The sequence below is a fragment of the Paenibacillus sp. TAB_01 genome (assembly GCF_043945595.1).
GTDB lineage: Bacteria > Bacillota > Bacilli > Paenibacillales > NBRC-103111 > Paenibacillus_S.
On the sequence record NZ_JBIFNP010000001.1, the window covers coordinates 617,174 to 674,844 of the forward strand.

43 protein-coding genes and 5 pseudogenes (1 of these 48 cut by a window edge) are annotated in these 57,671 nt (G+C 54.6%); 43 read left to right on the forward strand and 5 right to left on the reverse strand.

Annotated elements, in window-relative coordinates:
* Window positions 1–167: 167 nt before the first annotated feature.
* The 33 genes and pseudogenes from ACHHV8_RS03085 (at window position 168) to ACHHV8_RS03250 (ending at window position 44,309) form a co-directional block, all read left to right on the forward strand.
* Window positions 168–620 (forward strand): GNAT family N-acetyltransferase, encoded by a 453-nt coding sequence (locus tag ACHHV8_RS03085; RefSeq protein WP_395156647.1) that lies wholly within the window; start codon window positions 168–170, stop codon window positions 618–620.
* Window positions 621–754: 134 nt separating this feature from the next.
* Window positions 755–1,579: a hypothetical protein gene (locus tag ACHHV8_RS03090; RefSeq protein ID WP_395156649.1), complete on the forward strand. Its 825-nt coding sequence runs from the start codon at window positions 755–757 to the stop codon at window positions 1,577–1,579.
* Window positions 1,580–1,745: 166 nt separating this feature from the next.
* On the forward strand, window positions 1,746–2,843 hold the full coding sequence (locus ACHHV8_RS03095; RefSeq protein ID WP_395156651.1) for a hypothetical protein: 1,098 nt from the start codon (window positions 1,746–1,748) through the stop codon (window positions 2,841–2,843).
* 335 nt (window positions 2,844–3,178) lie between these two features.
* Window positions 3,179–3,895: a YebC/PmpR family DNA-binding transcriptional regulator gene (locus ACHHV8_RS03100; RefSeq protein ID WP_395156653.1), complete on the forward strand. Its 717-nt coding sequence runs from the start codon at window positions 3,179–3,181 to the stop codon at window positions 3,893–3,895.
* 810 nt (window positions 3,896–4,705) lie between these two features.
* Window positions 4,706–10,075, forward strand: coding sequence for an S-layer homology domain-containing protein (locus ACHHV8_RS03105; RefSeq protein ID WP_395156655.1), 5,370 nt, complete (start codon window positions 4,706–4,708; stop codon window positions 10,073–10,075).
* A gap of 245 nt (window positions 10,076–10,320) precedes the next feature.
* Window positions 10,321–10,785: a GNAT family N-acetyltransferase gene (locus ACHHV8_RS03110; protein ID WP_395156657.1), complete on the forward strand. Its 465-nt coding sequence runs from the start codon at window positions 10,321–10,323 to the stop codon at window positions 10,783–10,785.
* 46 nt (window positions 10,786–10,831) lie between these two features.
* On the forward strand, window positions 10,832–11,131 hold the full coding sequence (locus tag ACHHV8_RS03115) for a DUF6916 family protein (protein ID WP_395156659.1): 300 nt from the start codon (window positions 10,832–10,834) through the stop codon (window positions 11,129–11,131).
* A gap of 36 nt (window positions 11,132–11,167) precedes the next feature.
* Window positions 11,168–11,677, forward strand: a complete 510-nt coding sequence (locus tag ACHHV8_RS03120; RefSeq protein WP_395156661.1) for a phage tail protein — start codon at window positions 11,168–11,170, stop codon at window positions 11,675–11,677.
* A 20-nt stretch (window positions 11,678–11,697) separates the two neighbouring features.
* A complete protein-coding gene (locus ACHHV8_RS03125) occupies window positions 11,698–12,198 on the forward strand; it encodes a phage tail protein (protein ID WP_395156663.1) in 501 nt (166 codons plus the stop codon).
* A 20-nt stretch (window positions 12,199–12,218) separates the two neighbouring features.
* Entirely contained in the window at window positions 12,219–12,737 is a 519-nt protein-coding gene (locus ACHHV8_RS03130) for a phage tail protein (RefSeq protein ID WP_395156665.1), read from the forward strand.
* Between the two features lie 475 nt (window positions 12,738–13,212).
* The gene (locus ACHHV8_RS03135) at window positions 13,213–14,157 is read left to right on the forward strand and encodes a dihydrodipicolinate synthase family protein (protein ID WP_395156667.1); all 945 of its coding nucleotides are present in this window, start codon (window positions 13,213–13,215) and stop codon (window positions 14,155–14,157) included.
* A gap of 574 nt (window positions 14,158–14,731) precedes the next feature.
* Window positions 14,732–15,208 carry a NanQ anomerase/TabA/YiaL family protein gene (locus ACHHV8_RS03140; RefSeq protein ID WP_395156669.1) on the forward strand — a complete coding sequence of 159 codons (477 nt, stop codon included), beginning with the start codon at window positions 14,732–14,734 and terminating at the stop codon, window positions 15,206–15,208.
* A 415-nt stretch (window positions 15,209–15,623) separates the two neighbouring features.
* On the forward strand, window positions 15,624–17,495 hold the full coding sequence (gene iolD / locus ACHHV8_RS03145) for a 3D-(3,5/4)-trihydroxycyclohexane-1,2-dione acylhydrolase (decyclizing) (protein ID WP_395156671.1): 1,872 nt from the start codon (window positions 15,624–15,626) through the stop codon (window positions 17,493–17,495).
* A gap of 115 nt (window positions 17,496–17,610) precedes the next feature.
* Window positions 17,611–18,522, forward strand: coding sequence for a myo-inosose-2 dehydratase (iolE, locus tag ACHHV8_RS03150; RefSeq protein ID WP_395163410.1), 912 nt, complete (start codon window positions 17,611–17,613; stop codon window positions 18,520–18,522).
* Between the two features lie 3 nt (window positions 18,523–18,525).
* Window positions 18,526–19,539 (forward strand): 5-dehydro-2-deoxygluconokinase, encoded by a 1,014-nt coding sequence (gene iolC / locus ACHHV8_RS03155; RefSeq protein WP_395156673.1) that lies wholly within the window; start codon window positions 18,526–18,528, stop codon window positions 19,537–19,539.
* A 357-nt stretch (window positions 19,540–19,896) separates the two neighbouring features.
* Entirely contained in the window at window positions 19,897–21,348 is a 1,452-nt protein-coding gene (locus tag ACHHV8_RS03160) for a CoA-acylating methylmalonate-semialdehyde dehydrogenase (RefSeq protein ID WP_395156675.1), read from the forward strand.
* A 188-nt stretch (window positions 21,349–21,536) separates the two neighbouring features.
* Window positions 21,537–22,424: a class II fructose-1,6-bisphosphate aldolase gene (fba, locus tag ACHHV8_RS03165; protein WP_395156677.1), complete on the forward strand. Its 888-nt coding sequence runs from the start codon at window positions 21,537–21,539 to the stop codon at window positions 22,422–22,424.
* Window positions 22,411–23,484 carry an inositol 2-dehydrogenase gene (iolG, locus tag ACHHV8_RS03170; RefSeq protein ID WP_395156679.1) on the forward strand — a complete coding sequence of 358 codons (1,074 nt, stop codon included), beginning with the start codon at window positions 22,411–22,413 and terminating at the stop codon, window positions 23,482–23,484. The genes fba and iolG overlap by 14 nt, the downstream gene beginning before the upstream one ends.
* A gap of 60 nt (window positions 23,485–23,544) precedes the next feature.
* A complete protein-coding gene (gene iolB / locus ACHHV8_RS03175) occupies window positions 23,545–24,369 on the forward strand; it encodes a 5-deoxy-glucuronate isomerase (RefSeq protein ID WP_395156681.1) in 825 nt (274 codons plus the stop codon).
* Window positions 24,370–24,517: 148 nt separating this feature from the next.
* Window positions 24,518–25,566: pseudogene (locus ACHHV8_RS03180) on the forward strand (LacI family DNA-binding transcriptional regulator).
* A 390-nt stretch (window positions 25,567–25,956) separates the two neighbouring features.
* A pseudogene (gene aspA, locus ACHHV8_RS03185) lies at window positions 25,957–27,377 on the forward strand (aspartate ammonia-lyase).
* Between the two features lie 50 nt (window positions 27,378–27,427).
* On the forward strand, window positions 27,428–28,960 hold the full coding sequence (gene abgT, locus ACHHV8_RS03190) for a p-aminobenzoyl-glutamate transporter (RefSeq protein WP_395156683.1): 1,533 nt from the start codon (window positions 27,428–27,430) through the stop codon (window positions 28,958–28,960).
* Window positions 28,961–28,975: 15 nt separating this feature from the next.
* Window positions 28,976–30,248, forward strand: a pseudogene (locus tag ACHHV8_RS03195) (amidohydrolase).
* A gap of 371 nt (window positions 30,249–30,619) precedes the next feature.
* Window positions 30,620–31,774 carry a hypothetical protein gene (locus ACHHV8_RS03200; protein WP_395156685.1) on the forward strand — a complete coding sequence of 385 codons (1,155 nt, stop codon included), beginning with the start codon at window positions 30,620–30,622 and terminating at the stop codon, window positions 31,772–31,774.
* Window positions 31,775–32,048: 274 nt separating this feature from the next.
* Window positions 32,049–33,216, forward strand: a pseudogene (locus ACHHV8_RS03210) (IS110 family RNA-guided transposase).
* Between the two features lie 234 nt (window positions 33,217–33,450).
* The gene (locus ACHHV8_RS03215) at window positions 33,451–34,854 is read left to right on the forward strand and encodes a M20 family metallopeptidase (protein WP_395156687.1); all 1,404 of its coding nucleotides are present in this window, start codon (window positions 33,451–33,453) and stop codon (window positions 34,852–34,854) included.
* Between the two features lie 32 nt (window positions 34,855–34,886).
* Entirely contained in the window at window positions 34,887–36,290 is a 1,404-nt protein-coding gene (locus ACHHV8_RS03220; protein ID WP_395156689.1) for an NAD-dependent malic enzyme, read from the forward strand.
* Window positions 36,291–36,624: 334 nt separating this feature from the next.
* Window positions 36,625–36,885 carry a hypothetical protein gene (locus ACHHV8_RS03225; protein ID WP_395156691.1) on the forward strand — a complete coding sequence of 87 codons (261 nt, stop codon included), beginning with the start codon at window positions 36,625–36,627 and terminating at the stop codon, window positions 36,883–36,885.
* A gap of 39 nt (window positions 36,886–36,924) precedes the next feature.
* Window positions 36,925–37,413: a hypothetical protein gene (locus tag ACHHV8_RS03230; RefSeq protein ID WP_395156693.1), complete on the forward strand. Its 489-nt coding sequence runs from the start codon at window positions 36,925–36,927 to the stop codon at window positions 37,411–37,413.
* A gap of 627 nt (window positions 37,414–38,040) precedes the next feature.
* Window positions 38,041–40,125 (forward strand): efflux RND transporter permease subunit, encoded by a 2,085-nt coding sequence (locus ACHHV8_RS03235; RefSeq protein WP_395156695.1) that lies wholly within the window; start codon window positions 38,041–38,043, stop codon window positions 40,123–40,125.
* On the forward strand, window positions 40,061–41,167 hold the full coding sequence (locus ACHHV8_RS03240) for an efflux RND transporter permease subunit (protein ID WP_395156697.1): 1,107 nt from the start codon (window positions 40,061–40,063) through the stop codon (window positions 41,165–41,167). Before ACHHV8_RS03235 ends, ACHHV8_RS03240 begins: the two co-directional genes overlap by 65 nt.
* Before the next feature lie 80 nt (window positions 41,168–41,247).
* The gene (locus tag ACHHV8_RS03245; protein WP_395156699.1) at window positions 41,248–42,543 is read left to right on the forward strand and encodes an efflux RND transporter periplasmic adaptor subunit; all 1,296 of its coding nucleotides are present in this window, start codon (window positions 41,248–41,250) and stop codon (window positions 42,541–42,543) included.
* Between the two features lie 26 nt (window positions 42,544–42,569).
* Window positions 42,570–44,309 carry a hypothetical protein gene (locus ACHHV8_RS03250; protein ID WP_395156702.1) on the forward strand — a complete coding sequence of 580 codons (1,740 nt, stop codon included), beginning with the start codon at window positions 42,570–42,572 and terminating at the stop codon, window positions 44,307–44,309.
* Between the two features lie 130 nt (window positions 44,310–44,439).
* On the opposite strand, the gene ACHHV8_RS03255 is transcribed toward ACHHV8_RS03250, so the two are convergent.
* The 5 genes and pseudogenes from ACHHV8_RS03255 to ACHHV8_RS03275 form a co-directional block, all read right to left on the reverse strand.
* Complete coding sequence (locus ACHHV8_RS03255; protein WP_395156704.1) at window positions 44,440–44,769, reverse strand: hypothetical protein; 330 nt, start codon at window positions 44,767–44,769, stop codon at window positions 44,440–44,442.
* Window positions 44,770–44,889: 120 nt separating this feature from the next.
* On the reverse strand, window positions 44,890–45,243 hold the full coding sequence (locus ACHHV8_RS03260) for a hypothetical protein (protein WP_395156706.1): 354 nt from the start codon (window positions 45,241–45,243) through the stop codon (window positions 44,890–44,892).
* A 39-nt stretch (window positions 45,244–45,282) separates the two neighbouring features.
* Window positions 45,283–46,326 (reverse strand): MFS transporter, encoded by a 1,044-nt coding sequence (locus tag ACHHV8_RS03265; RefSeq protein WP_395156708.1) that lies wholly within the window; start codon window positions 46,324–46,326, stop codon window positions 45,283–45,285.
* A 16-nt stretch (window positions 46,327–46,342) separates the two neighbouring features.
* Window positions 46,343–46,579: pseudogene (locus ACHHV8_RS03270) on the reverse strand (MFS transporter); the annotation flags it as partial.
* 28 nt (window positions 46,580–46,607) lie between these two features.
* Window positions 46,608–47,054, reverse strand: a complete 447-nt coding sequence (locus tag ACHHV8_RS03275; protein WP_395156710.1) for a MarR family winged helix-turn-helix transcriptional regulator — start codon at window positions 47,052–47,054, stop codon at window positions 46,608–46,610.
* A 161-nt stretch (window positions 47,055–47,215) separates the two neighbouring features.
* Between ACHHV8_RS03275 and ACHHV8_RS03280 the strand changes: the two genes are divergently transcribed.
* The 10 genes from ACHHV8_RS03280 to ACHHV8_RS03325 form a co-directional block, all read left to right on the forward strand.
* On the forward strand, window positions 47,216–48,115 hold the full coding sequence (locus ACHHV8_RS03280; RefSeq protein WP_395156712.1) for an SDR family oxidoreductase: 900 nt from the start codon (window positions 47,216–47,218) through the stop codon (window positions 48,113–48,115).
* Window positions 48,116–48,656: 541 nt separating this feature from the next.
* Window positions 48,657–49,610, forward strand: coding sequence for a LacI family DNA-binding transcriptional regulator (locus tag ACHHV8_RS03285; protein WP_395156714.1), 954 nt, complete (start codon window positions 48,657–48,659; stop codon window positions 49,608–49,610).
* Window positions 49,611–49,782: 172 nt separating this feature from the next.
* Entirely contained in the window at window positions 49,783–50,907 is a 1,125-nt protein-coding gene (locus tag ACHHV8_RS03290; RefSeq protein ID WP_395156716.1) for an extracellular solute-binding protein, read from the forward strand.
* Window positions 50,888–51,211, forward strand: a complete 324-nt coding sequence (locus ACHHV8_RS03295; RefSeq protein ID WP_395156718.1) for a hypothetical protein — start codon at window positions 50,888–50,890, stop codon at window positions 51,209–51,211. Before ACHHV8_RS03290 ends, ACHHV8_RS03295 begins: the two co-directional genes overlap by 20 nt.
* 100 nt (window positions 51,212–51,311) lie before the next feature.
* Window positions 51,312–52,193: an ABC transporter permease subunit gene (locus ACHHV8_RS03300; protein WP_395156720.1), complete on the forward strand. Its 882-nt coding sequence runs from the start codon at window positions 51,312–51,314 to the stop codon at window positions 52,191–52,193.
* Between the two features lie 10 nt (window positions 52,194–52,203).
* Complete coding sequence (locus tag ACHHV8_RS03305) at window positions 52,204–53,073, forward strand: carbohydrate ABC transporter permease (protein ID WP_395156722.1); 870 nt, start codon at window positions 52,204–52,206, stop codon at window positions 53,071–53,073.
* 48 nt (window positions 53,074–53,121) lie between these two features.
* Window positions 53,122–54,447, forward strand: a complete 1,326-nt coding sequence (locus ACHHV8_RS03310; RefSeq protein WP_395156724.1) for a CehA/McbA family metallohydrolase — start codon at window positions 53,122–53,124, stop codon at window positions 54,445–54,447.
* Between the two features lie 11 nt (window positions 54,448–54,458).
* Entirely contained in the window at window positions 54,459–55,250 is a 792-nt protein-coding gene (locus tag ACHHV8_RS03315; RefSeq protein ID WP_395156726.1) for an endonuclease/exonuclease/phosphatase family protein, read from the forward strand.
* A gap of 99 nt (window positions 55,251–55,349) precedes the next feature.
* Window positions 55,350–55,985 (forward strand): glycoside hydrolase family 38 N-terminal domain-containing protein, encoded by a 636-nt coding sequence (locus ACHHV8_RS03320; RefSeq protein WP_395156728.1) that lies wholly within the window; start codon window positions 55,350–55,352, stop codon window positions 55,983–55,985.
* Window positions 55,966–57,671: the 5' portion of a DUF5054 domain-containing protein gene (locus tag ACHHV8_RS03325; protein WP_395156730.1), read on the forward strand. The gene runs 493 nt beyond the window's last position; the window shows 1,706 of its 2,199 coding nt (coding positions 1–1,706); the start codon lies at window positions 55,966–55,968; the stop codon falls past the right edge of the window. Before ACHHV8_RS03320 ends, ACHHV8_RS03325 begins: the two co-directional genes overlap by 20 nt.

Sequence of the window (57,671 nt, forward strand, 5' to 3'; positions counted from 1 at the left end):
TGCTCGTGCCGGATGATACGAACTTATATATACAGATGCAGGCTGCCGGAAGCGTTCGGCAGTTTTTTGCTGTGCACAGAAGTGAGGAGAAGTTATTGTAAGGAGACAGACATGTTTTACCCTTTGCTCCTAACATGTTCTGAATCAAACCTAGGGAGGTTAGGTCTTTGTACAAATGTTCCATCGTTCGGCTGGAAGGAATTGATGACAGGCTGTCCTGCTTGCTTGAACAAAGCAAAGCGGAGGGGCATCGTCATCTGCAAAGGCTGGTGGACGAATACCAGTCGGGAGGCAACCGGTTTGACCGGCCGGGAGAGCTGCTGCTGGCTGCGGTAGACGAAGACCGGATGATCGGGGTTTGCGGCTTGAACAGAAATCCGTATGGAGAACGCCAGGATATTGGGAGAGTTCGAAGGCTGTACATATTGCAGGCATACAGAAGACAAGGAGTCGCCAGGCATTTAATGGAAGCTGTTGTAGACGAAGCGAAAAAGCATTACTCCGCATTGGTGCTGTTCACCGATCAGCCTGCCGCGGATGTATTTTACAGAAGCATCGGTTTTTCCGCAGGCGCTTCGTTTGAGAAGGCAACCCATTACCTGGAGTGGGGAAGGAAGTAGAATAGCTGGGCGCTGCCGTCTTCTTTCCCAATATTTACAGCGCAGTACAAGGAAATCGGTGTCCGGCTGCAGAATGGTATGAAGAGGGAGTGCAATGGAGTGCTAATCAAATTCAATAAGGCGGTGGCTGTAGTATGTCAGGCAGGAAGCAAGAGGGGATTGATCGTTACGCATTAGTTCACAGGCATCATCCGACGTACCGGCAGGCGGACCTGTTCGCTCCGTTTGCCGTAGGCAATGGAGAATTCGCTTTCACCGCCGATATAACGGGATTGCAAAGCTTTCCCGAGAACTATGACGTGCCTCTCGGCACGCAGTCTCAATGGGGCTGGCACAGCTCGGAGGGGAACAACCGGTATCAACGCTCGGATCTTCGTCCCCAGATGTACGATACTTACGGACGCGAGGTAGGGTATTACGTGGACGGCAAGGAGCAGGAGCAGGCGTTTCACTGGCTGAGACAAAATCCGCACCGGCTGCAGCTGGCGCAGATCGGCATGCGGCTTCTGAATTCCGACGGCCGTATGGTCAGCCTCGGAGAGCTGACGCAGATCGAGCAGACGCTCGACCTGTGGCAGGGTATGCTGACGAGCCGTTTTATGGCTGGAGACGTTCCCGTGACGGTGCAAACTTGCTGCCATCCGTCTTCGGACCAGCTGAGCTTTAGGATCGAGTCGGCGCTGCTGACGCAGGGACGGCTGGAAATTGCCATAGGCTTTCCGTCGCCGACGCAGGATGCCGAAGCATGGGCCGATGACGTCGGTCTCAACTGGAACCGGGAGGAGGATCATGAGAGCGAATTGACGCAGACCGGCGGCACGGAAGCCGTCTTTATCCGCACGATGGATGAAGACGGTTACAAGGTAGCCGCCTCCTGGTCTCTCCGGCAGCATCGTACGCGACGGCAGGCACCGGTTCCGCATCGTTCCAGCGGCCGGAACCGGGGAAGCGGCGTTTGAAGGCACCTTTGCCTTCAGTCCGCTGGAGGAGTCCCCGGAGCCGGTTTCTTTTGCCGGGACGGCCGAGGCGAGCCGGAAGCATTGGGCTGCGTTCTGGACGCAGGGCGGAGCGATCGACCTGTCGCAAAGCAGCGACCCTAGAGCGCTGGAGCTGGAGCGCAGAATCGTGCTGTCGCAATTTTTGACGGCTATCCACTGCGCCGGCTCGCTCCCTCCGCAGGAGACGGGATTGCTGTATAACAGCTGGTACGGGAAGTTTCACCTGGAAATGCACTGGTGGCACGCCGTCCATTTCGCGCTGTGGGACAGGACGCCGCTGCTGCGCAAAAGCCTTGGCTTCTACAACCGCATTTTACCGGCGGCTAGAGCGCTGGCCCGCGAGCAGGGCTATGCTGGAGCCCGCTGGCCGAAGATGGTCGGCCCGGAGGGCAGCGACAGCCCGTCGCCGATCGGGCCGCTGCTGATCTGGCAGCAGCCGCATCCGATCGTCTATGCGGAGCTGTGCTATTTGGCGGAGCCTACGGCGCAGACGCTGGAAGCCTTCCGCGACGTCGTTATGGAAACGGCGGCGTTTATGGCGTCCTTTGCCGTATGGGAGGAAGCGGGACAGCGCTACGTGCTGGGCCCTCCGGTCATTCCGGCGCAGGAGGAGCATAAGGCGGAAGCTACGCTGAATCCCACCTTTGAGCTGGAGTACTGGCGGCACGGTCTGGAGCTGGCTCAGTCGTGGAGACAGCGTCTCGGAATGGAGCCTGATCCGGACTGGCAGCATGTGCTCGACCATTTGTCCGCGCTTCCGGCTGCCGATGGCGTCTACCTGGCGCATGAGCGCTGCCCCGATACGTTCAGCCGGGTGAATACGGATCATCCGTCGATGCTTGGCGCGCTCGGCATTTTGCCGGGCAAGCTGGCCGATCCGGAGACGATGCGGCGCACGCTGTATAAAGTCCGCGACGAATGGGACTGGCCGACGTCCTGGGGCTGGGATTTCCCGATGGCTGCGATGACGGCGGCGCGTCTCGGCGAAGGCCGCCTGGCCGTGGATCTGCTGCTATTCGATACGAAGAAGAATACTTATCTGCCGAACGGGCATAACGACCAGCGCGCGGGGCTCAGCGCCTATTTGCCCGGCAACGGCGGCCTGCTCTCGGCGGTTGCCGTCATGGCCTGCGGCTGGCAGGGCTCCGGCGAGACCGACGCGCCGGGCTTCCCGAAGGACGGCTCCTGGATTGTCCGCTGGGAAGGGCTGAATCCTTGGCTGTAGAGTCTTGCGGCCGCGGGAGGCGGCCGGCGCGTTAAGCTGAAGCTATCCGGAGAGGCGGCTCTCCGGATAGCTTTTTTGGCGTAGTGGTGGCACCATGCCACTATATAGGGCTGAAGGAAGCCGCCGGCCAAGCCGATGGCTAGCTTTGGCGCAAGCAAGGCATGGGCTTTTCGGGCACAAATGCGCAGCGGCTTTTAAAAGAACAAGCCGGGCAACTGCCCGCGCGGGCAAGGAGAAGGAACGGCCCCGCTTGAGCAGGAGAGCCGCTTTATTGTACAGAGCGAAAAATCGGTTATAATGTTCATGTACAATAAATAAGAAAGTGGGAACAGGTTATGGGGCGTAAGTGGAACAATATTAAGGAGAAAAAAGCCTCGAAGGATGTAAACACGAGTCGAATTTATGCGAAATTCGGACTCGAGATTTATGTAGCGGCTAGAAAGGGGGAGCCGGATCCCGAATCGAACCGCGCTTTAAGAGTCGTATTGGAGCGGGCTAAAACGTACAACGTGCCTAAAGCGATTATCGACCGTGCTATCGATAAGGCGAAGGGCAGCTCGGAAGAAACGTATGAGGAGCTTCGTTACGAAGGCTTCGGACCCGGCGGTTCTATGATTATTGTCGACGCGCTTACCAACAACGTGAACCGTACGGCCTCGTCCGTGCGCGCGGCTTTTAGCAAAAACGGCGGCAACATGGGAGTCAGCGGCTCGGTAGCGTATATGTTTGACGCAACGGCCATTATCGGTCTGTCCGGCAAAACGCTGGATGAAGTCATTGAGATTCTGCTCGAAGCCGATGTGGATGTGCGCGACGTTCTGGAAGAGGACGAGTCTATTGTCGTCTATGCCGATCCGGAGCAGTTCCATGCTGTGCAGGAAGCGTTCAAGAATGCGGGAATCACAGAATTTACCGTGGCCGAGCTCACGATGCTTGCCCAAAACTATGTAACGATTCCGGAAGAGGTCCAGGCTCAATTCGAGAAATTGCTGGATGCGTTGGAAGATCTTGAAGATGTGCAGCAGGTTTATACGAATGTAGACGGCTATTGATCTTCATAATGATCTTCGTATAAGGGATACCGCTATTTTCATGTATTGTGGAAAGGCTCCGGATCAGGAGCTTTTCTTTACATTACAATGGTGCAGGATGGAAAGGAATGGGGGAGGCTGGTTTATCCTCTAGACCGTGAAAATTGTAAGCGCATTCAAAAAAAAGGATTCCTGATAATAAGTGAGCTGAGCCGGGCAATTATCCGGAGTCCTGTGGCACGTTGATGCTGAGTGTGAAGAATCTTACAGTTCTATCGGCAAAATATCAAAAAACAGGCAACACTGCCGGTCCATAATACCGGTGGGGTGGCCTGTTTGATTTTTGGATTGGAGGTTGAGCTCAACTGATGGCGAAAGACTTACTTTTTCTCGCTTCACCATGACATATTAAATTTGGGCAAAATCTCCGCTGAATGGCAGCAGAAAAGCTTGTCATTTTTTGTGCTTGACGATAGGGAGGTTCATTGAGCTGGCAATATCGACAGCGTACAAGTGGGCAAAGCGCTTGCTTTAGGACGCAAATAAATCGATTTATGCTGCAATCGAAGGATAACAATACTTAGACTTGCATGATGGGACCACATGGGCACTGGCGGGTATGCCGCCGCAGATCAAATAAAGGAGGACTTTTATATTAGTAGTTTAATCTCATACGCCAATTGTGAAGCCGTGGTTCTAGTCTGTTGTAAAAAAAACCTATTTCAACAGGAATTTACAATCTGATGTCGAATATTTGGCAAATAGAAATCCGCAGCGTCAGGGCAGCTTGGCGCTCTTGTTTTTGAATGAATCGGGATGGGGTGAAGGAGTTTGAATAAAAGAATATCGCTAGTATTGGTTCTTGCGCTTGTGTTTTCCTTGATTCAGCCGGTGTGGAGCATGCGGCTGGCTCTGGCCAGCGGGGATATGGTCAAGCCTGCCGACAAGGATGTGTATTTTGACAATGACGGTTCGCACGTGTCGGGTGAGGACATCGGTGCTTTGATTGGAGGCGGACCACTTTATGTCAACTTTGTCGGCCCTGACTCCGAGTATGGTAATCAGAGAACGATGATAAATTTTGCTGATTTGGATTCAGATCTGCCAACGACCATTTCTTCGGTGACGATGAGGCTATTTATTCCATATGTTTTTGTCCACACCAATGCTCCATATGACGCCGTGGTTACGGTGAATGCGTCAAATATTACGAACTGGGAAGCAGACTCAGTAAGTGACTTCCCTGCAGACAATAACGATCCTCTTCTCGACCACTTGCAAAATATCAGAGTAGCAACGAAAAAAAATAACGGTATGAACAACGAAGATACGGTTGATCCGGGCAACGTGGATACGACGTCAACTGGCTGTACCCCTATTCCGGGTGTATTGTTGGGATGTTTGAACTTGGACGTAACGGACTATGTGAAGAACAAGATTTCCGGAGGGGCTGCGGATATCACTTTCTTGCTGTCCGGTGCCACTCTTCAGACAACATCGGCCTACTTTACGATTTATCCTAATGAAAATGAGACATATAGGCCGCAGCTGATTTTTGCCGGAGAAACGGCTCCTGTTCCAGCACAGACCGCAGAAGCAGGAGCGCAGACGCTGACGCCAGTCGCGGGAGCGGACAATACCGTGACGCTGACGGTAAAGGATTCACAGGGGAATGTGGATACCAGCTTTACCGGATCGCACAGCGTAACGATTAGCGGCGTGGAACCGTCGCCGAACGGAACATACGGCAGCTTCGCAGGGACAGCGCTGGATGCGTCTGCGGCGGGAGGAGGGCAGGCGATCGGCGTGACGTTTACTGACGGGGTAGCAACAGCAGCGCTGGCGCTGCATCAAGCGGAAGCGCAGACGATAGGCTTTAGCATAGCAGGCGTGGCGACGCCAGCGACGAACAGCCTGACGATTACACCAAAGGCAGAAGCGTTGGCTGCGCTCACGCTGTCACAAGATATAACGGCGCCGCCAGTAAATGGCGGGACGTTTGCACAGCAGCCGGTCGTGAAGCTCGTGGATGCCTACGGCAACTTGGTCAGTACGGACAGCAGCACGCAGGTGACGGCCTCGAAGAAGGATGCGGGCAGCTGGACGCTGACAGGAACGGCGACCGTGACGGCGAATGCCGGAGTGGCGACGTTCAGCGGCCTGGGTGCAGCGAATGCGGCAGAGGTAAGCGGAGCGCAGCTGGCGTTCCATGCGGGAGCCTTGCCGGAGATTACGTCGACGGCAGTGATGCTGCCGGCCCCTGCCTCGGCACAGACCGCAGAAGCGGGAGCGCAGACGTTGACGCCGGTCGCGGGAGCGGACAACACAGTAACGCTGACGGTAAAGGATTCGCTGGGGAATGTAGATACGAGTTTTACCGGAACGCACAGCGTAACGATTAACGGTGCGGAACCGGCACCGAACGGAACGTACGGCACTTTTGCAGGAACAGCGCTGGATGCGTCCGCGGCGGGAGCGGGTCAGTCGATCGACGTGACCTTCACCAACGGGGTAGCAACAGCAGCGCTGGCGCTGCATCAAGCGGAAGCGCAGACGATAGGCTTTAGCATAGCAGGCGTGGCAACGCCAGCGACGAACAGCCTGACGATTACACCGAAGGCAGGAGCGTTGGCTGCGCTCACGCTGTCACAAGATATAACGGCGCCGTCAGTGAACGGCGGAACGTTTGCGCAGCAGCCGGTGGTGAAGCTGGTGGATGCCTACGGCAACTTGGTCAGCACGGACAGCAGCACGCAGGTGACGGCCTCGAAGAAGGATGCGGGCAGCTGGACGCTGACAGGAACGGCGACCGTGACGGCGAATGCCGGAGTGGCGACGTTCAGCGGCCTGGGTGCAGCGAATGCGGCAGAGGTAAGCGGAGCGCAGCTGGCGTTCCATGCGGGAGCCTTGCCGGAGATTACGTCGACGGCAGTGATGCTGCCGGCCCCTGCCTCGGCGCAGACCGCAGAAGCGGGAGCGCAGACGTTGACGCCGGAAGCGGGGGCGGACAACACAGTAACGCTGACGGTAAAGGATTCGCTGGGGAATGTAGATACGAGCTTTGCCGGATCGCACAGCGTAACGATTAACGGTGCGGAACCGGCACCGAACGGAACGTACGGCACCTTTGCAGAAACAGCGCTGGATGCGTCCGCGGCAGGTGGAGGTCAGGCGATTAGCGCAACGTTCGCCAACGGGGTAGCAACAGCAGCGCTGGCGCTGAACAAAGCGGAATCGCAGACGATAGGTTTTAGCATAGCGGGCGTGGCAACGCCAGCGACGAACAGCCTGACGATCGCGCCGAAGGCAGGAGCGTTGGCTGCGCTCACGCTGTCGCAGGACGTGACGGCGCCGCCAGTAAACGGCGGGGTATTTGCGCAGCAGCCGGTGGTGAAGCTGGTGGATGCCTACGGCAACTTGGTCAGCACGGACAGCAGCACGCAGGTGACGGCCTCGAAGAAGGATGCGGGCAGCTGGACGCTGACAGGAACGGCGACCGTGACGGCGAATGCCGGAGTGGCGACGTTCAGCGGCCTGGGTGCAGCGAATGCGGCAGAGGTAAGCGGAGCGCAGCTGGCGTTCCATGCGGGAGCCTTGCCGGAGATTACGTCGACGGCAGTGATGCTGCCGGCCCCTGCCTCGGCGCAGACCGCAGAAGCGGGAGCGCAGACGTTGACGCCGGAAGCGGGAGCGGACAACACAGTAACGCTGACGGTAAAGGATTCGCTGGGGAATGTAGATACGAGCTTTACCGGAACGCACAGCGTAACGATTAACGGTGCGGCACCGAACGGAACGTACGGCACCTTTGCAGGAACAGCGCTGGATGCGTCCGCGGCGGGAGCGGGCCAGTCGATCGACGTGACCTTCACCAACGGGGCAGCAACAGCAGCGCTGGCGCTGAACAAAGCGGAATCGCAGACGATAGGTTTTAGCATAGCGGGCGTGGCAACGCCAGCGACGAACAGCCTGACGATCGCGCCGAAGGCAGGAGCGTTGGCTGCGCTCACGCTGTCACAAGATGTGACGGCGCCGCCAGTAAATGGCGGGGCATTTGCACAGCAGCCGGTGGTGAAGCTGGTGGATGCCTACGGCAACTTGGTCAGTACGGACAGCAGCACGCAGGTGACGGTCTCGAGGAAGGATGCAGGCAGCTGGACGCTGACAGGAAAGGCAACCGTGACGGCGAATGCCGGAGTAGCGACATTCAGCGGCTTAGGTGCAGTAAATGCTGTAGAGGTAAGCGGAGCGCAGCTGGCGTTTCATGCAGGGGGATTGCAGGAGATTACGTCCTCTAAGCTCATGCTGTTGTGGCCTGATCCTACCGCACCTGTCCTTACCCTGCTGGAGGTAAAGGATCAGTCCGTTACTATAGGATGGGAGCCCGTTTATGGTTCCGTAACCTACTCTGTATACCAAAGAACAGGTAACGAAATTTATATTGATCCAACAATGACTGTAGCTGGCAGTGTGTACAATGCGACGATTACGGGATTGATCAATGGCATCACGTATTCCTTTGTAATCAAAGCGTCGCATCCAGGCGGAGCAAGCGGATTTTCCAATGAAGTAAGCGCAACACCGAGTACGGTGCCAGCCTCGCCGACGAATGTGACGGCAGTTGCAGGAAATGGACAAGCAACGATAAGTTTTACGATACCAGCTGACGATGGCGGAAGTCCGATTACTGCGTATGAAGTGACAGCCTCACCAGGAAATGTGGTTATAACCGGAACGTCCAGCCCGATAACGGTTACCGGCTTGACGAATGGAACAAGTTATACCTTTACGGTCAAGGCCGTCAACGGTGCGGGAAGCAGCGCATCTTCTGCCGAATCCAACGTTGTTCGTCCTGTCGCCCCTTCGCGAAACAACCATAACAGCAGTCCATCCTCTCCGTCTACGCCTTCGTCGCAAACAGACACGCCTTCTCAAACGGAAACGACGGATGTCGGTGTTAATGTGTTTGTGAACGGCAAGGTTGAGAATGCGGGAACGGCGACAATCTCGCAAAAGGATAACCAGACGGTGACGACAATTGCGGTCGATCAGAAAAAACTAGACGACAAGCTGGCGGCGGAAGGTCAAGGCGCACTCGTGACGATTCCGCTTAACACCAAGTCCGATGTCGTGGTCGGAGAATTAACCGGTCAAATGGTGAAAAATATGGAAGACAAGCAGGCAGTGCTCCAGATTAAAACCGATCAAGCCTCCTATACGCTTCCGGCAAACCAAATCAACATCGGTTCCGTGTCCGCTCAAATCGGCACATCTGTTGCATTGTCGGATATCAAGGTGCAAATTGAAATTGCCGCGCCGGCAGCCGATACGGTGAAAGTCGTTGAAAATGCCGCGAAGCAAGGCACATTCACGCTTGTTGTCCCTCCGGTTGAATTTACGGTGAGAGCCGTACATGGGGATAAGACTATCGAAGTAACAAAGTTCAATGCATATGTGGAGCGAACCATTGCAATTCCTGATGGCGTCGATCCAAGTAAAATTACGACAGGGGTTGTCGTCGATCCGGACGGAACGGTTCGCCACGTGCCGACCAAAGTTGTTCAGATGGAAGGCAAGTATTATGCAGTCATCAACAGCTTGACCAACAGTACCTACTCGGTTGTATGGCATCCGATTACATTCAGTGATGTGGCTAACCATTGGTCCAAGGACGCCGTCAACGATATGGGCTCACGGATGGTCATCAACGGAACGGGTGAAGACACGTTCAGTCCTGATCGGGATATTACCCGCGCCGAGTTTGCAGCTATCATAGTTCGCGGACTGGGACTCCGGCTGGAGAAGGGGGTGGCGCCATTCTCGGATGTGAAGGAATCCGACTGGTACAGCGGCGCCATTAAAACGGCCTATGAATATCATCTGATCAATGGTTTTGAAGACGGCACTTTCCATCCGATGGATAATATTACGCGTGAACAGGCGATGGTTATCCTTTCCGAAGCCATGAGACTTACAGAACTGAAAGCCAAGCTCGAGCCCAAAGCGGCAGAAGAAACATTGCGTGCATTTACTGATGACTCATCAGCATCCCCTTGGGCTGCAGACGGTATTGCCGATAGTGTGGAAGCGGGAATCGTCTCAGGAAGAGAAGGCATGCAGTTGGCGCCAAAAGCGTTTATCACGAGAGCTGAGGTAGCGGCAATGATCAAACGGCTGCTTCAGAATTCGGGTTTGATTTAGCTTTGGCCTAACAGAAGAAGGATGTGAGAAGAGGATGTTCCCGAAAAGCCATCGTTGCCGGCAGCGGGCATCTTCTTCTTTTTTCGAGTCCCCCTTTCCCCATCAAGAGCATGACAGAAGCAGTAAAAATCATTTTCATACATTAATTGACAATATTCGGTCTTTCGAGCAATATAAAAGTTAGGAATTTGGAATTATATGGTGCTGCCATCCCCAGAAAAATCTTGAGAAAAAGAGGGAATCGTATGCTTTGCTTTGCACAGGCAGCTGCGGATGACGAACTGTTTTTGTACGAACTGTACTCCGAAACGAGGCGGAATGAGCTGAGTGCGCTGGGCTGGGATGATTCCCAGATGAATGCTTTTCTGCGCATGCAGTTCGATGCCCAAAGACATTCCTACCGGGCTCACTATCCAAACCTGTTACAGCGTATTATTTTTAAAAACGAGGAGCGAGTCGGACAAATTTCTAGCGCTGTCACAGAGCAATCGGTTGTGCTGGTAGACATCGCGATCTTACCGGTTTACCGTAATCTAGGCATCGGCACCCGGCTGCTGACCGAGCTAAAAGAAACGGCTAGGCAGCAAGGGAAAAGTGTGCGGCTGCATGTGCTTCAGCATAATCCGGCTCAGCGGCTTTATGCCCGTCTAGGTTTCGGCGTCACGGGAGAGCAATTTCCGTACGTTGCTATGGAATGGAATGAATCTTAATATACAGATTCTCCAGATAACTTCGCTGAGGAAGGAGAAGCATCGAATGAAATCATTTTCAGAAGCAGCACCTTTGCAAGGCAGCAGCTTTCAGGTTGCGTCTGTGCAGGGGGAGCCTCTGACTTTGAAATTGACGCAAGTACAGGACAAGGGAAGCAACGAAATCGTCGAACAATTTTCACTGTTATTGAGGGGGCCGTTGAACGCGCCCTTGGAGCAGGGTCTCTACCGACTTCAGCACGAGATATTGGGGACGGTCGATTGGATGATCGTTCCGGTTGCCAAAGACGCTGAAGGTTATTTGTACGAAGCGGTGTTCAATCTGCTGAAAAATGAGCAATCATAGGCGAATGATTATTATAATTTCGAAGGGAGCTGCTATATGAGCGATCAATATGTAGGTGAAATTCGGATGTTTAGCGGGACATATGCTCCGATTGGCTGGTTGTTGTGCAACGGACAACTGCTCAATATCAGTCAATATGAAGCGTTGTATACGTTGATTGGCACTACATACGGCGGAGACGGCCGTTCGACCTTTGCCGTGCCGGATTTGCGGGGACGTGTTCCGATTCATATGGGAAGCGGCTATACGCTCGGTCAAATGGCGGGAACGGAGAAAGTGACGCTGACGGCGTCCCAAATGCCGGCGCATACTCATATTCCGAATGCTTCGAACGTGGCCGCGACGAGTATCAGCCCGGCCAATGCATTTTGGGCGACAAGCTCGGCAAGCAATGTGACCCCTTATTCCACAACTGCGCCGAATACGACGATGAACCCGGCGATGATCAGTTCGGTTGGCGGCAATCAGTCGCATGACAACATCATGCCTTTTCTGACCGTATCGTTCATTATTGCAACTGAAGGGGTATTCCCAAGTCAATCATAGGAGATCAGGGAGGAATAATCATGGAACCGTTTTTGGCTGAAATTCGGGCATTTTCTTTTAACTTCGCTCCGCGCGGCTGGGCGATGTGCAATGGGCAGCTGCTGCCGATTCAACAAAACACGGCTTTGTACTCTTTGCTTGGCACGACCTACGGTGGGGACGGAAGAACGACTTTCGCGCTGCCGAATCTTCAAGGAAGAGTGGCAATACACCGCAGCAGCACCATTCACTACGGTACGTCAGCCGGAGAATCAGCGCATACGCTGACCGTCAATGAAATGCCGATGCATACGCACCAGGCGAGCGGCGGCAGTGATCCGGCTACGGCATCCAAACCTACGGGAGCTGCATGGGGGACTAACGCCAGCGGGTACAACTTGTACCAAAGCGCAGCCAATGTGACCATGAGCGGCGATTCGCTTGCTCTGGCCGGAAGCAGTCAAGCTCATGAAAATATGCAGCCGTACACTGTTTTGAATTACTGTATTGCTATTCAGGGCATTTTCCCGCCCAGATCTTAAATCAAGGAGGAACGGAGCATATGGATCCTTATCTCGGAGAAATTCGGATTTTTGCAGGCAACTATGCACCTAGCGGCTGGGCATTATGTGACGGTACCTTACTGAGTGTTGCACAAAATTCGGCACTTTACAGCATTATCGGTGCACTTTACGGAGGGGATGGCAGAACGACCTTTGCGCTTCCGAATTTCCAGGTATGCGCGCCTGTTCACCAAGGTACCGGGCCTGGTTTGACTCCCCGCACGGTGGGAGAGGTTGGAGGTTCGTCCGCGATAACCTTGGACGAAACGCAAATCCCGAATCACACGCATGGAGTAAACGCACAGCTGTCACCGACAGGTTCAGCGCCTACGGGAGCAGTTTGGGCCAGCTCGGCGGCGTCACGCGGCCCTCAGATTTATTCGTCGAACATCGACACACCGATGAGCCCATTAGCATTGGGAGTTACCGGCGGCAGCAATCCCCACAACAATATGCAGCCGTTCTTGGCAATGAACTTTATCATTTCGCTAGAAGGCAACTATCCGCCGAAGCCATAAATTAATCAGTATGAAGCCACATGCATCGTGTCCGATAATTTGAAAAAACGTTAAAAAACATCGCTATCAAGAGAGAGCGATGTTTTTTAACATTTATGATATTCGACGAAGTGAGTGCCTTTTTGATCATCCATTTGGATATGGATATTGAAACGAGCTGTGTTCCTATTTCCAGAAAATAGGTTGACGCTCACACACCAGCTGCCTATACTAAAAGCGCGAGCATAAGCGGAAGCGAGCTTTCAGCAAAGCGGAATGCAGTCGGTGAGCGACATGGATTTTATGCTGTAGGACGCGGAGTCGGGGATAAAATCGTCGAAAAAGGATCCATACACACATAGGTGACTTTTTCAGCAAACGGGAGAAGAGGCAGGGCCATTTTTTAGAGCAAAAAGAAAGCGCTTTATCTATTTCTGTTAAGCTAGACTTAGCGCCTGGAACGCGAAGCTCACAAACACGGACGGAGGAGAGGAAGATGAGTATGCGAATCGCCGAAGGGGTATGGCCGACGATGGTCACTCCGTTTACGGAAGACAACGAGATCGATTACCCGGCCTTGGAACGGGCGGTCGAGTGGTATATCGGCCGGGGAGTCGACGGGCTTTTTGCGGTATGCCAGTCCAGCGAAATGTTTTTTCTTAGCTTGGAGGAGCGGGTACAGCTTGCGGCCTTCGTAAAAGAAAAAGCCGGAGGGCGCGTTCCCGTGATTGCCTCCGGACACATTTCAGACAGCCTGGAGGATCAGGCGGAGGAGCTGCAGGCCATCGCAGCCACAGGAATTGATGCGCTGGTGCTGCTGACGAACCGGCTGGCCGCGCAGGACGAATCGGACGACGTATGGCTTGCCAACCTGCAAAAACTGCTGCAGCGGCTGCCGGAAGACATCCCTCTCGGGTTCTATGAGTGCCCGTTTCCGTACAAGAGGCTTATTTCTCCTGAGCTGCTCCGGTGGTGCGCGGGCACAGGCAGGTTCTTGTTTCTCAAAGATACGAGCTGCGACGTAGAGAGCATGAAGGCTAAGCTGGAAGCCGTACAGGGCACCGGCTTGAATATATATAACGCGAACTCGGCGACCCTGCTGGAGACGATCCGGCTGGGAGTCACGGGATACAGCGGTGTGATGGCGAATTTTCATCCCGAGCTGTACGTTTGGCTGATGCGCAATGGAGCCGCCCAGCCTGAGCGAGCTGAAGAGCTGAGCAATTTCCTGAGCATTGCCTCGCTGATCGAGCGCCAGCTTTATCCGGTGAATGCCAAATATCATTTGATGCTCGAAGGGATTTTCAATACGTTGGTTTCCCGCACCCGGAATCAAATTGAATTCACCGCGACCTACCGGCTTGAGGTAGAGCAGCTTCAAAGGTTGACGCAGACCGCAGCCGAACGGATACGGATCGGAGACTCCGGGCACCAAGCATGAGCAGAGGGAAGTTACGGGTGAGCTTGTTCATGTAAAGACGGAGAATCGGCAAGTTTGCGGTATGAAGAAAACCGATAGGTTCACATACAAGCGGAGAGCCGAACGGTTTACAAATAAGTCAGGCTGGATAACCGGCCCCCTGTAACGTGTAAAAGCGCTGAATCCGATAGGCTTGATGACCAAGCCGGTCGATCCATCCGTCCGTAAGGACAGCCTTCGCTGCAAGGAAAAAGGGAGGCTGGCTTGAGCGAATTGTAATTTGCGATTAAAGAGGTCGTTTTATCGGTAAAACGACAGGCTGTCGAGAAACCCGTCTTTAAGTGAAAAAGGAATACAGACGCAGGTGGGGTATCTTCCGGAAGAGTTTAAGTCCGCCTTTGAAATCCGTGAAAATACCTTTAAATTTAATCGAGTTCGCGGGTTTCAACAGCGGCTGGAGGAGGATACCCCACCGGAGTATCACACAAATTCTGGGTTTCTCGACAAGCTCGCGTTTTATCAATAAAACGATTTCATTTTATGGTAAGATAGGACATGTCACGATCAAATTATGAGATGAAAGGAGGCCATTTCCATGATTTTTGGCGATATGGCTCATTTCGAGCAGGAGAAGCAGACGTATTCAGGACATATCCGCAGAGGCCTCGATGCTATTTTTTCACTGAACCTGGCAGACAGGGCAGCCGGCAAATACGAGATCGACGGCGAGCGGATGTTCGCGCTGGTGCAGGAGATAGAGACGGAGCCTGCGCATAAGCGGCGGCCGGAATCCCATGAGACGTATGCGGATATTCAATTCCTGATCAGCGGGGAAGAGGCGATCGGCGTAGCGAAGCTTTCGCCTGAGCTGCCGGTGAGTGAGGATAAGCTCTCTACGCACGATCTCGTATTTTACGAACGGGTCGACAATGAGCTGATGCTGAAGCTGCGTCCAGGGCAGTTCGCCGTATTTTATCCTTCGGACGTGCACCGTCCTTGCTGTCAATTAAACGGACCGAGTGCGGTAAAGAAAATTGTTCTGAAGATTCATAAGGACTTATGGAATTCTTAATCAACGGCTCGACGCAAAGCGAAAGCTCCTTGTTCGTTTGAACAGGGAGCTTTTTTGCTGTTACAAGGGATTTATGGCGGTGAAAATATGGGGAACGGTATGGAGTAAGAGAGCCGTGCACGGCACGAGATGCGGTACAAGAAAATACAATGCATTATTATGCACAGTACGGAATAATGCTGGTCATAAACTGCCGGGACAAACGTACAATGAAATAAAGGCGGTCTACGGCGCTTATTACGACTGCGAAGAAGCGGAAGATAGACAGCTGAACTGAAGCAAAGGGCTGTTGGCCAAGCTTGCGGCGATTTTTTTTTCACAGGGGCATTGTGTGGAAATAATTTGTATAGTACAATCGAGTTAAGCGCTTAACTCAAGGAGATTAAGCGGTTAATCTCTTAAAGGATGAAGGGAGATGGCGGCGATTACGATTCGACTGACGATGGCGCAGGCTTTGCTGCGTTTTTTAGACCAGCAGTACATTTCGGTAGACGGACAGGAAACGAAATTCGTTCATGGCGTTATGGGTATCTTCGGGCACGGCAATGTAACCGGTATCGGTGAGGCGCTGGAGCGAAGCGCGGGCGATTTGGTATACATTCAAGGCAAGAACGAGCAGGGGATGGTTCATACCGCAGCCGCTTTTGCCAAGCAGCATAACCGCAGGAAAATTATGGCCTGCACGAGTTCCATCGGCCCTGGCGCTTTGAATATGATTACAGCCGCGGCGACGGCGACGGTCAACCGGATTCCGGTGCTGCTGCTGCCCGGCGATAACTTCGCTTCCCGGCAGCCCGATCCGGTGCTGCAGCAGCTGGAGGTGCAGGGAGACTATACGGTGTCGGCGAACGATCCGTTCAAGTCGGTCAGCAAATATTGGGATCGCATCGTCAGGCCGGAGCAGCTGATGACGGCGGCCGTTCAGGCGATTCGCGTCCTTACGGACCCGGCTGAAACCGGCGCGGTGACGCTGGCTTTGCCGCAGGATGTGCAGGCGGAAGCGTACGACTACCCGGAGGCGTTTTTCGAGAAGAAGGTTCATTACATCGACCGCAGACCTGCTGCGGCACAGGCGGTAGAGCGGGCGGCGGCGCTGGTCGCCGGGAAAAGCAGGCCGCTCCTTGTTGCGGGCGGCGGCGTGCTGTATGCTTCCGCGGCAGAGGAGCTGATCCGGTTCGCGGAAGCGTTCGGGATTCCGGTGGCGGAGACGCAGGCCGGGAAAAGCGCTTTACCTTGGAACCATCCGCTGAATGTCGGAGGGATCGGCGTCACCGGCTCGCTGGCAGCGAATGTGCTTGCGAAGCAGGCAGACCTGATCATCGGCGTCGGCACGCGGTATTCGGACTTTACGACAGCGTCCAAATCGGCTTTCACCAACCCGGACGCACAGTTTCTTAATATTAATATCAGCGGCTTCGATGCCGTCAAGCTGAATGGAGAGGCAATCACCGCAGATGCCAGGGAAGCATTGAAAGCGCTTCATGAAGCGCTTGCCGGACAGGGATACCGCAGCGGCTACGGCGAAGCGGAAATTGCCGGGATGAAGGAGCAGTGGGACCGCGAGGTCGACCGGCTGTACAGCGCGGAGTGCGAGGCGGGGCTGGCTCAGACCCGGGCGCTTGGCGTGGTAAACCGGACGATCGACCCGTCGTCCGTCATCGTATGTGCGGCAGGCAGTCTGCCGGGTGATCTGCACAGACTGTGGAGAGCGGCGGAGCCGAAGACGTACCATATAGAATACGGCTTCTCCTGCATGGGCTATGAGGTCAGCGGGGCGTTCGGGGCAGCGCTGGCCGATCTGAACCGCGAGGTGTACGCGCTGGTCGGGGACGGCAGTTATCTGATGCTGCATTCGGAGCTAGTCACGAGCCTGCAGGAAGGACGCAAAATAACCGTAGTGCTTTTCAACAATCACGGCTTCCAATGCATTCACAACTTGCAAAGAGGCCACGGCAGCGACGGCTTCGGCAATGAGTTCCGCTTCCGCGAAACGGAGACCGGAAGGCTTACCGGCAGCTACCTGCCGATCGATTTTGCCGCGCATGCCCGCAGCCTGGGATTGAAGGCTTATAAGGCCGGGACGGCGGAGGAGCTGGAAGCGGCGCTGCTGCAGGCCAAGAACGAGACGATCTCGACATTGATCGAAATTGCCGTTGTCCCGGGGACGAACACGGACGGCTACGAGTCCTGGTGGCAGGTCGGCGTACCGGAGGTATCCGTCAGCGGCAAAGTGCTGTCGGCGTATGAAGAGATGAAAGCCCGGATTCAGGCGGCGCGGTTATTTTAACATGATAGAATTCATATGTTTTCGGGGTCCCCGCAAAGTACCTGAGTCCGCTTCGAAGTGTAAGCTCCACTTTGTGGGGTTATTTTAGAGCAAAGGCAGGAGGAAGGACATGAAGATAGAGAAGCTGCCGTTCCGGCTTGGCGTCCATCCGATCAACTGGGTCGGCGAGGATGTAAAGGAGCATGGCGCGGACACGACATATGAGCGCATTTTGGACGATATTCAGGCTCTGGGGCTCACAGGCACCGAGATGGGGCGAAAATATCCTGCGGACATCGCTGTCTTGAAGCAGGAGCTGTCGAAGCGGGGCATCCAGCTCGTGTCGCAATGGAAATCGGTGCTGTTCTCCGATCCGGCTTACAGGGAAGAAGAGCTTCGCGCTTACCGGAAGCACGCGGAATTTCTCCAAGAAATGGGCAGCACGGTGATCAGCACGGCTGAGGTCGGCGGCTCGCTGCATTTTGATCTGCGGCGTACGCCGAATGAGAAAGAGGTGCTGCGGCTCGACGAAGCGGGCTGGCGCAGCCTGGCGGAGGGGCTGAACGCTGCCGGAGCGATCGCGCAGGAGTACGGCCTGAAGCTGACCTACCATCACCACGGCGGGACGGTTGTCGAGCAGCCGGACGAGATCGACCGGCTGATGGAGCTGACGGACCCGTCGCTCGTTTACTTGCTGTTCGATACGGGGCATGCCTACTATGGCGGCGCCGATCCGCTGACAGTGCTGCGCAAGCATTACGACCGGATCGTGTATATCCACTTGAAGGATATCCGGCAGGAAGTGCTGGATGAAGCGCGGGCTGAGCAGGCCAACTTTATTACCTGCATCCGCAAAGGGGTGTTTACCGTCCCAGGGGACGGATGTCTCGATTTCTCCCCGGTATTCCAGGAGCTGTTAAACCGCGGCTACAACGGCTGGGCGATGCTCGAAGGCGAGCAGGACCCTGCGGTCCACAATCCGTATGAATATGCGCGCAAGGCGCTTCGCTATATTGAATCTCTCACCTCAAACGAAGGAAGGGTGTAAGCCATGACGTATGTAAACTTTGCCGGCGCGGAGAAGCCGCTGGATTTTGTAGCTATCGGCCGTCTCTGCATTGATTTGAACGCGAACGAAATTCATCGCCCGATGGAAGAAACGATGACATTTACGAAGTATGTCGGCGGCTCTCCGGCCAATATTACGATCGGCATGTCCCGGCTTGGCTTGAACACAGCCTTTATCGGTAAAATCGCCAACGACCAGATGGGCCGTTTTATCGCGGACTATTTGCGCCGCAATAACATTTCCACTGCCAATGTCGTGAACGATACGACAGGTGCGGTGACCGGCCTTGCGTTCACCGAGATCAAAAGCCCGACCGACTGCAGCATTCTGATGTACCGGGACAACGCAGCCGACCTGCTGCTGACCCCTGGCGAAGTACAGGAGCAGCTGATCGCTCAAGCGAAGGTGCTGCTGATCTCGGGCACGGCGCTTGCCAAAAGCCCGTCGCGCGAAGCGGTGTTCCAAGCGCTTGCTTATGCGAAAAAGCACGGCGCCGTCATCGTGTTCGATCTCGATTACCGCCCTTATACATGGACATCGCCGGAAGAAACGGCAGTGTATTATAACCTGGCCGCAGAAAAATGCGACATCATCCTCGGTACCCGGGAAGAATTCGATATGATGGAGCGCTTCGAGGATAACCCGGACCACAGCGACCATATTACCGCGTCCAAATGGTTCGATTATTCCGCCAAAATCGTCATCATCAAGCACGGCAAGGACGGCTCCATCGCCTATACGCAGGACGGCGTCGGCCACCGCGCCCAAAGCTTCCCTGCCCGCGTCGTTAAAACGTTCGGCGCCGGCGACTCTTACGCCGCAGGCTTCCTGTACGGCGTCATGCAGGGCTGGACGCTGGAGAAAAGCATGGAATTCGGCAGCGCCGCAGCCTGCATCGTTATTTCCAGCCACAGCTGCTCGGACGCGATGCCGACAGCCGACCAGGTTCATGATTACATCGAACGCTGCAACCGCGGCGAGATTACGGCTTCTTAGAGCTTTACGCCTTTTTATCTTATCACCGATGCTTGTGAGATTGTTAGGAGAGAAGCTTCAACTCTCCATGTACCATATAAATAAAAACGGATCGACGTGAATGAACGATTAGACTGGGAGCTTATAGAGGGCTTGCTTCCGATCCAACGGAGAGGCAAAAGACCGTTCTGGAGAAGCGTCATCGCTTGCCTTTGTCCCCGGATTTCTGCTTTGCGAGAAGTATAACCAGGAAATCCGGGGACCACAGCGATCGGAAGAAGGGCCTTGGACTCGCAGCGGTAGGGGCCTTTTATCGCCATACGCCCCTTTTCCCGGAAATTCTCCATTCACGTTCGATCCCAAGGGAGCGCACAAACCATGACACAAACCTTAAAAAACTTCATCGGCGGCGAGTGGGTCGAGTCCCGTTCCACCCAGTCCGAGCCCGTCTATAATCCGGCAACCGAGGAAATCCTCGCTTACGTGCCCATCTCGACAAGGGCTGAACTGAACCAGGCCGCCGCCAATGCGAAGGAAACATTCCGGAGCTGGAGCCGCACCCCAGTGCCGCGCCGCGCCCGCATTTTGTTCAAGTACCAGCAGCTGCTCGTCGAGCATTGGGAAGAGCTGGCGCAGCTCATTACCCGCGAGAACGGCAAAAGCTACAACGAAGCTTACGGCGAAGTGCTTCGCGGCATCGAATGCGTTGAATTCGCAGCCGGCGCTCCGTCGCTCATGATGGGCAAGCAGCTGCCGGATATCGCCTCCAACCTGGAATCCGGCATGTACCGCTATCCGGTAGGCGTTGTCGGCGGGATCACGCCGTTTAACTTCCCGATGATGGTGCCCTGCTGGATGTTCCCGCTGGCGATCGCCTGCGGCAACACCTTCGTGCTGAAACCGTCGGAGCGCACGCCGCTGCTGGCGAACCGTCTTGCGGAGCTGTTCCAGGAGGCCGGACTGCCGGGCGGCGTGCTGAACATCGTCCATGGGGCGCATGAGGTCGTGAACGGCATCCTCGAGAGCCCAGATATTAAAGCGGTATCGTTCGTCGGCTCGCAGCCTGTCGCCGAGTACGTCTATACGAACGCTTCCCGCCACGGCAAGCGAGTACAAGCATTAGCTGGAGCGAAGAATCACTCCATCGTAATGCCGGACGCCGATCTGGACCTGGCGGTCAAAGAAATCGTCAACGCCGCCTTCGGCTCGGCGGGCGAGCGCTGCATGGCCTGCTCCGTCGTTGTCGCCGTCGGAGAGATCGGCGATACGCTGGTGAACAAGCTGATCGAGGCCGCCGACAACATTACGATCGGCAACGGTCTGGAGGAAGGCGTATTCCTCGGGCCTGTCATCCGCGGCTCCCACAAGGAGCGTACGCTGAAATATATCGGTATCGGCGAGAATGAAGGAGCGCTGCTGGTCCGCGACGGCCGCAAAGACTCTGCTGCTGCAGAGGGTCAGGCGGGATATTTCGTCGGACCGACGATTTTCGATCAGGTGCAGTGCGGTATGGACATCTGGAAGGATGAAATCTTCGCACCGGTGCTGTCTATTGTCAGAGTGAACACGCTGGAGGAAGCGATTGAGCTTGCCAACCAATCGGAGCTGGCGAACGGAGCTTGCCTGTTCACTACCAGCGGCAGCGCAATGCGCCAGTTCCGCGAAACGATCGATGCAGGCATGCTTGGCGTCAATCTGGGCGTACCGGCTCCGATGGCGTTCTTCCCTTTCTCCGGATGGAAAAAATCTTTTTACGGCGACCTGCATGCGAACGGCATGGACGGCGTCGAGTTTTATACACGCAAAAAAATGGTTACCGCCCGCTGGTAAAAGCGGTATGGATGAAATGGGAGCTTTCGCTTTCAGGAAAGTGCCGGAGGGAGTGAGCACTTGAATGCGGCTCAGCAGCGTTTGGATGCAGCGGGAAGCTCGCGCAGCCTTATATGGCGTAGGGGCCGCTGGGGATTACTTGCCCGGACTCTCATTTTTTTCGAGTCAAGGAAGGAGCTGTACACAACATGACGCTGGTATCAATGAAGCGGATGCTGAACGATGCCCTGGACGGCGGGTATGCCGTCGGGCAGTTTAACTTAAACAACCTGGAGTTTACCCAGGCGATTCTGCAGGGGGCGCAGGAGGAACAGGCTCCGGTTATTTTGGGTGTCAGCGAAGCTTACATCCCTTATATGGGCGGACTGCCCTGCATTGCGGGCATGGTGAAGTCGCTGATCGGGCATTACGGTATTACGGTGCCCGTCGCGCTGCACCTGGATCACGGTTCGACCTACGATGTCTGCATCCGGGCGATCCATGCCGGGTTTACGTCGGTGATGATCGACGCCTCGCATCATCCGCTGGAGCAGAACATCGACATCACCCAGCGCGTGACGCAAGCTGCGCATGTGCTGGGCGTCACGGTCGAAGCGGAGCTTGGCCGCATAACGGGCCGCGAGGACGATATCGTCGTGGACGACGCGGAGGGCATGTATGCGCTGCCTGACGAGTGCGTCCGGCTCGTTAGGGAAACCGGCATCGACTGCCTGGCTCCCGCGCTTGGCTCTGTACACGGCCCCTACCGGGGACAGCCGAAGCTCGGCTTCGACCGGATGGGGGAAATCCGCAGGCTGACGGGGCTGCCGCTTGTACTTCACGGCGGCAGCGGCTTGCCCGATGAGGAAATCCGTCAGGCGATCTCGCTCGGCACCGCCAAAATTAACGTAAATACAGACAATCAATCGGCCTGCACGGCGGCCATCCGGACTTATTTGAACGAGCATCCCGAAGCTTACGATCCGCGCAATTATTTGATCCCGGCCAGGGAAGCGATCAAAGCCTCGGTCAAAGCGAAAATCCGTCTGTTCGGCTGTGCGGGAAAAGCGGAGGGAGCACGCTATGAAAGCAATTAAAATCGGTATCATCGGCGCGGGAAGGATCGGCAAAATTCACGTGGATAACCTGCTGCGGCTGCCGCAAACGGAGGTTGCCGCGGTCAGCGATTTATTCGCAGGCCCGGAGCTGGCAGCATGGGCAGCGGAGCGGGGCATCGGCACGGTGACGAAGAACAGCCAGGATATTATCGACGATCCGGAAATCGACGCCATCTTCATCTGCTCTTCCACAGATACGCATGTCCCGCTGATAAAGCAGGCGGCACAGGCAGGGAAGCATATTTTTTGCGAAAAACCGGTCAGCATGAGTCTTGCGCTGACGGAGGAGGCGCTCGAAGCGGTACGGCAGGCGGGTGTGATGCTCCAGGTCGGCTTCAACCGCAGGTTTGACCATAATTTCAAGCGTGTGCGCGAATGTGTACAGAACGGGACGATCGGGGAGACGCATATCGTGAAGATTACGTCCCGCGACCCGAATCCGCCGCATGAGGATTATATCAAAGTATCCGGCGGGATTTTTATGGATATGATGATCCACGATTTCGATATGGCCCGGTATTTGTCCGGCAGCGAGGTCGAGGAGGTTTATGCGCAGGGCAATGTGCTGATTCATCCGGTGTTCGCGCAGCACGGGGACGTGGATACGGCTATCGTGACCCTGAAGTTTAAGAACGGCGCCCTCGGCGTAATCGACAACAGCCGCCAGGCGGTATACGGCTACGATCAGCGTGTGGAGGTATTCGGCTCCAAGGGGAGCGCAGCGGCCTCCAACGATCATCCGAACACGGTGGAGATCAGCACGGCGGATAGCGTGATGCGCGATAAGCCGCTGCATTTTTTCCTGGAACGGTATAACGAAGCGTACGTGGAGGAAACGAAAGCGTTTGTCGACTGCATCCTGCACGATAAGCCGGTGCCGGTGGACGGCTACGACGGCGTACAGGCGGAGCGCATAGCGCTTGCGGCGAAGCTGTCCAGCCGCCTGGGGCGTCCGGTGAAGCTGAACGAGCTGCAGGAGCTGGTTCGCCAGTCGGCCGAAACGGCAGCGGCGGAACCGGAATCGTCGGCGTCTGCGTAGTCCCGGCTGCGAGCCGAAGGAAAGTCAAATCGCGATGATATCGAGAGGAGGAGCTGTATCATGTCGCAGTTGATCGTAAAGCCCGAATCGTCACCGAACGAAGAAGGGGTCGTGATCGATGTGACCCCGCAATCCGCGGGGTGGCAGTATGTAGGTTTTCAGGTAGTAAAGCTGTCGGAGGGGCAGATGCTGCGCAGGGAAACCGGCGATCAGGAGATTTGCCTTGTGCTGCTTAGCGGCAAGGCGGACGTGTCGACGGCACAGGAGCAATGGCTCGGCATCGGCGAGCGGATGAGCGTGTTCGAGCGCAAAGCTCCTTATTCGGTGTATGTGCCCAGCGGAGATAGCTACGAGGTGCGGGCTCTTACGCAGGTGGAGCTGGCCGTTTGCGCCGCTCCGGGCAGGGGCAGCCATCCGGCGCGCCTGATTGCACCGCAGCAGGTCGGTGCGGAAACGCGCGGCTACGGGAATATCGAGCGGTACATTCACAATATTTTGCCGGAGCAGGAGCCGGCGGACAGTCTGCTTGTCGTCGAGGTGCTGACGCCTAACGGCCATTGGTCCAGCTATCCGCCGCACAAGCACGACCGGGATGCGCTTCCGGAGGAATCGCTGCTGGAGGAGACGTATTACTTCCGCGTCCAGCCGGAGCAGGGCTTTGCGATCCAGCGGGTGTACACCGACGACCGGTCGCTGGACGAAACGCTGATCGTGCAGGACGGCCAAACGGTGCTGGTGCCGCGCGGCTACCATCCGGTTTCGGCGCCTCCCGGCTACGATGTATACTATTTGAACGTAATGGCAGGGCCGACGCGCACGTGGAAGTTCCATAACGATCCCGACCATGCCTGGATAATGACGCCGCCGAAGCCGGCGGAAGCGTAAGACCGGTTGCAAGTTTGCCTGATCGCATTCATAATGAATTCATGAACTTACCTAGTCTAAAAGTTTGGTGAACCGGCGGAGGGACGCGGGCTGTCCTGAATGAAAGCTTAGTGTTCACCAGATTTTTAAGGGAAACAGGAGAATCGTGATGAAGGCGACTATTTATGACATTGCCCGGGAGGCCGGTGTATCGATTGCGACCGTTTCGCAGGTCATTAACGGCAAAGGAAAGATCAGCGAGGAACGGCGCAATGAGATCATGGAAATTATGGAGCGGCTCAATTATCAGCCGAGCGTCATTGCAGCGGCGCTTGCCGGTAAAAAGACCTACACGCTCGGACTGCTTGTGCCGGATATCTCCAACCCGTTTTTTGCCGAAATTGCCAGGGCGGTCGAGGACCGCGGGCATCAGTTGGGCTACAGCCTGGTCATCTGCAGCACGGACAATAAGGATGAGCGGGTTGAGCGTTATTTGACGCTGCTCCAGCAAAAAAGCATCGACGGGATGATCATCGGTACGGGGATGGATAACAAAGAAATTTTGAACCCGCTGATGGAGAAGCAGATTCCGATCGCGATGATTGCCAGGGAGCTGCCGGAGCAGCCGGTGCACACGGTGGTTGTCGATGACTATATCGGGGGCAGGCTGGCGGCGAAGCATCTGCTGCAGCTGGGGCACCGCAAGCTGGCGGTCCTGGCGGAGCAGGCAAAGCTGTCCGAAGCAGCCGGGAGCGGGTGCGCGGATTTCGCGAGTCGCTGGCGGCCGATGGCGTTGAACTGCCGGAGCAGCGGGTGCTTCACTGCGACTTCGTCGTCGAGGACGGCAAGCGCAGAACGCTGGAGCTGCTGAAGCAGGACGATCGGCCGACGGCGCTGTTTTGCTGTAACGATCTGCTGGCGATAGGCGCGCTTCAAGCCGTGAAGGAGCTGGGGCTGCGGGTGCCTCAGGATCTGTCCGTTGTCGGGTTCGACAATACGATCCTGGCGTCCGTTACCGATCCGCCGCTTACTACGGTGGCGCAGCCGATGGAGGAGATGGGCCGGATGGCCGTCGATCTGCTCATTCAGGAGCTGAAAAAGGAGCTGACGCAGCCCAAGCAGCGAACCGTGCTCCGTCCGGAGCTGATCATCCGGCAGTCGACCTCGGCGCCGGGGCCGGAAAATCGTTTAACGGCGCAGCCGAGCATCTGGAAGTAGAGAAGGAAGGCGCTGCCATCCAAGGCAAAGCCACATGAAGTTATCAGGCTTCGCTGATCGGTAAAGCAGCGAAGCTGCGTTTGGAGCTGCAAGCCAACCGGAATGATCCGGTTGGCTTTTTTTGCGTGGAGCCGGAAGTATACTCCCGCAGAGAGGCGCTTTTGTGTATAAACAAACCGTAAACGCTTCCAAAATATACCTTCCGCGAGGTAGTAATTTTCTGTGAGAAAACATTACATAAGTATTGAATTTTACGAAAATTCCATATATAATTCTTTTAAACGAAAATTTCGTTTAATAATCGTTAATATGAAAGTAGCATAGGGCCTTTCCTCATTCGGCCGGTACGGCTTGCGATCACACCTCTTGATGAAAGGTCGGAATAGGGAGATGTCCAACATGGAAGTACGGATGGAGACGGATTTTTTGGGAAGTAAAGCGGTTCCAATTCAGGCCTATTACGGTATTCAGACGCTGCGCGCCGTAGAGAACTTCCCCATTACGGGCTATCGGATTCATGAAGAGCTCATTCGCGGGATGGCGATCGTCAAGAAAGCCGCAGCGCAGGCCAATATGGAAGCGAAGCAGCTTCCTGTGAAGCTGGGACAAGCGATTGTTCAGGCGGCGGAGGAAATCATAGACGGTCAGTGGCATGACCAGTTCATTGTCGATCCGATTCAGGGGGGAGCAGGCACCTCGATCAATATGAATTCTAACGAGGTCATCGCGAACCGGGCGCTGGAGCTGCTGGGAGAACCGAAAGGAAGCTATCTCAGCCTCAGTCCCAATTCCCATGTCAACAAATCGCAATCGACCAACGACGCTTTTCCGACAGCCATCCATATCGCCGTACTGACATTGCTGGAGAAGCTGCTGGGTACGATGCAGTCTCTGTACGAAGCCTTTTGCAAGAAAGCGCAGGCCTTCGATCATATTATTAAAATGGGCCGGACCCATCTGCAGGATGCGGTGCCCATCCGGCTGGGACAAGAGTTCGAAGCGTACAGCCGCGTGCTTGCAAGGGATATTCAAAGAGTGCGGCAAACGAAGGACCATCTGTATGAGGTCAATATGGGAGCTACCGCCGTCGGGACAGGCTTGAACGCCGATCCCGAATACATCCGGTCTGTCGTCGGACATTTGGCCGGGCTGAGCGGACTGCCGCTGAAGCATGCGGAGCATCTGGTGGATGCGACCCAGAATACCGATGCGTACACCGAAGTGTCGGGCGCCTTGAAGATTTGTATGATGAACATGTCCAAGGTAGCCAACGACATCCGGCTGCTGGCCTCCGGGCCCGGACCGGCCTGGGCGAGCTGAGACTGCCATCGAGACAGCCGGGTTCCTCCATTATGCCGGGCAAGGTGAATCCGGTCATGTGCGAGGTCGTGAACCAGGTGGCTTTCCAGGTCATCGGCAACGACCACACCATCTGCCTCGCTTCGGAGGCAGGGCAGCTCGAGCTAAACGTAATGGAGCCGGTACTGGTCTTTAATTTGCTGCAGTCGTTGAGTATGATGAGCAGCGTGTTCACCGTCTTCCAGAGCTACTGTCTGGAAGGCATCGAAGCCGACGAGGAGCGCTGCAAGGCTTACGTGGATCAGAGTGTAGGCGTTATTACCGCGCTCAACCCGCATTTGGGCTATGAAGCGGCGGCGCGCATCGCGCGTGAAGCGATCGAGACGGGGAAATCGGTCCGGGAGCTGTGCTTGCTGTATCAGGTATTAACGGAAGAGGAGCTGGACAAGATTCTGGATCCGTACGAAATGACGAAGCCCGGCATAGCCGGTGCCGTGCTGCTCGAACGGTAGAAAGAACACGGGGAAGGGAAGCTAATCAATAGGACCAGGGGGATGGCACAATGAAGCATTTAGCGCAGGCCGGCGCCGCGGCGCCTCAGAGACAATCGGGAATTTTTACTTGGGTAGAGCGAGTAGGGAACAAAATTCCGAATCCGTTTTTGCTATTCATTTATTTAATTGTTTTGCTAATGGTTGCTACATGTATTTTGTCCTACTTTCACATTACGGCATTTGACCCGGTAAAAAAAGAGCCTGTCGCAGTTAAAAATCTGCTGAGCGTGGAAGGGCTTCAATGGATTCTGCCGAATGTGATTAAAAACTTTACCGGCTTCACTCCGTTAGGCTATATACTGGCGCTGGTTATCGGCGTCGGTCTGGCTGAAAAGGTTGGCCTGCTGGAAGCGATCATGCGCAAAATGGCATCCAAGGTCGACGCCAAATTCGCCAGCTACCTGGTCGTCTTCATCGCTTTCTTCAGCCACGTGTCCTCGGACGCTGCAGTTGTTATTATGCCTCCGCTCGGCGCGCTGATCTTCCTGGCCGTCGGCCGCCATCCCGTCGCCGGTCTGCTGGCCGCCATTGCCGGGGTCGGCTCGGGCTTTACTGCAAACCTGCTGATCGTAACGACGGACGTGCTCTTGTCAGGCATCAGCGGCGAGGTAGCCAAATCCGTCAATACGGCGGCGACGGTCACTGTGCTGGACAACTGGTATTTTATGGCGGCCTCCGTTATTGTGCTGACGGTGCTGGCTGCGCTGATTACAGATAAATTTGTTGAACCGCGTCTCGGAAAATATGAGGGTGAAATGAACTTTTCGCTCGATAAGCTGACTGATACTCAGAATAAAGGTCTGCGCTGGGCTGGAATCGCAGCTATCGTTTATATTATCGTGGTGGCCCTGATGGTGGTGCCTCATGGCGGTATTCTGCGCGATCCGAAAACCGGCAGCGTGATTCCGTCCCCGTTCATGTCAGGCATTGTGCCGATTATTATTTTCTTCTTCTTCACCATTGCGGTCGTCTACGGGCTGGTAACGAAAGCGATTAAAAATCAGAACGACATTCCAAGCCTGCTCGGCGATCCGATGAAGCATATGGCCGGATTTATCGTGATGGTGTTTCCTTTGTCCCAATTCGTGGCGTTCTTTAACTGGAGCAACATGGGGAAATTTATGGCGCTGTCGATTATTGACGTGCTGGAGAAATTGAACATGACGGGCGTTCCGGTCTTCGTCGGCCTGATGTTCCTGTCTGCGCTGCTGACGATGTTCATTGCGAGCGGCTCGGCGATCTGGTCCATTCTTGCGCCTGTGTTCGTTCCGATGTTTATGCTGCTCGGCTTTCATCCGGCCTTCGCTCAGATCGTCTTCCGGGTAGCGGACTCCTCGGTCATCCCGTTCGCGCCGATGTCGCCGTTCCTGCCGCTGTTCCTGAGCTTCCTGCAAAGGTACCGGAAAGACGCGCAGCTCGGCACTTATTATTCGCTTATTCTGCCTTACCCGATTGCGTTCTTCATCGTATGGACAATCATGCTGATTGTCTGGTATATGCTAGGGCTGCCGATCGGACCGGGCGTCTATCCCCGGATGTAGTTAAACTAGGAGGAGATGAACCCAGTGGAACTGGATATTATAGCTATAAGACGCGATTTGCACGCCCACCCGGAGGTAGGATTTACTGAATTCCGGACGGCCTCGAAGGTTGTTGAGATTCTTCAGTCGCTTGGTTATGAAGTGGTGTTCGGACAGGACGCGATCGACGGTCACTTCACGCAGAGGGCTGCCCTCGGAGGAAGTGCTGGAGAACGCATACCAGCGGGCGCTGCGCGACGGCGCCAATCCCGAGATCGTCAAGCATATGCGCGGCGGCTACACGGCCGTCATCGGGACTTTGAAAGGCAGTGCGCCGGGCCCGACGGTCGGCTTCCGTTTTGATATGGACGCGCTGCCGATCCGGGAAAGCGCGGATGCCGATCACATTCCCCAGGCCGAGGGATTTCGCTCCTTATATGAAGGGAACATGCACGCCTGCTCGCATGACGGTCATACGGCCGTCGGCTTGGGACTGGCTGCGAAGCTCGCGGACGGCAGCTTTCACGGCACTGTCAAGCTGATTTTCCAGCCTGCCGAAGAAGGAGTGCGCGGCGCTTACGCGATGGTGCAAAAGGGATGCCTGGATGATGTAGACTATTTGTTCTGCCATCATCAAGGCACGGAGGTGCCCACCGGCGAGTTCCACGGCGGCGGACAAGGCTTTCTCGCCAGCACGAAGCTGGCAGCCCGCTTTTACGGCGTGCCGTCCCATGCGGGGGCTTCGCCCGAGAAGGGGCGCAACGCGCTGCTCGGTGCGGCAACGGCGCTGCTGAACATTCACGCGATTCCCCGCTTTTCCACAGGCTCGACGCGCGTGAACGTCGGCGTGCTGGAGGGCGGGACGGCGGCGAACATCATCCCCGAGTTTGCCCGGATGGTCGTGGAAACCCGCTCGGTTTCCGAGGAAGCGAACAACGAGCTGGAGCAGCGGGTTCGCAGCATTATCGCCCACAGCGCCGGCATGCACGAGCTGCGTCACGAGATCGATGTGATCGGCGCGGCGATTCCGATCCGCTGCGATGCTGAGCTGGTCAAGCTGGCGGTGGAGGAAGCCGGGCAGGTGAAAGGCTTCCATACGATCAAGGACAGCGTGGACAGCGCGATGGGCAGCGAGGACGCCAGCTTTATGATCCGCAGAGTACAGGAGCTGGGAGGCAAGGGGACCTATATGATTATCGGGTCGCACCTGCCGGCGCCGCACCATCATCCGAAGTTTGATATCGACGAAGTCATCCTGCCGCGGGGCGTAGAGCTGCTGCACCGCATTGCAAGACGCGTGCTGCAATAAACCGCTTAAGTCGGGCCGGCTTGCAAGCTGCCGGATTCGCGACAATTAGAGCCGAGGGCTGTTTCTCTTGAAGAAGAGAGGCAGCCCTTGCCTTATATGAGGATGCGTGTGTGAGGGATAAGGGGCTAAACCTGGACACGGTCTTTTTCCCCGGCTTTACCGGATGGTATAATGTACCTGATTATATAATTCATATAGAGGAGCAGAGCTATGGTGTATCGATTCGGAGTCATTGGGCCCGAGCCCTCCGTCCAGAAAATTTTGGACGTTGCCCGTGAAATGGAGACCGAGGCTCTCCTGGTTCCTTTTCCCTATGTGCATGTACAGGAGTCGAAGGCGCTGATCGAAGGCCACCATCACGAAGTCAACGGATGGCTTTTTTCGGGCCGATCCCTTATACATATGCCAAAGAGTTTTTGGGCGATCATGCCAATATCGTCTATTGCAAGCCAACCGGCGCCAGCTTATACAAGGCTATGCTGCAGATGTCGATGGATTTGGGACAGCTGAGCACCCGGATTTCGATCGATATGATCGATTCCGAGGATGTCGACTTCAAGGAATCGTTCTGCGAAGCCGGCATTCCTGTCGACAACATACATATGACCATGTTTAACGGGTCCAGCTACGACAAGCCCGACGAGCTCATCCGGTTCCATCTCGATTTGTGGAAGCAGGGAAAAACCGAAGCGGCGCTGACCTGCATGAACTTCGTCCACAGCTCCCTGCGGGAGGCGGGGGTTCCCGCCTATCGGATCGAGATGACCAAGCTCGACATCCGCCAAGCGATGCAGGTGATGATCGAGCAGGCGAAAAGCTCTTACTTCAAGGACACGCAGATCGGCGTGGAAATTATTGAGCTGGATCAGTTTGACCAGCTGGCCGACAAGACCATGACAAGGTATCATCTGCAGTATCTGGAGCTGAAGATCCGGCAAATTCTTCTCCAGCTATGTGAGAAAATCGACGGGACCCTCATCGACAATGGGAATGGACGGTACCAGATTTTCAGCTCCCGCGGAGCCATTGAACGCGAAACGGAAACGCTCAGAGATACGGTCCAGCACATCTCGCTGGAAGCGGATGTTCCGGTGGCTGTCGGCATCGGGTTCGGCAGCACGGCCTTCTCCGCCGAGAACAACGCCCGCAGAGCGCTGCAGCATGCCAAGGAAAAGGAAGAGCGGGGCATTGTCATCGTTCAGCAGGACGGGGTCATCGTAGAGGCCGTCGGGGAAGAGGACGAGCTGACCTACGCTTATCGTTCGCACGATAAGGAGCTGCTGGACAAGCTGGGTCAGGGCAATATCAGCATCAAAACCTATAAGAAAATCGAAGCGCTCGTGCAGCGGATGGGCTGGGACGGCTTTACCACCTCCGATTTGTCGGCGCATTTATCGATGACGCAACGAAATGCGCAGCGCATTATGGTCAGCTTATGCGAGCTGGGGCTGGCGGAGGTTCAGGGAGAGGAACTGCAGGCTGTGCGCGGAAGACCGAGAAAAATATACCGTCTGATACGAAACTAGATTGTTGGAAGAAGCATCCCGTGCGGATGCTTTTTCGTATTATTAGGTCAGCCAGAAAAATCTGGTTGGCCTTTTTTAGGTTCGGTATAAGATGGCGGTAGCCGGGAGAACGAGCGGCTTTTAGGGGGAAAACCCCGGAACAAAAACTGTTCTCCCACTGCCACCCAATAACCATGTTTGAGCTGGTAGAGACCTAGATCTCGTATCACAAGCGAAGCTATGGCGTTGGAGCTATCGTGGGAATGCCGGCGAAAATTCGTAAAGGAATGGTGGAATGGAACCAGTTGTAGGATTGGGTGTATCAAAAGGAATAAGTGTGGCTCAAGCATTCACTTCGCGAAATGAAGTGGCAGGGAAATCGAAGAGTATCGCCCACACGGAGGAAGGATTTGAAGAATTTGGAGAATGGCTTGAAGAACTGCGTCTAAAAACGGGAAAAGAACCAGTAGTGGTCCGTAGAAGCAACGGGGCATTACCATCGAGGGCTCGTAGCCTTTATGGAACGAAGTGGGGTTCGCCACATGGTCATTAATCCACTGCAATCCAAACGAGCAAAGGGCTCTCAACTACGAAAAGTAAAAACAGATACCGTAGATGCTTGACACTTAGCAGAGATGTACTACCGTGGCGACGTTAAACCTCATCGGCATGGAGATAAGCAGCTTTTAGAGCTTCAGCATCTTACAAGACAGCATGAGTTCATAACGGCGATGTATGTGCAAGCCAAGCTGAATATGCGGGCGTTACTTGACCAAGTCTTTCCGACCTTCGAAGGTGTGTTTTATGATCTGTATTCCCAAACAGCAATGCGAGTTTTGCAGCAATATTTGAGCGGGGTAGTGATCACAGAGGAGACCATTCTGGAAACCGTGCAAAGATCACACGGGAAAACCTGGATTCGAGAAAAGCTGGCACAGCTTCAAAGTGTGGCTCCAAGTCAAGGACGGAGCCCAGCACAAACGATAGCTTTGCAAAGTATGCTAGGCTTGCTACTTGCATTCCAAGAGCAACTGGGGCACTTGGAGCAGCAGATCGAGGAAACGGTCGCTGTGATCCCTGAAGTGGCTCTTCTTAAAACAATCCCGGGTGTTGGAGATAAATTGGCTGCCGCGCTGGTTGCCGAGATCGGAGACGCTACTCAGTTTGGACATGCCAAACAGCTTGTCGCTTACGCAGGATCGGGCCCTAGTGTTTTCAGTTCAGGAAAGTTTACGGCTACAAGCAGTAAGATCACCAAGCGAGGTTCTAAACGATTAAGGCGGGCGTTATACATCGCGGTGCAATGTGGTTTACGCAAAGGGAAAAATGAGCGGATCAAGGCCTATTATGACAAGAAAAAGAGAGAGGGCAAGCCCTACAAGGTGGCCGTGATCGCTTGCGCCAACAAGCTTCTCCATCACGTCTATGCCATCCTCACCCGAGGCGAGCCCTATCACACATAACCAATAAATTCCATAAACTTCCACGCCAATGGAGGTTTATTTGTCATTTCCATAAAAATTATAACAGAAATTCTTTTGGGTACCAAGATGGTGATGCTTGACAAACATTAGCTGGTTTTTGTTAGTTCTTATCTGCAGCCTCATTGAAATAAAAAGGATAAAACGGTATACTTATTATACGTAATTTTCGTAAAATATTCGTTAAATAAAAGGCATAAAAGGAGAGACTGGCAGATGAACGCTGTACAACACATTTCCGAGCTCATTGAGCGTAAGCGAGAGCAGTTTATCGAAATCAGCAACCAAATATGGGAGTTCGCCGAAACCCGTTTCGAGGAATTCCGTTCCGCCGAGCTGCTGTGCCGCGCGCTGGAGCAGGAAGGCTTTACCGTCGAACGCGGAGCGGGAGGCATTGAAACGGCATTTATCGCCAGTTATGGCAGCGGAAAGCCGGTGGTTGCCGTGCTGGGCGAGTTCGATGCCCTGTCCGGCTTAAGCCAGAAGCGGGCCAGCAGCGAGCAGGAGCCGGTCGTCCCCGGGGGCAACGGACACGGCTGCGGCCATAATCTGCTCGGTACCGGCGCGCTGGCGGCAGCGGTGGCGGTAAAACAGCTGATGGAGGAGCAGGGCATTGCGGGAACCGTGCGCTATTACGGCTGTCCGGGGGAAGAGGGCGGCTCCGGCAAAACGTTTATGGTCCGCGAAGGCTTGTTCGATGATATTGATTTTGCAGTCAGCTGGCATCCGATGGATTACAACAGCATCATGTCTATGAATTCCCTTGCCAACTATCAAATCTATTATAAATTCAAGGGAAAAAGCTCGCACGCGGCCGCTTCGCCGCATTTGGGAAGAAGCGCGCTCGATGCGGTGGAGCTGATGAATGTCGGCGTCAATTATTTGCGCGAGCACATCATTCAGGAAGCCAGGGTTCACTATGCGGTGACGAATACGGGCGGGCTGTCTCCGAACGTGGTTCAGCCTACGGCGGAAGTGCTTTATTTGATCCGTGCTCCTCAAATTTCGCAGGCCAAAGATATTTATGACCGCGTCAGCGATATTGCCCGGGGGGCGGCGCTGATGACAGGGACGGAAGTGCAGATCGTATTCGATAAAGCCTGCTCCAACCTGGTTCCGAATGAAACGCTGGAGAAAGTGATGTACCGGAAGTTCGAGGAGCTGGGCATTCCTCAGCACGATGAGCAGGAGCGGGAGCTGGCCCGGTCGGTACGGTCTACTTTGACCGATGCGGAGATCGCCTCCGCACCGAATATTCCTGCCGGCATGAGGGAGAAGGAGCTGGCGGACCAGCTGAACCCGTACGTGAACGGCTTGTTCCTGAGCGGATCGACGGATGTAGGCGATGTCAGCTGGATCGCTCCGACCGCGCAATGCACGACCGCATGCTTTGTAGTGGGCTCGGCTCCGCACAGCTGGCAGTGGGTATCGCTTGGGGCGACCTCCATTGCCCATAAGGGCATGCTCCATGCCGGTAAAGTCATGGCGGCGACCGTCATTGAAGCGATGCAGCGTCCGGAGCTGATGGAGCAGGCCAAGGCGGAGCTGAAAAGCCGCTTGAACGGCCAGGCCTACAGCTGCCCGATTCCTGGAGACGTCAAGGCTTCGGCCAAAAAATAAACTTAAATCGAAGGGGTAAAGGAGAACAGGCATTGGCATATAACAGTGTAATCGTAAGGCTGGAGCTGGACCATGCGAAGGTGAATTTTGGGGATGTGGCCTTCGCCATCAGTCAAGCGGGGGGCGATATTACCTCCATTGACGTCATTCGGGCCGGGCAGGAGAATTCGATCCGAGATATTACGGTCAGTGCGGCGGATACCAGCGAGAATGGAGTCGTTGAAGCGCTCCGGCAGCTGGACGGCATCCGTGTCATTAATACATCCGACAGCACCTTTTTGGCCCATTTGGGCGGAAAAATCTCGATTCAGCCTACCATGCCGATAAAGAACCGGGATGATCTGTCCAAGGTGTACACGCCGGGCGTAGCGCGCGTATGCGCGGCTATTTCCGAAAATCCGCAAAAAGCGTATTCGCTGACGATCAAAAGAAACACGGTTGCGGTAGTGACCGACGGAACCGCCGTGCTCGGCTTGGGAGACATCGGACCCGCAGCCGCGGCTCCGGTTATGGAAGGCAAAGCGATGCTGTTCAAGCAGCTTGCGGATGTAGACGCATTCCCGCTGTGCCTCGCTACACAAGATACGGAGGAAATCATCCGCACGATTAAAGCGGTGAGTCCGATCTTCGGAGGCATTAATTTGGAGGATATCAGCTCGCCCCGCTGCTTCGAGATCGAGACGCGGCTGAGCGAGGAGCTTGATATTCCGATTTTTCATGATGATCAGCACGGAACGGCTGTCGTCGTAATTGCGGGCTTGCTGAACGCGCTGAAGGTTGTCGGCAAGCAGATGGACGAAATCTGCGTCGTCGTCAACGGAGTCGGCGCTGCAGGCGTATCGATCTGCAAAATGCTTCTTGCCGCCGGCGTGAAGCGTCTCGTTCCCGTGGATCGGGAAGGAGCCATTGTGCGCGGAGAGCGCTATGCTCACCCGATGTGGCAGTGGCTTGCGGAGCAGCCCCAGGTAGAGTGGACTGCGGGAACCCTGCGGGAGGTGCTGCGCGGAGCCGACGTGTTTATCGGCGTATCGCGGGGCGGTCTGCTGGACGCCGAGGATATGCGGGGCATGGCGGCGGACAATATCGTGTTCGCGATGGCGAATCCGAAGCCGGAGATTGATCCGGAGGAGGCTCTGCCCCACGTCCGCGTATTTGCGACAGGCCGCAGCGACTACCCGAACCAGATTAACAACGTGCTGGTATTCCCGGGATTGTTCCGCGGCGCTCTCGACTGCCGGGCCCGCCGGATTAACGAGCCGATGAAGCTTGCGGCGGCCCGCGCTATCGCGTCGGTCGTCTCGGAGAAGGAACTGAATGAGCAGTACATTATTCCAAGCATATTTAACGAGCAGGTGGTTGCCAAGGTGAGAAGGGCTGTAATCGAAGCGGCTATTCTGACCGGAACAGCCCGCAGAATTCCGCCGGATTTCCGATAATCCGGTTCACCGTGAACGGGACCTGCCGTTCGCATCGCAGCCCGGCCAGTATAGCACTGGCCGGGCTTTTCTATAGCATTCTATACAAGTGCAGGCTCCCGCGAGACATAGATTCGAGATAAAGGGTTATTCTCCTTTCTCTTCATTTATAGTAGAGACAGCTTTCTTGTAAAGCCGCTATGACCTTATGAAAAATGGGGCAATGGGATGGTAGATATATCCATGACGAAGCTATATACGGATCATATATTACTATAGACAATCTGTTAGCTCTCAGTTCATAGATAAGGTAACGGGTTAGTCTAATCCAAGGTGAAGAAAGGAAGAGGATCTGATGGCTGACAAAAAGCACTATAGCGGCAGCACAGGAGTTGTGATTCTTCGTTTTGACGGCGGTGACTACGCCATTGTCTCGGAGAACCATTCCGGAGACATTCCGTCGGCGTGCCTTGCCTTATTGGTTCCTAATGCAGCCCTTCCGGGCCGTGCAGCCGAAGCAATCGACTGCTTGACTTCAGACGGTTTTCGCGTTGTAGCCTTCAACCAAGTTGGTACAGACGACCTGGTTTACACGCTGGTCAAATCCGGACGTTAAGAAGAGGGGCTGTATCCCAGAGGAAAGGAGCGAATAGCCTTGAGTATCTTTGAGAGAATCCTAGAAGCAATCAGCGGTCTCGACGTTGAGGAAATTGAAATTAAGTTCCGGAATGGAAAAAAGAAAAAATACAAACTGGATGGCTTGAGCGGCATCATAGCATTGGAACGAATTACGAGATGGCTTAGCAATATTGACTGGGATAAAGTGAAAGAAGTCGAAATTGAATTGGCCAACGGGGAAGAATTGAAATTCAAACCAAATGGAAGCGGCGATTCAGGCATCCCCGCACCTATGGGTCCATCAGGTGTAGTTAATCTGCGCTTTGACAGCGCCACCTATGCCATTGTTTCAGAGGATCATTCCGGCGTCATTCCGTTTGATTGTCTGGCGCTTCTGCAGCCTGATCCGGCACTGCCCAATCGTGCTGCGGCTGCCATCGATTGTCTGATCGAAGACGGCTTTGAGATCCAAAGCTTCAGCCTGATCGGCACCAACGATCTGATCTACACACTTGTTAGATCCTAAGCTTGATTCCAGCTTGAAGATATACTCCCTCTCGGATTATGCATAGAGACTTCGGTCTATATATCATTCAGGTCAGCCGGTTTCCGGCTGACCTGTTTTGTATTTAGGCAGTTCCTGCCGCTCCTTTTTAATCGCAAGCTTTAAGCGTCGGCCCATCGATCCGTTTCCCGTAAAATGGACAAAAACCGACGCTTTTCGATTTTTTTATGAATGCCGCTCTTAAATTTGAAGGGACGTTTGCTCCGATAGACGTCATAGGTTAGGCATGGTTTTTTAAAAATGAGCTTTCTTAAGAAAAGAAGAGGCCGCTGAAAAAGTCATCACTGCGAGTCCGGAACCTTCTTTCGATCGCTGAGGCGAACGCTTTCGCTCCTACCGAACGATTCCGTACTCTACGCTTGTTTTTTCAGCGGTCTCCTTAAGAAAAACTTTCGTTTTTGTTTAAGCCGGCTTTAGAATGATCGGCTATAATCCCAATCAAGGTGATGACTAGCCGGGGTCTGGCACCATTTGGACAAAATTGCGCGGCTTCCGTACATATTCAGTTCATATTCGTCGGATAAGATGAACGATGTACAGAAATAAACAAGCGCGTGACAAGTTTTTTGGATTGAGGGGAGTGTAGAAATGGACCGTTTTACCAAGTTTTCCATGAAAAATGTTTCCGCTTTGTTCATTATTATTCTTCTCTTGTTCGGCAGCGGGCTGTATGCGGCCAACAAGCTTAAAGTGGAAAATATGCCTGACATTTCGTTTCCCGTCGTGGTAGTAACCACGCAGTATACGGGGGCTCCGAAGGATGTCATGGATGAAATTACCGATCCGCTGGAGGAGAAGCTGGGGAACGTCGAGGATTTGGATACGATGACGTCGACGTCAAGCGATAACTTCTCGACGATCATTCTTCAATTTAAGCAAAGCGTGAAGGATACGGATAAGAAAAAGCAGGATATCGAGAGCCTGCTTCAGGACGTGAAGCTGCCTGCAACGGCTGCACAGCCTAAGGTGTCCACGTTCGGCGCATCCTCGTTCGCTACGAACTATTTGGTCGCTTATGCCGAGAACGGCATGAGCCAAACCGAGCTCGATAAGCTGTACAGCGATACGATCGAGCCTCATTTGGAAGGGATTAAAGGCATCGACCATATGGACGTCGTCGGCGCCCGGGATGCCAGCTTGGATATCGAGCTTGACGCCGGTGCATTGAACGTATACGGCCTGACTCCGTCCCAGGTGACCAACGTGATCAGCGCAGCCGTCACCAAGAGTCCGATCGGCAGTGTGAAGCTGAGCGGCAATGAGAAGATGGCCCGGGTAAAGGGCGACATCAAGAGTCTTTACGAGCTCGAACAGCTCGAAATTACGACGAGCCAGAACGGCGTCATTACACTGTCTCAGGTAGCCAAAGTCAAATCGATTACCGAGTCCGACTTTAACGGCCGCTTGGACGGCAAGCCTGCAATTGGTATGATTATGTATAAGGCGGGCAGCGCCAATGCGGTTGAATTTTCCGACGCGATCAAGAAACAGCTTGACGAATGGAAAACGACGATGCCGAATGTCGTATTCAAAAGCACTTACGACAGCGCGGATCAGATCAAAGAATCCATTAACGGCATGCTTCGCGAAGGTATCGTAGGGGCCATACTGGCTTCTCTTATGATTCTCATCTTCCTGCGCAATATGCGCATGACAATCATCGTTCTCGTATCGATACCGCTGTCGATTCTGATTACTCTGCTGCTGATGTGGCAGCTGGATCTCTCGCTCAATACGATGACGCTCGGCGGTATGTTTATCGCAATCGGACGCGTCGTCGACGATGCCATTGTGGTAATAGAAAATATATACGCCTCTCTTGAGAAGGCGCAGAAGAGGAACGAATCCGTCATTCTGCTTGCTACGAAGCAGGTATCGTCCGCGATTACTTCTTCTACGCTGGCTACCGTGAGCGTATTTGCTCCGATGGGGATGGTTACAGGGGTTGTCGGCGAGCTGTTCCGGCCTTTTGCCATCACACTGGCCGTGGCGCTTCTGTCCTCCTTGCTGGTGGCCTTGACCGTCATTCCGATGCTGGCCAAATTGCTCGTGCTTCGCGGCAACAGCATCAAACCGCACGTTTCTCATGAGCATGAGAAGCCGGGCCGCTTTATGGCCATCTATGAAAAAGTGCTGCAGTGGTGCTTGCACCATCGGATCAAGACACTGCTGCTGGCGGCGCTGCTTTTTGTCGGCACCCTGGCTTCTACGATTCCTTTCCTGAAGGTTTCGTTTATTCCGGAGAGCAAGCCGTCCAAAACGATGTATTTTCAGCTGAAGCTGCCTTATGAAACGTCCTTTGATGCGATGGACCAGAAGTCCAAGGAGTTGGAGCAGCTGCTCTCAGATACGAAGGACAGCGACGGAACCAAAGTGTTCAATTTCGTCGAAGCTCTGGTCGGTTATAACGGCGACGATGATCAGCAGACACCGTATGCCGCGCAAATTTATGTGGAAGTCAACGACAAGGTTGACGCCGATAAAGTGAAGGAGCAGGTTAAGGAGTTCATGCTCTCCGAACTGCCTCAAGGCTCGGAAGTGGAGCCAAGGTCGCTTGGGGGCGGAACGGGGCTGGCTTCGGCCGACTTCCAATATTCCCTGAAGGGTGATGGACCAGGATCAGCTGGAGATCGCTGCTACGAAGATCAAGCAGAAGATGCAGGAGTTCCCTGAGCTGAGCGAAATTGAGGATAACTTGAGCGATGGCAAGACCGAGGTGGAGATCGAGGTCGATCAAAGCAAGGCGCGTGCCTACGGGCTGAACGCCTCCACGGTTCGCGATACTGCCCGCGCCTGGATTCAGAAGCAGTCGCTTGGCGATTTGAAATTTGATAACCTGACGTATACGACTACCATCTCGATGAATACCTCTGACAAGGATTCGCTTGAAAAGCTGGGGAATATTCCGTTCACCACGACTTCGGGCACAACGGTATTCTTGAAGCAGGTAGCCAAAATCAGCGAAGTGAAAGCTCCGGTATCGCTGGCGCGAGACAGCCAAAAGCAGGTCGTCAGCGTGAGTGCAAAAATCAGCGTAGACGACAAAAGCCACGTCAGCCAGAAGGTTTCCATGGCCCTGGCGCAAGTTGAACTGCCGGATGGGGTTACACGCGAGGTTAAAGGCGTATCGGAAGACATCAATGAAAGCTTCTCGCAATTGTTTGTGGCGATGGCCGTGGCGGTTGCGGTCGTGTACCTTATCATGGTGCTTGCTTTCGGAAATGCTTCGGCGCCGTTCGCGATTCTGTTCTCGCTGCCTCTGGCAGCTATCGGCGGCTTGATCGGGCTTGTCGTTATTCGAGAGCCTCTGAGCGTCACCTCCATGATCGGCTTTATGATGCTGATCGGGATTGTAGTAACCAACGCAATCGTACTGATCGACCGTGCGCAGCAGCTTCGCGAAGAGGGATATACGGTACGGCATGCCCTGCTGGAAGCGGGCAAGGTTCGTTTCCGTCCGATCATCATGACGGCGGGAGCTACGATTATGGCGCTGATGCCGCTTGCCCTCGGGCTTTCCGGTGAAGGCGGCCTGATCGGTAAAGGCCTTGGTATTGTCGTTATCGGGGGACTCGTGACTTCCACGATCTTGACCCTGGTTGTCGTTCCGATTGTTTATGAGATGCTGGAAGGCATCAAGAACCGGATCTCCCGATTATTTAACCGAAATAAAAACAAACCGGCGGAGCCTGACACCGGCGCGCTGGATATGTAGCATTCCGAATGAAGCTCGCAGCGGGCGAAAAACGTACTTTTTTGGATCAGGTTACTGCAAGCAGTGAGGAGGCAGGAGAGATGAATTTGTTAATGGCGAGGAGCAGGAAGAAGAAGATGAACCAAACATATCGCACGCTGGCTGTGTTGACTTTGGCCGCAATGGTAGCCTCGGGCTGTTCGATGGGTGGGCCCAAGAACGTACAGGCGGATATTCAGATCCGGCCTGTTAAGACCGAAGCGGTAGCGAAGCAGAATATCGGCAGTCCGACCGAGCAGGTAGGCGAAGTGACGGCCGTCAATGTTATCGATGTCGTGCCGAAGGTAAACGGCGAGGTGGTCGACGTCTTGAAGAATCGCGGCGATTTCGTAGAGAAAGGCGAGGTGCTGTTCCGGGTGGACAGCAAGGATGCGGAATCGGCCCGCCAAAAGAACGAGCTGTCGCTCAAAAGCTCGCAGGATTCTTACCAGAAGGCGAAGGACGATCAGGTCAATAACCGCAAGGATTTGGCGGATGCCGTAGAAAAAGCCAAAATCGCTCTGACCAATGCGCAAAATGATTATAACAAAACGCGCAACGATTTCGATGCTGGAACGTCTAATCAACATCAGGTAGATCTTGCGAAGCAGCAGGTGGATACCGCACAAATGGCTCTGGAGTCGGCACAGAACAAACTGGCGGTTAATGACAGCAACAATTCCATTATTGCAGCGGAGAACCAGATGAAGTCGGCATCGTTAGCCTTGGAGGATTCGATCCGCGCCTTGGACAACTACAGTGTGAAGGCGCCTGCCAGCGGGATTTTGACGGATTTCACCCTGGTGCCGGGACAGACCGTATCCGCCAGCAAGGTCGGTCAGGTTCAACAGATCGATCCGGTCAAAATCAAGACGGAGCTGAGCGAAGCGAATTACCAGCTCGTCAAAAACAAGCAAGAGCTCGTCTTCTACAATCCGGATACGCCGGACAAAAAGGGAACGGGTAAGATCAGTTACATGGCGCCGATTATGAGCGCGCAAACCAAGACGTATACGGTCGAGCTGGATGTGCCCAACCCTGAACATACCATTGAGCCCGGGTCTCGTGTTATGATACAGTTAACTACAGAAAACGAGCAATCCGTTGTTGCGATTCCAACTTTAAGTATTATCCGCGAAGATTCCAGCACTTATGTATTCGTTCAGCAAGGTGATCAATACCAGAAGCGGGCTGTGAAGCTGGGACGCATTAACGGACAGTACCAAGAGGTACTGGATGGCTTGAAAGAAGGCGATCAGTTGGTCGTGACCGGACAAAATCAACTGAAGGATGGCCAGAAGGTAGATAACGGCCAGGCAGCGGCACCGACTAAAACGACAAATACCCAAACGAAATAATATATATTAGGGAGAGTGAACTCATCATGAACAAATCATGGAAAAAAGGTTTTACAGCGGTTTTGCTTGGCTCGCTAATGATTCAGGGAGGGCTTCCCGTATTCGCAGCGGATGCTCCGGCAGTCGTATCCGTTCCTACGTCGAACTACGGCCTGACACAGGATATCCGCGCAGCAGTGAAGAGCATCTCCGTCGAAACGACGGCTCAGGGGCTTCAGCTCTCCGCAGTCGTACGTTTGTATAACGGTGGCACGGAGCAAAACCGTGTGCCTGAGCACGAGCTTCGCCTGCATACGACAGACGGCCTAGAATATACGCTGAAACCAAGCGCAGGCAACAAAACATCGCTTCAGCCGAGAGAAGTCAGCGAGCTGATCTATATGGTCGTGATCGACAGCAAGGATCAATTGAAAGTGGACCAGCTTTCGTTCGTAGATGTGGATCTGTACACGTATCCGAAGAAAGAAACCTATCTGTTGAACATTCCTGTGTCCTCGCAAGTATGGTACAAAACAGGTGGCAACTTCGGCGTACAAAGCGATTCGCTCGCTTGGGGGCAAGCCTTTACGATTCCCGGCGTGAATTCCAGCATTACGTATACGCCGGTCAGCATGTCGGAGCAAACAGCTCAAGAAGGACCGGTCAAGGTGGTTACCTTGCTGGCTGAGAATCCAGGCTATGGCCGTGAAACGATCCCGGGCTTCGTTGTCGATGCGATTGCGGACCAAAAATTGTATGAAGGCAAACGCGCCCAAACGGACGCAACGGCTTTGGAGCCAGGAGAAAAGCAGTACCTTCATTTTACGATCCCTGTTGAAACAGGCGCCACAATTAAAAATCTGCTGGTAGCTACGACCGATAACTTCGTGCCTAGCGTTCCTGCAGGTACGGTTGCTCAGCCTACCGTTGTTTCCAGCGGCAAGCTGACGATTACGGCTCCTGAAGGCAAGCAGACGGACGCGCTTCCTACGACGTCCTACCTGATCGGCACGCCGATCGCTTTTGACCCGTTGACCAAAGTGATCGACGCCAAAACGCAGGTTTCCATCGTTGAGCTGCACCTGCATGAGAATCCGGAATCCGGTTATAAAACGGCCGTTGCCAAATTCAGATTGACGAACACAAGCGATGTGCCGGTTCCGATGCCGGACTTCCAAACGCAATTGACCGGCGGTAACGGAGTCACGTATTCCGGTACGCGTCAAACGAACGTATCGCCAACCCTGGATCCAGGCTTGAGCTACGTTGTGAGCTATTCCTTTAACCTGCCTCAGACCGAGAACGGCGAGAACCTGGCTGTGAAGGTGCTGGATGCCAAAGCGGCAGCTCCGTATACAACAACGATTGCGGCACTGCAAACGGCAGCTCAGAACGAAGATCCGAAGGCCGATACATTCAGCCTGTACCCTTATGACGTTAAGATGAACGATTATAACGTAAGCTATACGACAATGGTAGGTAACCCGATTACTTATACCTATAAATTGAATGTCGATATGGATATCAAGCAAAAAGAAAACGTAGTTGTCGATGCGAACTTCTCCAAGCTGAGATTTGAAATCGTCGACTCCCAAGGCCGTATCCTTGGTTCGACAGACGCGTCTTTCACAGGCTCGAATAAACTGATCAGCGGCAAGCAGACGATTGATGCCAGCAACGTGAAATCCGATCAGTTTAACTATCCAATCACAGTTAACATGTACGAGGTTGTTCAAACGCCGAACGGCGAAGCGAAACGTTTGCTCAAAACGTTCCAGCAAGGCTAAGCTCATAGCCGCACAAAAAAAGGATTGCATCCCTGACAGAGGGGGCAATCCTTTTTCTTTAAATACCATGCCGAGCGGTTTCCATCGGCGGGCGACCGAACGAAAAAAAGCTCCAGGCCGGAGCTTTTTTTTACTTTTTCATGAATGCTGCCGCAAAACGGATCGCTTCGAGAGCGTCGCGGACAAAGGCGCGATTTTCCGGCTCCCAGGCTTCCGGCTCGTCGATCTCGAACTCCTCCGGGCATTCTTCCAGCAGGGCTGCAGCCTTCTTGGCTGCACCGGGATTGGAAGGAGCCTTGCCGCGAAGCGCTTGAGCGGCAAGCTTCATAGCGTCGCAGACGCTTTTGACATAGGGATAATCCTCGGCATCCCATGCTTTTTTGTCGTTCATGTCGTAAAATTGGATCCATTGCTCCAGCAGGCGGGCTGCTTGGGCCGGTTCCATCGGTTTGGCTGCCATGTTGCGATCCATCCTTTGATTAGCGGTATAGGTTGTGAACGAAGGTTCGGCTCCGTCCGGAGCTTGTACCATTATCCTATACCAAGATAGCCTAAAGCGCACGGCTTGTACAGTGTGCGTTCACAGCTTTCTCACTCCGGTCAGCCGGTAGGCAGGAAATTCGCGCTCGGCTTTGTGCTCGGCATGCTCGGGGCTGAAGGCCTGGACCTGGCTCTCGTACCGCTGTCCTTCCCGGTCCTTCAGGCCAAGCAGGTACGACTGCTGCGTTTGGTACAGCCGGTCGATTTCACGGCTGTCGACTTCGAAAAAAGAGCCGCTGTTATCCAAAATACGGATGATTTCATCCAGCTGTCCGTTCAAGTAGTTATATTCATGCGTATTTTCATGCTGGGCTCTGATCTGCTCCAGCTCATCCTTGCGAACCCGCAGATCCAGTAAAAATTCATATATTTTTTCCTTCGGCATCTGTTGCATCGCTCTCACTCTCCCTTAAGCGGATGGTCGGCACAGCAGTTAGGTCTGATTACCCGCCGCATCAGGCGATGAATCCGGTTTTCGGCGATACAGCAAAATGATAACCGAACAAGGAATGAGGCACATCAAGCCGCAGGCGATAAAAGCGCCGTTTGCGCCAAAATGGTTGGCGATGGAGCCTGTGAATAAGCTGCCCACCGGAGTGGAGCCGGCAAAGACAAGGGAGTAGATGCTCATGACCCGGGAACGGTACTCATCCTTCGAATACATTTGCAGGGTGGAGTTGCAGGTGGTGGCAAATAAAATATTGCAGAGTCCGTTGATCGCAAGCAGCACTCCCGTAACATAAGGCGATGTAGCCAGCCCGTTAAGGATGAGCACAACGGAAAGCAGCAGGGAGCAGGTGATGCTGACGGCCATTTTAGGGCCTGTCTTGCTCCGCAAGGACATCGTCAGCGCGCCGATGAGCGACCCGACGCCAAGGCATGACATGAGCACACCGTACGTCTGCTCCTTCAGGTGCAGCACGTCCCTGGTAAATACCGGGATGAGAATGTTAAAGTTGTAAGCCATCGTGCCGACGACGGTGACCAGCAGGATGGTTTGGGACAGCCGCTTGTCTCTGGATATATATACGAAGCCTTCCTTGATTTCTTTGAAGATGCCTACGTTTTTCTTCTTTTGTCTCACGTACGGCGTCGTCTGAATGCGCAGCAGGCCGTAAATGACGGCAATAAAGCTGAGGCCGTTCAGCAGGAAGCACCATGCCGGGCCGAGCAGCGCCATCATGGTCGCGCCGATAGCCGGACCGATAATCCGGGCCAAATTAAAGGTAGTCGAGTTGAGAGCGATCGCATTCATCAAATCTTCCTTGCCGACAATTTCAATATTGAACGACTGCCGGGTCGGCATATCGAACGTATTGGTCAAGCCGAGCAAAAAGGCGATCGTCATCACATAGCCGTACTTGACGGTGTCCGTAAATACGAGAACGGAGAGGGTCAGCGCCAAACACATGGAGATGCTCTGGGTAACCAATAAAATATTCCGCTTCGGAAACTTGTCGACAAGCTGCCCCTGCAAATAGGGAGAAGCACGTAATCGGTAAAAACTGCATAGCCGAGATCAGCCCAAGTAAAAAAGGCGAGCCCGTCAGCGTCAGCACCAGCCAGGATTGGCCGATGTTCTGCATCCAGGTGCCGATCAAGGAAACGCATTGACCGAACCAAAAATAGCGGTAATTGCGGTGGGTGAGCGCATGAAAATGCTTTTGCACCAACCGCTCCCCGGTGTTTAAAATGAACGACATCGTTATTTCGCCCCTGCTTTCCTTCATTTATGAGACGTCTTTTATACGTCTTTCTTTACTTGCTGTTCCCTTCAAAATAAGCTGCCGCATTGCGGCCCATTTTTTCAAGCAGCTCCAATGCGGCATACTGCTCCTGCTCGGTCAATCCGTCGGATAAAATATGCCTCCAGTCAATCAGCACCTGGCGTACCTCCTCCTTGATCCGAAGCGCCTTGTCTGTCAAAAAAATACGGTAGGAGCGCTTATCCTCGTCACGGATTTTACGCAGGACGTAGCCTTGCTCCTCCAGCTTTTTCAAAGCCTTGGCGGTGGTGCCTTTGTCGATCTTCAATTCATGAGACAGCGCTTCCTGACTAAGGCCGTCCTGCTTGTAGAGGGCATTGAGAAATATGTATTGGCCTTTGCCGATATCGGAATCATTCAGCCGGTCCCCGATATACATCTGCCCGTAGCGGTACAGAAGCGATACCCAGCGGGGAATCGTGTATTGCCGGTCAAGCATGCTGCAGGCCTCCATTCAGAAATTAGTTGCAAATGCTACTATATTGTATGGCGGTATAGTTGCGATTGCAACTAGTATTTTTGCGCGTTTTTTCTTTCCGGAACCTTTGGGCTATGGGCGAATATCCTGATCTAGTCAGTAAGCATAAAGGAGGGAAAAGGATGTATCCCGTTTACCCGTATTACAGCCATGAAATGAAGTGCGAGCAGCAGCCCATTTCGTTTCCGCCGCAGCATCAGGACCGCCAGCCCGGTCTGGAATATTTGATGACGCCGCGGCCGATATTCGATAATCCGGCCTATAAGGGCAGCGGCAAGCTGCTCAATAAGGTGGCGATCGTGACCGGAGGCGACAGCGGTATCGGCCGGGCGGCGACGGTAGGCTTTGCCAAGGAAGGTGCGGACGTCGCCATCGTGTACCTGTATGAGCAGCAGGATGCGGAAGAAACGAAGCGGGCGGTTGAATATTACGGCCGCAGGTGCCTGCTGATCTGCGGAGATTTGCGCCAGGAGGCTTTTGCCGCGGAGGTCGTACAGCGGACGCTGCAAACGTTCGGACAGCTGAACGTGCTGGTTATGAATCAAGGCGTTCAATTTCCGCAGAAGAGCATTATGGATATTACGGCGGAGCAGCTGGACGATACATTCCGCACGAACATTTATCCGATGTTCTATCTGACGAAGGCGGCGCTGCCTTATCTTCAGCCGGGAAGCTCCATCATCAGCACGGCCTCGATTACCGCTTATCAGGGAAGCAAGCTGCTCGTGGATTACTCATCGACGAAGGGAGCCATCGTGTCCTTCACCCGGTCTTTGTCGCTGCAGCTGTCAGAGCGGGGCATTCGCGTGAATGCGGTAGCGCCGGGGCCGATCTGGACGCCGCTGATCGTGTCGAGCTACGATGCGGAATACGTCAAAACATTCGGCCTGGACACCCCGATGAAAAGAGCCGGGCAGCCGTTCGAGCTGGCGCCGACGTATATTTACCTCGCCTCCGACGATTCGGGCTTTGTTTCGGGACAGGTGCTGCACGTCAATGGGGGATCGATTACGGAAACGTAAAGCGACCGGCGCGCAAGCGCCGCGGCCGGTATAATCCGACAACAAACGGTATGTCCTCTTTCACTCCCCAGCTGCTTTGAGAAGGGAGAAGCTCTATCCCAAAGCAGCCTTCGGGCAGTGAGAAGGGGCTACGATGAGTTAATAGAGTGACGGCCGGAAGCTTCGCTGGGTGGGGAAGCTGCGAAGCTGCCTCTCAACCAAGAGGTCCTTTTTAAAGCCGGCAGATCGACATCATCCTTGGCTGTAATAAGAGTAGAAAAGTCGGGATTAGCTCGAAATTCGTCAAATTTTAGCGAATAAGCTCGAAACGAAGGGCAGGTCCCATGTAAGGTTAAGCGTTTTACCAAAAATTAATATCTAGTTTACAAAAACCTGTTGTATCCCTAAACGACCCTATGTATAATAGGCAACATAAGGAATTAAACCGGTTTAATTAAAGCGGTTTAATGATTACCGTTTGGGGAAGAAAGGGGGGAGGCGCTATGGCTACCATTGATGATGTTGCCAAGCTCGCCGGGGTTTCTAAGGGACCGTGTCCAGCGTGTTCAGTAAAAAGAGACCGATCAGCAAGGAAGTAACCGAGCGGGTGCTCGAGGTGGCCAAAGAGCTGGGATACTACCCGAATCACATTGCCAGAAGCTTGGCGATCCGGAAGACGATGATTGCCGGATTGAAGATGCCGATTGCGAAGGACGGCGTCATGTCGCAGTTTGAGATTCAGATGATCAACGGGGTTATTAAGGAATGCTCAAGTCATGGATACCGGGTGCTGCTGGATACACTGCCCGAGCATGACGATCCGAACCAGTTTTCGACTGATCCGGTGGACGGTATGATTATGTTTAATCCGCGTAAGCATGACGCCCGTATTGCAAGATACGAGCAGATGGGAATTCCGCTGGTGCTTGTCGGCCGTCCGGACCCGCCCGATATGGCGGTCAGCTATGTGGACAACAACAACACGCATCTCTCGTACGAGGTCGGCGATTATTTGCTCCGCAGCGGGCATACCTCCGTTCTTTTCCTGAACGCATCGTCCGATATGACGGTGGCTTATGACAGGGAGAGCGGCTTGGCGGAAGCGTTTGAGCGCCATGGTTTGCAGCTGCACAAGGAGTATGTGATCAACTATTCCCGCAAGCTCCACGCAAGCCCGGCCGAATACGGGTATATGTCCATTCGGAACACGTTCCGCAGGCTCAGCTACACAGCAGTGATCACCGATACCGACCGTGTAGCGCTGGGCGTGTTCAGGGCCGCGAGGGAGCTGAACATCGACATTCCCGGCGAGCTGTCCGTCATTGCCTTGAGCAATGATACGAAGCTTGCGCAAGAAATGGTGCCGAAGCTGACTTCGGTGGAGCTGTCCGCCGAGAAGCTGGGAGCCGAGGCTGCGCAGCTGCTGATTGAGAAAATGAAGGATCCCTCCGTCGTACGCCACCATATCGTGCAGGCGGAGCTGGTGTACAGAGATTCCTGCAGGCAGCTGAGATAGACGGCAATCCGCAGCGCAGGAGGTCTGCAGGGCGAAAGCGAACAAGATGGGGACCGCTTCGAGAGAGGCTCCTCATTTTGCTTGAATGAACCTAGTGCTTTGTCGGCAAGGGACAAGAACGTATTTTGAAAGCGCTTTATTAAGATTTCGTAAATCCGGGAGGGTACAATCGATGAGAAAAGCAAATGTAGTCAGTACGATGATGGCCTTGATTCTGGTGTGCGGCGTCGCAGCCGGCTGCTCCGACAGCGGCAATTCCGCGTCTGCCCCCACCAATACGTCCGATGCTTCCAAAGGGCAGGAGAAGAAGGAAGAGCGCACGCTCAAAATCATGTCTGGAGTCATCGGCGGGAAGACGCCGGAAGAAAACACGCTTTTTGAAAAGGAGATTGAGCGCTTAACCGGCATCAAGGCAAAGCTGGACAAGCCGGCTTCCGACTACGATCAGAAGCTGCTGGCGGCCATTGCCTCCGGCGAAAAATTCGACCTGCTGCAAATCAGCAAGGAGAAGATGAACCTGTTTATCGAGCAGGGGGTCATTTCCCCGCTGACGGATCAGGTGAAAGCATCCAAGGTGCTGCAGGATCCCGACGTACTGCCTCCGCAGGAATGGGATCAGGTGAAGACGAAGGACGGCAAAATTTATGGCGTCTTCACCAAATTCCAAGGCGGTACGATGCCGATCGTGCGCAATGACTGGCTGAAAAAGCTGAATCTGCCCGAGCCGAAGACGCTGGACGATTACTACAAGGTATTGAAGGCCTTCACTGAGCAGGATCCGGACGGCAACGGCAAAAAGGACACCTACGGCCTCAGCACGGCCGGTACTTACGAGCTGCAAGGCTTCTTCAGCGCAGCGGGCTTGAAACAGCGTTACGTAGAGAAGGACGGCAAGCTCGATGTGCCGTATTCGACGGACGCGGCGATTCCGGTATACGAATGGCTGAACAAGCTGTACAAGGAAGGCATTCTCGACCCGAACTTTGCCACCAACGACACCGGCAAAATGCGCAACCTGTTCCTGACCGACCGCGTAGGGATGATCACTTATTGGGATGCCTGGGTCGGCATGCTGAACAATACGAGAAAGCAGCAGGATGCGAATACGGCGTTTGAAGCGAAGGGACTTCCCGGCGTCGTAGGCTCCGAACGGCAATTACATGCTGCGTCGCGGCGATCCGGACGTATGGGTTATTCCGGTAAATGCCGAGCATCCGAAAACAGCCTTCGAATTCATCGAATGGTGGCATTCCAAAGACGGGATCGTTCTGGGCAGCATGGGCATCAAGGACAATGACTATACCGAGAACGGCGGCAAATATGAGCTGACCAAAACCGGTCAGGAGCATGCCATGGACCACGGCGTACCGTTCTGGTACAACAAAAAGTTCCAAAATCCGTTCGGCTTGCTGCCTGGCGTGAAGGAAGCGCAGGATCTCGTGATCAAATACGGTTCCCTGGAGCTGACACCGCCGAAATGGGCGGATGCCGAGAAAATCATCAACGAATATACCTTTAAAGCGATTCAAGGCGATATGCCGGCTGCCGATGCCGTGAAGAAAATGCGTGAGCAGCTGAAAGCGAACAAGCTGATCGACTAGACGAAAAGATTCAAGCGGGAGATACGGGGAGATACGGCTGTACACATATTTAGCGTAAATCGTATCTCCCGCACTTATCCTATTGCAGGCAAGGTGGTGGATGAAATTGAAAGCCGTATGGAAGTTTAGATCGCTTTATCTCATGATGATTCCTATCATGGCCTATTTTGCCATATTTTCTTATTATCCGCTTGTGCGCGGCTTGACGATCAGCTTTCAGGATTTCCGGCTTATCGGCAACAGGCCGTTTATCGGGTTTCAGAATTACGGCACGGTGCTGAAGGACAGCTCCTTCTGGCATGTGCTGGAGAACACGCTGCTGCTGGGCGGAGGCACGCTGATTATCGGCTTTATCATGCCTATTTTGTTAGCGTTATCGTTGAATGAAGTATTCTCGACCTGGTTCAAGAAAGTAACCCAAATGGTCGTCTATTTGCCCCACTTGTTTTCCTGGGTCGTCGTAGGCGGCATGTGGATTATGATGCTTTCTCCCGATACGGGAATCGTCAACCAGCTCTTGAAGCTGCTCGGCTCGGATAAGCCGATTGCATTCATGTCGAGCGAAAGCTACGCGCGGTGGGTGATGATTTTAACCTCCGTATGGAAGGAAATGGGCTTCACGTGCATCTTGTATTTGGCCGCCATCGTATCGATCAACCCGGCGCTGTATGAAGCGGCGCGCATCGACGGCGCAAACCGCTGGCAGCTGGTGAGGTTCGTTACGCTACCGTCGCTCGTCACCACGATGAAGGTGGTTGTGATGCTGAACGTGCTCGGCATTCTGCGCATGTTCGACCAAATTTTCGTCATGCGCAACGGCGCCATCGCCAAATCGGTGGACGTGCTGATGATGTACACGTATCAGAAGGGGATTATGGAATTCAAGATCGGCGTGGCTACGGCCGCCGGATTTTTAGTTATTGTGGCTACGCTGCTCATCACGTTTATTACCAGAGCCATCATTCGTTATGACGAGGGGTGAGAACGACCGTATGAAATCGAACAATCCGCATACCGGATGGGCAAGCCGCTCGTTCGATACATTGAACATTTTACTGCTGTTAATTACGGTGGCCACCATGGTCATCCCATTCTTGAACACATTCGCATTGGCATTTTCGACGAACTTTGCTTCGATGCAGCCGGGCATTGTACTTTTTCCAAAAGAATTCAGCATCGAGGGTTTTTCCACCGTGTGGAACCGGATGCAGCTGTATATTCCTTTCGTCAATAACATTATCGTTACCGTAGTAGGTACCGTCGGTCATGTGCTTCTCTGCTCCATGGCGGGGTATGTGCTTGTACAGCAGGGCCTGCCGGGCAAAAAGTGGATGGTATCCCTCATTCTGCTGACGATGACGATTCCGGGCGAAGCGATCATGATCCCGCTGTATGTGGTCAATAAGGAGCTCGGATTGTTAAACACTTTGACGTCGCTTATTCTATCCGGCCTCGTCTCCGGATTCAGCATATTGCTTATGCGTAATTTCTTTATGACCGTTCCTTCGGAAATGGGCGAATCGGCGCGCATCGACGGTGCCGGCGATTTTCGGATTTTCGTCACGATGTATTTGCCGCTTGCGAGCGCAGGCTTGGCCACCGTGTCGCTGTTCGAGTTCGTCAGCCGTTGGAACCAGTTTACTCCGGCGCTGCTCTATATTAACGATCATGCGAAGTACACGCTGCAAATCGCGCTGAAATCGCTTATTATCGACACCGATTCGACCTCGAGCAACTTCGTCATTACGACGAACGTTCGGATGGCGGGTATTGTCATTGCGCTTATTCCTTTAATTATCATTTATCCTTATGTGCAAAAATATTTCGTCAAAGGCATTATGGTCGGCGCCAACAAGGAGTAGCCTGACGTCAATTCAGTTCATATGAATCCGCGAGGAGAACGGAAAGGAATGGAAAAGACGATGAACGAACGTACATCCAGCACATCGACGGCCGTTTATACACGGCGCATTACGCATGAGGAGCAGAGCAGCTATATCGAGGTTCCCTTTGATATGCCCGACCAGGTGGAGGAGGTGCATGTCACTTACCGCGTGGAATCGTTCGGCGAGCCTAAAGCGGTCATTGATTTGGGCGTCAGAGACACACGCCGGGTTAGAGGCTGGAGCGGCGGCGCGCGCACGGAATTCCGGATCGGACGGGAAAAAGCGACGCCGGGCTATATCCCCGGCGAGCTGACCCCCGGCAAGTGGGCGGTGCTTCACAATGCTTATAAGGTGCCGCAGGAGGGCTGCGAGGTGACGGTTACCGTCGAATTCCGCTTTCTGGGCGGGCGCTGGCTCAAGGGCGATCTGCATACGCACAGCGTCCACAGCGACGGCACCTTTACGCTGGAGGAGAATGCAGCCATCATGGAAGAGCTCGGCTGCGATTTCATCGCGATGACGGACCATAATGCGGTCAGCCAGAACCTGGCCTATCCCCGCAATACGAAGGTCGTGATGATTCCGGGTATGGAATTTACAACCAATTTCGGGCACAGCAATTTCCTTGGCGTTACCGATCCGCTGGATGATTTTCGGGTAAGCGGCCAGCAGGACGTGAACGAACGGCTGCAGACGGCGAGGGAGCGGGGCGCGAAAATCGTGCTCAACCACCCTCACTGCGATTTCTGCCCGTGGGAGTGGGATTTTGCCGTCGATCACGACTGGGTCGAGGTGTGGAACGGGCCGTGGTCGGCCCGCAATGAGCGGACACTGGCCTGGTGGCAGGAGCAGCTGGCAGGCGGACGCAGGCTGGTGGCGATCGGAGGCAGCGATACGCACCGTCCCGACCCGTTCGTGAAGCACGCGATGCCATGCACCTGGGTGTACGCCGAGTGCAAGACGGCGCAAGGCATCCTTGACGGGATCGGCCGGGGCCATGTCAGCATCAGCTGCGCGCCGGAAGGGCCGTTCCTGGAGCTGAGCTGCGGGGAAGGAGCCTACCGGACGGGAGACGCCGTTCCTGCCGGAAAAGCGGGAGGCGGGCTGAAGCTTGCGGCGGAGGGCCTGCAGCCCGGAGACCGGATTCGCTGGATCCATGACAGCGGATTGGTGAAGGAAGTGCGCTGCGGAGAGCCTGGCGCAGGAGATTGGCAGGAAGAGGGCCTGCGACTGGATTTGGATGCCCAGGCTGAGGCACGGTTTTACCGTGTTGAGGTTTGGCGGCATTTCACCGAGACCGGTACCGAGCTTCTGGCGGCATTGACGAATCCGATCTACATGGAAAGGTAAGGGAATGGGATATGAAATGTACCGTGATGACATTTAATTTAAGATATGATAACCCGAACGACGGGGCGGACGCATGGCCGCACCGGGTCGACAACGTGGCGGAGACGATACGTGAGCACAGCCCGCTTGTCGTCGGCACACAGGAGGGCTACCTGGCTATGCTGACCGCGCTTGATGAGCAGTTGGATGGCTATACTTGGATAGGGCAAGGACGCTTCGGCGGTCACGAGAACGAGCATTGCGCGATATTTTACAAGGAGCACGAGCTGGAGCTAAGGGATCACGGACAGTTCTGGCTGTCGGAAACGCCGGAGGAAGCTGCGTCCAAGAGCTGGGACAGCATGTTCCCGAGAGTATGCACCTGGGCGCACTTCATCCATCACGAGACAGGGAAAGCCTTTCTCGTTTATAACACCCATCTCGATCACTACGCTCAAGCTGCAAGGGACCACGGCAGCAAGGTGATCTGGAAGCGGATCGTTTCCCACAAGGAAGAGTTCGGTCTGCCTGTGGTGCTGCTGGGCGACTTCAACAGTACGCCGGGCGATCTGCCGATCCGGTTCCTGCGCGGAGAAACGGCGTTCGAAGGGCATCAAACATGGCTGAAGGACGCCTATGCGGCATTGCCCGGAGCCATCGGATTAACGGCCCACAGCTTCCAGGGCGGCAGCGATGGGGAGCCGATCGATTATATTTTCGTATCGCCGGACGTTGAAGTGCTGTCCACGGCGGTTGAACGCCGGCATTTCGGAGGACGCTATCCGTCCGATCATTACCCGATTGTAAGCCGGGTGAGCCTATAGTGAAAGCAAATACGAGAGAGCGGGATGCGGGGCAAAACGAAGCATTCGCTCTCGTTTACAGCTTCCCGCACTTTTTGCATAAGAGAAGGAGATAGAAGAATGAGAGAAACCCTGGAAAAAATTTACGTCGTGTTCAAAACTCATTTTGATATCGGCTTTACGGGCTTGGCTTCGGAGGTGGTTCAGCGCTACCGTACCGGCATGCTGAAGGATGTCATCGATATTTGCGATCAAACCTCCGCCAACGAAGAGCTTGAGAAGTATGTATGGACCATGTCGGCGTGGCCGCTGCTCCAATCGTTGGAGGGCAGCGAGCCTGGGGATCGGGACAAAGCGGCGGAGCTGGTGAATAACCGCCAATTGATCTGGCACAAGCTTCCCTATACGACGCACACCGAATTTTGCGGGCTGGAGGAATGGATCCGGGGCATGTACGTGTCCCGCGGACTGACCGAACGGTTCGGCTACGACCCGAAGGATGCGAAGATGACCGATGTGCCGGGGCATACGTGGGCCGTGCCGTCCCTGCTCAAAAAAGCGGGCGTGGACATTCTCCACCTCGGCTGCAATCCGGCCACGACGCCGCCTGACGTCCCGCCCGTCTTCTACTGGGAAGTAACCGGACGGCGAGCGGCTGCTTACCTTTTACTCCAAAGGCTCCTACGGCACGGGCATTTTGCCGCCGGAAGGCTGGACGCATCGGGTATGGCTTGCCATGATTCAGACAAGCGATAATCATGGTCCGCACGATGCTTCGGTGATTCAGGAAATGAAGGCCTCGATCGAGGAGGCCGGTTTGTCGGCCGAGCTGCACATCGGCAGCCTGGGCGATTTCGCGGAGGATTTCCTGTCGCGGAATCCGGAGCTGCCTGTGATCCGCGGAGATATGGCCGACTCGTGGATTCACGGGGTCGGCACCGCACCGCGCGGGGTGTCCCGCGTCCGGGAGCTGCGGGGCCGGATCGCCGCAGCGGAGAGCGCGCTGGCGGTGAAGCAGTTCGCCGCCGGCGTGCAGGGCGCTTCCGGCGAAGCGGCTGCGGCTGCAGCCGGACTGGCTGCTGCGGCGAAGGCGCAGCTCGACGCGGCTTACGAGCAGACGCTGCTGTTCGGCGAGCATACGTGGGGCCTTGACTGCAAAACGTTCCTGTTCCCGAGAACGTACGACAAGCCATCGTTTCACCGTGACAAGGAGAGCGAGCGCTACCGGCTGATGGAGGCCTCCTGGCGGGAGCAGGAGGCCTATCTGGACCAGGCGGACAGCGCGCTGCGCCAAGCGGTGGAGGCGATGTCCGCAGCGACAGCGGCATCGCCAATGGTCGCGGTACCGGTAGCGGTAGCGGCCTCGATATCGCCATCGGCACCTGCATCGGCACCTGCATCGGCCTCTGGTGAGCTGAGACGGCTGCGCGTATACAACGCGCTGGGCTGGCGGCGCGACGCCGAGACGCAGCTGACGGCGGAACAGCTCCCGGCGGCCGACGAGCTGCTCGTCGACCTGCAGACGGGAGAACCGGTTTCGCTGGTCCTGGCAGCGGACGGCAGCGGGGCTGCGGCACAGGTTAAGGGACTGCCTGCGCTGGGGTACAAGACGCTTGCCTATGTCAAGAAGCCGTCGCCTGCGGCTGTAGGACAGCCTATGGAGGGCGGCAGCGCGCTGGATGCGGCTTCGGATTCGGACGGGCTTAAGGCGTATATGACCGAAACGGGTGCGGTGCTCGAGAACCGTTATCTGATCGTGAAGGTAAGCCGGTCCACCGGCTGGATCAGCAGCCTGTGGGATAAGAGGCTGCGCAAGGAGTGGATCGACCCGCAGGCGTCCGCGGGCTTCGGCCAATACGAGTACAACGTGTATTCCAGCCAGGAAATTACGCGCTATCTGAAAAAATACGCCTACCGCTTCTACGATTGGGGCGTGCACGATTTTGGCAAGACGAACTACCCGGAGGAGCAGCAGCGTGTATCTTACAGCACGCAGTTAACGGATTTGCAGCTGGTAAGGGACGGAGCGGCGGCAAGCATCCGCTGCACGGCGGCGGTTCCCGGCGTATCGGTGAAGGATTACGGCAATGCCCGGGAGATTCAATGGCAGGTGACGCTGACCGAAGCCTCCCGTTATATCGATATGGAGTGGAAGCTTACTGGGAAGGAGGAGACTCCGAAGGCGGAATCGGGCCATATCCTGTTCCCGTTGAAGCTGGAGCGTCCGCAATTCCGCATCAATAAGCTGGGAACGGTTATCGATCCGTGCACGGATCTTGTTCCTTCATCCAGCACGCTGGTCCACTGCTGCGAGCATTTCGTCGATATCACGAACGGCTTTGCCGGAATGGCGGTCATTCCGCTGGACTCGCCGCTGTTCTTTCTTGGAAAGAACGGCATGTGGGATTTCGAGCCGGATTACAAGCCGGTCCGTCCGGAGAT

What these genes read in the sequence shown, in the direction of transcription:
- ACHHV8_RS03140 (WP_395156669.1), top strand. Translation starts at nt 14,732, where the DNA reads ATGATTTTTGGCGATATGGCTCATTTCGAGCAGGAGAAGCAGACGTAT.
- ACHHV8_RS03275 (WP_395156710.1), bottom strand. Translation starts at nt 47,054, where the DNA reads ATGCTTGACCGGCAATACACGATTCCCCGCTGGGTATCGCTTCTGTAC.
- fba (WP_395156677.1), top strand. Translation starts at nt 21,537, where the DNA reads ATGACGCTGGTATCAATGAAGCGGATGCTGAACGATGCCCTGGACGGC.
- ACHHV8_RS03295 (WP_395156718.1), top strand. Translation starts at nt 50,888, where the DNA reads ATGGGCATCAAGGACAATGACTATACCGAGAACGGCGGCAAATATGAG.
- ACHHV8_RS03200 (WP_395156685.1), top strand. Translation starts at nt 30,620, where the DNA reads ATGGCTTTTTTCGGGCCGATCCCTTATACATATGCCAAAGAGTTTTTG.
- ACHHV8_RS03110 (WP_395156657.1), top strand. Translation starts at nt 10,321, where the DNA reads ATGCTTTGCTTTGCACAGGCAGCTGCGGATGACGAACTGTTTTTGTAC.
- iolD (WP_395156671.1), top strand. Translation starts at nt 15,624, where the DNA reads ATGGCGGCGATTACGATTCGACTGACGATGGCGCAGGCTTTGCTGCGT.
- abgT (WP_395156683.1), top strand. Translation starts at nt 27,428, where the DNA reads ATGAAGCATTTAGCGCAGGCCGGCGCCGCGGCGCCTCAGAGACAATCG.
- ACHHV8_RS03130 (WP_395156665.1), top strand. Translation starts at nt 12,219, where the DNA reads ATGGATCCTTATCTCGGAGAAATTCGGATTTTTGCAGGCAACTATGCA.
- ACHHV8_RS03290 (WP_395156716.1), top strand. Translation starts at nt 49,783, where the DNA reads ATGAGAAAAGCAAATGTAGTCAGTACGATGATGGCCTTGATTCTGGTG.
- ACHHV8_RS03250 (WP_395156702.1), top strand. Translation starts at nt 42,570, where the DNA reads ATGAACAAATCATGGAAAAAAGGTTTTACAGCGGTTTTGCTTGGCTCG.
- ACHHV8_RS03235 (WP_395156695.1), top strand. Translation starts at nt 38,041, where the DNA reads ATGGACCGTTTTACCAAGTTTTCCATGAAAAATGTTTCCGCTTTGTTC.
- ACHHV8_RS03215 (WP_395156687.1), top strand. Translation starts at nt 33,451, where the DNA reads ATGAACGCTGTACAACACATTTCCGAGCTCATTGAGCGTAAGCGAGAG.
- ACHHV8_RS03245 (WP_395156699.1), top strand. Translation starts at nt 41,248, where the DNA reads ATGAATTTGTTAATGGCGAGGAGCAGGAAGAAGAAGATGAACCAAACA.
- ACHHV8_RS03160 (WP_395156675.1), top strand. Translation starts at nt 19,897, where the DNA reads ATGACACAAACCTTAAAAAACTTCATCGGCGGCGAGTGGGTCGAGTCC.
- iolG (WP_395156679.1), top strand. Translation starts at nt 22,411, where the DNA reads ATGAAAGCAATTAAAATCGGTATCATCGGCGCGGGAAGGATCGGCAAA.
- ACHHV8_RS03255 (WP_395156704.1), bottom strand. Translation starts at nt 44,769, where the DNA reads ATGGCAGCCAAACCGATGGAACCGGCCCAAGCAGCCCGCCTGCTGGAG.
- ACHHV8_RS03260 (WP_395156706.1), bottom strand. Translation starts at nt 45,243, where the DNA reads ATGCAACAGATGCCGAAGGAAAAAATATATGAATTTTTACTGGATCTG.
- iolC (WP_395156673.1), top strand. Translation starts at nt 18,526, where the DNA reads ATGACGTATGTAAACTTTGCCGGCGCGGAGAAGCCGCTGGATTTTGTA.
- ACHHV8_RS03280 (WP_395156712.1), top strand. Translation starts at nt 47,216, where the DNA reads ATGTATCCCGTTTACCCGTATTACAGCCATGAAATGAAGTGCGAGCAG.
- ACHHV8_RS03320 (WP_395156728.1), top strand. Translation starts at nt 55,350, where the DNA reads ATGAGAGAAACCCTGGAAAAAATTTACGTCGTGTTCAAAACTCATTTT.
- ACHHV8_RS03115 (WP_395156659.1), top strand. Translation starts at nt 10,832, where the DNA reads ATGAAATCATTTTCAGAAGCAGCACCTTTGCAAGGCAGCAGCTTTCAG.
- ACHHV8_RS03240 (WP_395156697.1), top strand. Translation starts at nt 40,061, where the DNA reads ATGGACCAGGATCAGCTGGAGATCGCTGCTACGAAGATCAAGCAGAAG.
- ACHHV8_RS03315 (WP_395156726.1), top strand. Translation starts at nt 54,459, where the DNA reads ATGAAATGTACCGTGATGACATTTAATTTAAGATATGATAACCCGAAC.
- ACHHV8_RS03305 (WP_395156722.1), top strand. Translation starts at nt 52,204, where the DNA reads ATGAAATCGAACAATCCGCATACCGGATGGGCAAGCCGCTCGTTCGAT.
- iolB (WP_395156681.1), top strand. Translation starts at nt 23,545, where the DNA reads ATGTCGCAGTTGATCGTAAAGCCCGAATCGTCACCGAACGAAGAAGGG.
- ACHHV8_RS03310 (WP_395156724.1), top strand. Translation starts at nt 53,122, where the DNA reads ATGGAAAAGACGATGAACGAACGTACATCCAGCACATCGACGGCCGTT.
- ACHHV8_RS03225 (WP_395156691.1), top strand. Translation starts at nt 36,625, where the DNA reads ATGGCTGACAAAAAGCACTATAGCGGCAGCACAGGAGTTGTGATTCTT.
- ACHHV8_RS03090 (WP_395156649.1), top strand. Translation starts at nt 755, where the DNA reads ATGTCAGGCAGGAAGCAAGAGGGGATTGATCGTTACGCATTAGTTCAC.
- ACHHV8_RS03135 (WP_395156667.1), top strand. Translation starts at nt 13,213, where the DNA reads ATGAGTATGCGAATCGCCGAAGGGGTATGGCCGACGATGGTCACTCCG.
- ACHHV8_RS03300 (WP_395156720.1), top strand. Translation starts at nt 51,312, where the DNA reads ATGAAATTGAAAGCCGTATGGAAGTTTAGATCGCTTTATCTCATGATG.
- ACHHV8_RS03100 (WP_395156653.1), top strand. Translation starts at nt 3,179, where the DNA reads ATGGGGCGTAAGTGGAACAATATTAAGGAGAAAAAAGCCTCGAAGGAT.
- ACHHV8_RS03125 (WP_395156663.1), top strand. Translation starts at nt 11,698, where the DNA reads ATGGAACCGTTTTTGGCTGAAATTCGGGCATTTTCTTTTAACTTCGCT.
- ACHHV8_RS03120 (WP_395156661.1), top strand. Translation starts at nt 11,168, where the DNA reads ATGAGCGATCAATATGTAGGTGAAATTCGGATGTTTAGCGGGACATAT.